We start from the raw sequence: 57,671 nt of genomic DNA on the forward strand, positions 1-57,671 counted from the left end.
AGATTAATTTTGCCTTCAGTTTTTAATAAAAGCTGAAAGTAAAAGAAGAATTTACTTGGCGACCATAGCGTTGCGGACCCACCTGATCCCATGCCGAACTCAGAAGTGAAACGCAGTAGCGCCGATGGTAGTGTGGGGTTTCCCCATGTGAGAGTAGGACATCGCCAGGTTCTAATTATAACCTCAGATGAGGTTAATAAATAAAGCAAAGAGATATAAGTCTTTATTTATCGTATTGAAAGCTCACCTTTTGGTGGGCTTTTTTCGTTTTGATGATAATTAAAATCTCTTCTACATATAGACCCCACTATAGCTCTTCATTCTTAGAAGAACGGTGGTAGACTCAATAGTATCCCTTCATCACGGTAAAACTGAAATCTAATGAGTACGACTCTTCCTTTTATTATTACAGGCGGCCCAGGCTCAGGAAAAACTACGCTCTTAGAATCAATGGAATGTGAAGATGCACAGGTGTTTACTGAAGTGCCAAGACAGCTCATTATCGAGCAATCTCAAGTGACCAATGGTATTTTGCCATGGAATAATTTGGCAGGGTTTGCACAGCTATGCTTTATGGAAATGCTAGAACAAAAAAAGGCATCATCAAATTATCCACTGACTTTCCTTGATAGAGCGATTCCAGATATCTGCGCGTATCTCTCATGGGGAGATTTAGAGATACCACAACATATTGCTTTAGAAGCTAGCAGCGGCTATCAGCAGCTTGTGATATTCTGCAAGCCGACATTGGAAACCTATGTGCAGGATGATATTCGCCCGTATCCTTTCGAGGAGGCTCTGGTAATTCATCAAAAGCTATACGATCTCTATGAGTCTATGGGATATCAAATTTTTTCATTGCCATTACTACCTATCAAAGAGCGTACCGCATTATTAGCCTCTACATGTCGAGAGTACTTACGCGTCGTTTAGCAAGGAGCCTACGAGTGAAGTTTAAAATCAGGGACAATGTATTTCCCATTCAAAACACTATGGAAATGATGGCGAATATTATTCGCTTTGTTCGTTACCTCGCACAAAGGATGGCACATGACCGTGTCAATGTTAATGCAGGTTACTTAACTTATATTACTTTGCTTTCCATCGTGCCTTTATTGACCGTATTGCTCTCTGTGCTTTCCTCATTCTCAATCTTTTCTAATACAGGTCAGGTACTTCAAGATTTTATTATTCAACACTTCGTTCCTGCTGCCGGTGATGCTGTGTATTCCGCATTGGTGGAGTTTGTTTCTAATACGACTAAGATGACCGCAATTGGCAGTAGTTTTTTATTTGTAGCTGCTTTAATGCTCATCTCCAACATTGACCGAAATTTGAACTATATCTGGCGAGTCAAAGTGAAACGACGTGCCGTATTTTCTTTTTCAATGTACTGGATGATACTGACGTTAGGACCAATTTTGGTCGGGGCGAGTATTGTTGGCACCTCTTATGTGACGTCACTAAAAATACTCGAGCATGATGCATTAAGTGGGGCGTTCAGCCTGATGATCCGTTGGTTGCCTGCCATTCTGGCACTTCTGGCATTCTCTGGTTTATATCTCTTAGTCCCCAATAAAAAAGTGCGTTTTTCTCATGCGTTAATCGGGTCTTTAGCGGCGACTTTGCTGTTTGAAGTCAGCAAAAAAGCGTTTGCATACTACATTACACAGTTTCCCTCGTATCAACTTATTTATGGTGCGATAGCCGCGATACCAATTTTGTTTATATGGATCTACTTATGTTGGTTTATTGTTTTGATTGGTGCGGAAGTGACAGCTGCGCTTGGTGAGAAAGAGCACTGGCTACCCAGATCCCACATGTTACAATCGGGCGCAGACAATGATTCTCAACAGATAAAGGAAGCGCTAAGTGATAGCACTGATACAGAGAGTAAGTGAGTCTTCGGTTAGCGTTGACGGCCAAATTGTAGGGGAGATTGGTAAAGGGTTACTCGTTTTACTTGGCGTCGAAAAAGGTGACGATGAAGTGAAAGCGAAAAGATTGGTTGAGCGAGTCGCTACTTATCGAGTTTTTGAAGATGATGCAGGTAAAATGAACCTAAATGTCAAAGAGGTCGGTGGAAGCTTACTTGTTGTCTCGCAATTCACACTACCAGCTGATACCAAAAAAGGCACACGTGCAGGGTTTTCTCGCGGCGCAAACCCTGCAGATGCAGAGCGCCTTTACGATTACTTTTCTGAGCAATGTCGTAATGTGTTGCCAACAGAATGCGGGCAGTTTGCCGCCGATATGAAGGTTTCTTTAGTCAATGATGGTCCTGTGACATTTTGGTTGCAAGTATAGTCGAGTAAAGCGTTAGTTTTACATTTGAAAGGATATCCATGTTTAAACTTATTACTCCAAAGACTGAGAATCAACTAGCCAAGTACTACCAGTTTCGCTGGCAGATGTTACGAGAGCCTTGGCGTTTACCTGTAGGCTCTGAGCGAGATGAGTACGATGAGATGAGTCATCACCGCATGATCGTTGATGGCCGTGGTCGACCTATGGCTATTGGTCGCCTCTATATTACACCTGATAATGAAGGCCAGATCCGTTATATGGCGGTAAAGAGTAGCCGTCGTGGCAAAGGTATGGGTTCATTGGTACTCGTCGCACTGGAGTCTTTTGCACGACAGGAAGGTGTTAAACGCCTAGTGTGCAATGCTCGTGAGGATGCAATTTCATTCTATGGCAAAAATGGCTTTGAGTGCCAAGGGGAATCGAACGACCAACATGGTCCAATCCGCCATCAACTGATGATTAAACCGCTTGATCCGTTAGCGAAGGTACTACGCCGTCCCGAGTGGTGTGCGGAGTTGCAAGAGCGTTGGGAACAGCAAATTCCAATTAGCGACAAGATGGGCATTAAGATTAACCAGTACACAGGTTATCGATTCGAGTGTAGTGCTCAGTTAAACCCTAATCTTAATCCACATAATACAATGTTTGCCGGTTCTGCCTTTACGCTTGCGACATTGACAGGTTGGGGAATGACGTGGTTGCTAATGCAAGAGCGTGGGTTGAATGCTGATATAGTGCTTGCTGACAGTGGAATTCGTTATCGACATCCAGTAGAAATGAACCCAGTGGCAGTGACGTCACTCGATGGTATTAGTGGTGACTTGGACCGCTTGGCGACGGGACGTAAAGCGAGAATTATAATTAACGTCACAATCTTTAGTGGAGATAAGCCAGCGGTAGAGTTTGTCGGTACCTATATGCTGTTACCAAACTACCAAGATAAAATGACTCAGTAGCATAGTCAGCGATATTACTCGTCGATATCGCTGACAGTATTATTCCTCTAATGAGCAGCTTGTTGTCGGTGTTTGTTTTACTGACCCAGATAGTAAATCAATCGTGGTTAATTTGGCACAGTGGGTAATGAGCTGTAGTTCAATTGGTGATGTTTTGAGGTGGTTTAACTCGACCTCACCAGATGCGTTCCCATTGATATGGTCACCACGGATGGTCAGTGGCGACAATGATAAGTGCCCTCGATCGGCGACAAACTGAAGTGGTGTTATCTCTACTGGAATAGCGTTACCCTCACTGTCGGCGATAGCTGTATTATTAAACACAGCGTCAAATTTGCCTGTTAACGTTTTTGAAATCGCCAGCCTATCGGCAGTGAGTACATTCATAGAAAGGTTGATATCAGCGACACCCGTGACATTAATATTGCTTGGCGTCTGCAAATATTTCAGTAAAGACAAAGGTAGAGAATACGCTTTTGCATTGACGGTTAAGGGTTGACTCATCGCAGAGAAGTCCAATGAAGCCTCCATATCTAAGTACCCTTTCTGATAAGGAATAAATAGTCGATTCAGTTGCCACTTGCCGTTGTGACTTTGTGTTTCTAAAGCAACTTGGCTGGCTAAGACACTATCAATACTAACGCTATTGGCGGAAGCAATGGTTTTTCCTTGCCATAAGCCCCATCGACCTTTTCGTATTAGCTCTAAATCATTAGCCTCCAAATTTAAGCCTGAGATTTGCCAGTTAGGTTTATTCTGGACTTGTATCCATTGCCCACGACCAATAGTGAGCTGGCTGATATTGAGTTGGTTGAGATCGGCAAGAGGAAGGTGCTGGAAAAGTGACAATAGAGTATTTTGTTGTGCTTCTTCATATACTTTCACCCCATCGATAACAACATAGTCTAATACGATCGTATTGGGCTTCCAAACGCCTGCGAGCTGAATACGACCTTGTTCAAGCGTACTATCTACATCTTTTAAATTGATGACCCCTGGATCAGCAACGACCTTAACCGTAGGTTCAATAAACTGAAGGTTCTGATATTGGATACTATCAGCGTCAAACGAAATGTAAGCATCAACTTGCTCCCAAATAGAATAGCGAAGATCAATTTGCTCAAAAGACGCGTTGAGATTTTCTATTTTGACATCATTAAAGTGTAGATTAGTATGCAGGAAATCAATGCTGTTGATATGACCGATGGCAGTAAATATTTTATTGTAATGAGCGATAGAAGCCGTTGTAAGGTCGAGGTTAAGCTTATCGACCGTCGCATTCACTAAGGACCATGTGCCATTCTCGTATTGGGCTTGAGTTGACACCGTTGCTTGATTCCAAGTGAAAGAGGCACCATAGACCTTGCTGTCATCGCCATCGAGCTCACCATCAATGAGTACGTCGTTAGCGGATTCTCCTTGGTAGTATATTTGAGAAGCCTTCAGTTGAAATTCAGCACGGACATTCGCCACATTCGGGGAGTATTGAAGATTGCGGAGTTGCAATTGAAGATCGTTAATGATCACATTGTCGTCAGAGTAATCAATATGATCGAGTGCGATATTCTCGATCGATAGGTCATGAGCGAATGATGCCGATTGATGAGATAGGGTTGAGCCTGAAAGTAGTAATTCATGGATACGAAGTGGCGCAGCAATAGAGTGAGGGAAGGCGAGCCAAATAGACATACTGTTCGCATCTATTGACTCTTGTCCTTGCCTTTCAATATGGACGTTATTGAAATCGAATTGGTTTGGATATTGGTAGTGTACGGATTCGCTGTTCACTTGAACGTTAAGTGTTTTGTCTAGTGCAAAGGAAACCATTGGTGTCGCATATTGTGTATGCAGCAAGCAAAAGAGTGCTAATACAGAAAGTAGTCCTAGAGCGATGAGCGCTATTACTATAGCCAGTGTTTTTCGTATCACGTTGTTCTCTCTTACCTACTGAGCATAATCAGTAATTTAGCTCGAAAGTGATCAAAAAGCCCCTCTTATGAGGGGCTTGGTCACTAAAACTTGAATGTTAATCTAAGTATTAGTCTATTTGTGGTCCTGCAGCGACCAATGCTTGACCTTCCGAGTTATCGGTGTACTTCTCAAAGTTATTCACAAAACGCTTCGCGAGGTCTTCTGCTTTGCTTTCCCATTGTAGTGGATCTACATAGGTATCGCGTGGATCTAAAATATTAGCATCGACGCCAGGTAGCGAAGTAGGGACTTCTAGGTTAAACACTGGGATGGTTGTGGTTTCCGCATTTTCAATTGAACCATCTAAGATAGCATCAATGATACCGCGAGTATCTTGGATTGAAATACGTTTGCCTGAACCGTTCCAGCCAGTATTCACTAGATAAGCTTCAGCGCCGGCAGCTTCCATACGTTTAACTAACACTTCTGCGTATTTAGTGGGGTGCAGTGTTAGGAAAGCGGCACCGAAACATGCAGAGAATGTTGGTGTTGGTTCGGTAATACCACGTTCTGTACCAGCTAGTTTAGCGGTAAAGCCTGATAGGAAGTGATATTTAGTTTGCTCTGGAGTCAGTTTTGAAACGGGTGGAAGCACGCCAAATGCATCAGCGGATAGGAAAATAACTTTATTCGCATGACCACCTTTAGAGACGGGCTTTACGATGTTATCGATATGATGAATTGGGTAAGAAACACGAGTATTTTCGGTTTTTGAGCCATCATCAAAGTCGATAGAACCGTCATTGCGAACCGTTACGTTCTCTAGCAGAGCATCACGACGAATCGCGTTATAGATATCTGGCTCAGCTTCTTTGGACAGATTGATCGTTTTCGCGTAGCAGCCACCTTCGAAGTTGAAAATGCCATCATCATCCCAACCATGTTCGTCATCACCAATAAGCTGACGTTTTGGATCGGTAGATAGGGTTGTTTTACCGGTGCCGGATAGACCAAAGAACACAGCGACATCTTCATCTTCGCCTTTGTTGGCAGAGCAGTGCATGGATGCGATGCCTTTAAGCGGTAAGAAGTAGTTCATCATTGCGAACATACCCTTCTTCATTTCGCCGCCGTACCAAGTGCCGCCAATAAGCTGCATTTTTTCGGTCAGGTTGAAGACGGTGAAGTTTTCTGAATTTAGGCCTTGCTCCTGCCATTTCTGGTTGGTGCACTTAGCACCATTCATTACCACAAAGTCAGCTTCGAATGTAGCAAGTTCTTCATCGCTTGGGCGAATAAACATGTTCTTAACGAAGTGTGCTTGCCATGCCACTTCTGTGATAACACGGATACATAAGCGAGTATCTGGGTTGGTACCGCAGTAGCCGTCAATAACAAACAAACGTTTATTAGATAACTGTCCAGTGACCAATGTTTTTAACTCATCCCAGACGTCTGCAGAAATTGCTTTATTGTCATTTTTTCCTTGATCAGACCACCACATCGTGTCACGAGTGGTGTCATCGCGAACAATGAACTTATCTTTAGGGGAGCGACCTGTAAAGATGCCGGTATCAACGGCAACTGCGCCTAATTCAGTGACGACCCCTTTTTCATAACCTTGTAGGGTGTCTAATGTTTCTTCGGTGAAAAGTTGCTCATAGCTAGGATTGCGAACAATCTCAGTAGAGCCAGTGATGCCATATTGAGTTAGATCGAGTTGTGCAGCCTTATTAATGTCCATAACGGTCATAGGTGCTCCTTATTGGATTTTTGTAGGGATTTTAAAATTGTTATAATTTGTTTTTTATTTTGAACTCCATGCTAGCAACGGAAACCCGATAAAACAGGGATGCAGTTCAAAAATTACTCATCATATCGTGACGGTTTTAAGTGTTTGGTCACATATTAAATCGCGGTGGTTTATTCTAGGGCAAACCTTTGCGTCAGGGTAAATGTAACATAAGTGATAGCAGGTTAGTGATACGTTCCGTATGAAAATGTTGTGTTATCGTTAAATTTTTCATAAAAAAAAGCCAGTTCAGATAGAACTGGCTTGTGTAACATATTTCTAACACCGAAATTAGTGTAGTGTTGGTTTGTCACCTTGCTCATCTTTTTGAGCAAATAAGTCTTTTATGTCGCTATCATCAAATGAGTAAGTGCTACCACAGTAGTCACAATGCAGTGCGACGGCCCCTTCTTGTGCTAAGATTTCATAAACTTCATCTTGGGCGATAGTCGCAATAGCATCGGCACTGCGCTCACGTGAACAGCCACAGAAGAATGCCACTTCTTTTGGTTCGAATAATTGAACCTTGTCTTGGTTGTAAAGACGGTACAATAGGTCGTTGGCTTCTAAGGTGAACAGCTCTTCATTTTTGACGGTGTTGGTTAATTGCTCTAAATGTTCAAAGTCTTCAGGAGAGCCAGTGCCATCAGGCATAACTTGTAATAGCATGCCTGCAGCCTTAGCTTGACCATCCTGAATGCCTGTGCGGATCCAAAGACGAGTTTTGAGTTGCTCTGAACGCTCAAAGTAACCTTCCAACACCTCTGACAAATTAGCGCCTTCTAGACCTACTACGCCTTGGTAGCGTTCCCCTTTGTCTGGAGTGATCGTGATGACAAGGTAGCCCTTCCCAAGCATGTCGTGAATGGAGGCGTCATCGGCAATTAGCCCTTCCCAGCGTGCCACACCACGTAGTTTTTGGTTATGGTCACCATTGATTACCGCCAAGGATACCGGACCATCACCCTGCAGTTGCATGGTGATTGAGCCTTCAAACTTTAACGTGGCGGTGAGTAGGCTGGTTGAAACAAGAAGCTCTCCAAGCAGACTTTGCAGTGCTGCAGGGTATTCCTTGCTAGAAATAATCTCTTGATAAGCTGTATCGAGCTGTACCAGTTCTCCTCGTACAGATAGCTCTTCAAAAAGGTAGCGGTTTAATGTGTTATTAGCCATTTAAGGAAGCTCCAGCTTATTGGTATTTAAACTTAATGATATTGCGACGTTGTTTTTTGTCAGGACGACGCTCTGGACTTGGGTTGTGTGCATTCAGTTTGCGCTGCGCAGCGAATTCTTCTCGCTTAGCGATACTCTCTTTCGTTTCAGAATAAAGAGTCTGGGCTTCCGGTGCTCCTCTACGCTGGTCTGAAATACGTTCAATCATTACCGTTTTTTCTTCGTTGCCTTGACGGAGGGTTATTACGGCGTTCAGCTCTACAATTTTACTGGGTTTTGAACGTTGTCCATTGTAGTGGACTTTCCCACCGTCGACCATATTACGGGCAACACTGCGTGTTTTGTAAAAGCGAGCGGCCCACAACCATTTGTCGAGGCGAACGGCATTATTTTCTGAACTCATCTCGATTCCTGCTTTCTAACCCGCATTATAGTGTAAGACACTAAATACGTTGGGGCGGGTTTTACAATGATTACCCCCACTAAATGGTGTTTAGCTCTCAAAAAATCAACCCTAGCAAGTAGATTGCATGGCACTAATATTTATATGTGACGTAAACTCACAATTATGGAGTGTTCTCAGCAGAAATTGACGCTAGTAAATGAAATAAAGAAGAAAAGGATTCATAATGCACCATTATGATGGAATACGACTAGAGACAGGATACTAGGAGCGTGAAAGGATTTTCCATATCGACAACAGCATTACAATCTACACCTCTGTTTTCATATTTACGTCGTTGTCTACATTATCAACCTCAGTTGAGTTTATTTATCGCACTCTGCTTGCTCGGTTTATCTGCTTGGATTGCCGGCGTATTAGCGTGGCAGTTATTTCCACAATCATCGTCGGTAGGGCGTTGGACACCCCCAACCATGGTGAAGGTACAGTCGGCAGGGACGAGCAATAGCGCTTACTCATCAGAAATTAATAAGGCCAATATTTTTGGTCAGTACCAACGTGAGCAAAAAATCGTACAAGCACCTGTTGTTACGGATGCGCCCAAGACGAGATTGAATGTTGTCTTGGTGGGTTCTGTTGTGAGTAACAACCCAGAACGCAGTTTGGCAGTAGTGGCAAATAGGGGCACGCAAGGCACCTATGGTATTGGTGAGCAAATTGAAGGCACTCGAGCTACCATCGCCGCTGTTTTGATTGATCGTATTATTATCTCCAATTCGGGTCGTGATGAAACCGTGATGCTGGAAGGTATTGAGTATAAGAAGCTAGACTTAAAGCAACCAGCACCGGCTGCAGCGTCAAATGTCGTGGGTAATAACCCAAGAGATAATGAAGAAAAGTTAGCCGCAATTCGCAGTACGATCACGCAAGACCCACAACAAATTTTTCAATATGTCAGGCTTTCTCAAGTGAAGCGAGATGGGAAAATATCGGGATACCGTGTCAGCCCAGGTCGTGATGCTGAGCTTTTTAACGCAGTAGGTCTACAAAATGGCGACATAGCCGTTGCACTTAACGGTGCTGATCTTACCGATCCTGCTGCGATGGGACAAATTTATCAATCCATTTCGGATTTAACCGAACTCAACCTCACGGTTGAACGGGATGGACAACAACACGACATCTTTATTCAATTCTAGTCGTGAATGCCGTATTTCAAGGGAGCAACAAGTGAAGAGTTGGCTTAAGAAAAGTACTTGGTTATTGATGGGGAGCCTGTTGGCGGTCCCAGTCGTCTCTGCCAATGAATTTAGCGCCAGTTTCAAAGGAACAGATATACAAGAGTTCATTAATATCGTTGGTCGTAATCTCGATAAAACGATCATTGTTGATCCGTCTGTGCGTGGCAAAGTGGATGTTCGAAGTTATGACGTCTTGAGTGAAGAGCAATATTACAGCTTCTTCTTAAATGTACTCGAAGTCTATGGCTACGCTGTTGTTGAAATGGATAACAACATCCTCAAAGTCATTAAAGCGAAAGACGCAAAAACGTCAGCGATTCCTGTTGTAGGGGATAACGACACGGCCAAAGGTGATAGCGTTATTACTCGTGTGGTTGCCGTTCGAAATGTCTCGGTGCGTGAATTGTCTCCGTTACTAAGACAATTAAATGACAATGCTGGTGCGGGTAACGTCGTGCATTATGATCCTGCCAACATCATCTTAATTACCGGGCGCGCAGCCGTGGTAAACCGCCTTGCCGATATCATTCGCCGCGTTGACCAAGCGGGGGATAAAGAGATTGAAGTGGTTGAGCTGCAAAATGCTTCTGCCGCAGAAATGGTTCGTATCGTTGATGCATTAAACAAAACCACGGATGCTAAAAATACCCCAGCATTCTTGCAGCCTAAGCTGGTGGCCGATGACCGCACCAACTCTATTCTTATCTCGGGTGATCCGAAAGTTCGTAAGCGCTTACGTAGCCTTATTAGTCAGCTTGATGTTGAAATGGCAACTAAGGGCAATAACCGAGTGCAATACCTTCGTTATGCTAAGGCTGAAGATTTGGTCGAAGTATTAAAAGGCGTATCGGATAATCTGCAGAAAGAAAAGCAGTCGGGTGGTAAATCAACCTCGAATGCTAATCGAGCAGAAGTGATGATCGCAGCCCATGCCGATACCAATGCGTTAGTCCTTACTGCGCCGCCAGATATTATGAAAGCACTATTAGAAGTGATTTCTCAACTGGATATCCGTCGGGCTCAAGTATTGATTGAAGCCTTGATTGTTGAGTTAGCGGACGTTGATGGTGCGAACCTTGGTGTGCAATGGGGTAATGCGACGAGCGGCAGTGTAGTTCAATTCTCGAATACCGGAGCCTCAATTGGCAGCGTCATGGTTGGTATGGAAGATGCCAAAGATAAGACGACGACAGAAACACGTACTGATGCTAACGGCAATCCTTATAATGTTGAAACCAAAACATCGGGCGATTACACCAAGCTTGCCAGTGCGCTTGGTGGTGTGCAAGGTGCCGCAGTGGGGATTGCATTAGGAGATTGGACCGCGTTAATTACCGCCGTGTCGAGTACGTCTAATTCAAACATTCTGTCCTCGCCAAGTATTACTGTCATGGATAATGGTGAAGCGTCATTCATTGTTGGTGAAGAAGTGCCCGTCTTGACGGGTTCTACGGCAGGATCGAACAACAGTAACCCATTCCAAACGGTTGAACGTAAAGAAGTCGGCATTAAGCTCAAAGTCGTGCCACAAATTAACGAAGGTAATTCGGTTCAATTAACCATTGAACAAGAAGTATCTAACGTATTGGGTGCGAGTGGTGCTGTAGATGTACGATTTGCGAAGCGTCAGCTCAATACGTCAGTGATGATTCAAGATGGTCAGATGCTGGTGTTAGGTGGTTTGATTGATGAGCGTGCAGCAGAGAGTGAATCTAAAGTACCTTTCTTAGGCGATATCCCTTATTTAGGGCGTTTGTTCACTTCAACCAGTACTACGGTTGAGAAAAAGAACCTGATGGTCTTTATCAAGCCGACCATTATCCGTGATGGGATTACGGCTGACGGTTTGACGCAGCGTAAGTATAACTATATTCGTGCAGAACAGTTGTTTAAAGCGGATCAAGGCTTGAAGTTGATGGACGATGGTTATATCCCAGTACTGCCTGAATTTGGGGAAACCACACGTTACCCATCTGAAATTCAAGCCTTTATTGAGCAAATGGATACTAAGTAATGGCAGAGACAGTGGCGTTTCGCCCGTTAGTTACCCGATTGCCATTTAGCTTTGCCAATCGGTTCAAGGTGGTATTTGAAGCCAGTGAATCTGCGGCGGTATTGTTTTACGTTGAGCCATTGGCACTGAATGCTTTGCAAGAAGTGAAACGTGTTTATCGACAAACATTTGAGTTAAAGCCTCTACCAGCTGAACAGTTTGAAGCGAAATTGACCCAGGCTTACCAACGGGACTCTTCGGAAGCGAGGCAGTTAATGGAAGATATCGGCGCAGATAGCGACGATTTCTTCTCATTAGCCGAAGAGCTGCCACAAGATGAGGATTTGCTCGAGTCGGAAGATGATGCACCCATTATCAAATTGATCAACGCGATGTTAGGTGAAGCAATTAAGGAAGGCGCATCGGATATTCATATTGAGACCTTTGAAAAAGTGCTCTCTATTCGCTTCCGTGTCGATGGTGTATTACGTGATGTGTTGGCGCCGAGCCGAAAATTGGCGCCGTTATTAGTGTCACGTGTTAAGGTCATGGCGAAGCTTGATATCGCAGAGAAGCGAGTACCTCAAGATGGTCGTATCTCATTACGAATTGGTGGGCGTGCCGTCGATGTGCGTGTTTCCACTATGCCTTCTTCGCATGGTGAACGCGTTGTGATGCGATTGTTGGACAAAAATGCGACACGTCTCGATTTGCATAGCTTAGGGATGACTGCGACCAATCATGATCACTTCCGTAAACTTATCCAAAGACCTCATGGCATTATTCTGGTGACAGGTCCAACCGGGTCGGGTAAGTCGACGACCCTGTATGCTGGCCTGCAAGAAATCAATAGCAATGAACGCAACATTCTAACGGTCGAAGACCCGATTGAGTTTGATATAGATGGGATTGGTCAGACGCAAGTTAACCCTAAAGTGGACATGACGTTTGCTCGAGGATTGCGGGCGATTTTGCGTCAGGATCCAGATGTTGTGATGGTTGGTGAGATTCGAGATCTTGAAACCGCCCAAATCGGTGTTCAAGCATCATTGACGGGTCACTTAGTGATGTCGACGCTACATACTAATACCGCAGTGGGTGCCATTACTCGTATGCGAGATATGGGTATCGAGCCGTTTCTGATCTCCTCTTCTTTACTTGGCGTACTCGCGCAACGCTTGGTGCGTACTTTGTGTAAAGATTGCAAAGTCCCTTACCAAGCCGATACGCAAACCAAAAAGTTATTTGAAATGGCAGAGACTGAGGAATTAGTCTTACATAAAGCGGTAGGCTGTGAAAAATGTAATCAAAAAGGCTACCGAGGACGAACGGGTATTCATGAGCTCTTGATTATTGATGATGAGGTACAAACCTTGATTCATAATGAGGCGGGTGAGCAAGCCATTGAAAAAGAAGTGCGAAACTACACGCCGAGCATCCGAGATGACGGATTGAGTAAGGTTAAGCGCGGTATTACCTCACTGGAAGAGGTAATGCGAGTGACAAAGGAAGCATAAGTGGCCGCATTTGAATACAAGGCTTTAAATGCCAAAGGCAAGCAGACCAAAGGGCTGATTGAGGGCGATAACGCAAGACAAGTGCGCCAGCGTCTCAAAGAGCAAGGGTTGATGCCAATAGATGTGGTCGAAGCAAGAAGCAAACCCACACGAAGCGCCAATGGAGAGTTGGCAAAACCAGCATTTAAGCGTGGTATAAGCACCCCAGACTTAGCTTTGATTACTCGACAGTTATCGACATTAGTGCAGTCGGGTATGCCACTTGAAGAGTGTTTAAAAGCGGTGTCTGAGCAATCTGAAAAGCCACGTATTCGAACAATGTTGGCGGCGATTCGCTCTAAAGTAACGGAAGGCTACACGTTGTCAGATAGCTTGGCGGATTACCCTCATGTATTTGATGAACTTTTTCGCTCGATGGTTTCAGCGGGGGAAAAGTCCGGACATTTAGACTCCATTTTAGAGCGCTTGGCTGATTACGCCGAAAACAGACAGAAGTTACGTTCAAAGCTGCAGCAAGCGATGATCTATCCCGTCGTGCTAGTGGTGTTTGCGGTGGCGATTGTCGCATTTCTACTGGCTGCGGTCGTCCCCAAAATTGTTGGGCAGTTTGTGCAAATGGGACAAGAGTTGCCGAAATCGACTCAGTTTCTTTTATCCTCAAGTGATTTCATTCAAAACTGGGGTATCGCACTACTGATTGGTTTTATGCTGATAATGTACGCAATTAAAACCGCATTACGTCGTCCAGCCATACGGATGAAGTGGGATACTAAGGTACTTAGGCTGCCACTGATTGGAAAAATAGCCAGAGGGCTTAATACCTCCCGTTTTGCGAGAACACTAGCAATATGTACGTCTAGCGCCATTCCAATTTTAGATGGTATGAAGGTGTCTGTAGATGTGATGACGAATCACTTTGCTAAGAAGCAAGTCTCGCTTGCTGCTGATAATGTGCGAGAAGGGGCAAGTTTACGCAAGGCGCTAGAGCAGACGAAACTGTTTCCACCTATGATGTTGCATATGATAGCAAGTGGTGAGCAGAGTGGTGAACTAGAGAGTATGCTCACTCGCGCCGCTGATAATCAGGACCAAAATTTTGAATCGACGATCAACATTGCGCTAGGAATATTTACTCCCGCGCTCATCGCTTTGATGGCGGGTTTAGTATTGTTTATCGTAATGGCGACATTAATGCCAATACTGGCAATGAACAATTTGATGTCTGGGTAATCTAACCACGTAGACAGCATGATATTACCTCGTTTACGAGGTGTTTTCCTTGGAGTACTAGATGAAACAGAAAATGAAAAAACAAGCAGGCTTCACCTTGCTAGAAGTGATGGTCGTTGTGGTTATTTTGGGTGTGTTAGCCAGCTTTGTTGTACCTAATCTATTAGGTAATAAAGAAAAGGCCGATCAGCAAAAAGCGATTACCGACATTGTCGCGCTAGAAAACGCGTTGGACATGTATAAGTTGGATAACAGTATTTATCCAACAACGGATCAAGGGCTAGAAGCGTTAGTGACGAAACCTGGCAATCCAGAGCCTCGCAATTATCGTGATGGTGGTTATATTCGCCGTCTACCTAACGATCCTTGGGGCAATGATTATCAATACTTGAGTCCTGGTGACAAAGGAACGATTGACGTGTTCACGCTTGGTGCTGATGGCCAAGAGGGTGGTGAAGGTGCTGCAGCCGATATTGGCAACTGGAATCTTCAAGACTTTCAGTAATACGTAAGATAACAGAGCGTGTGAGCGCTCTGTTATCAATGAAGTGGTAATCGATGCGTCCTTTTCAGTCCTTTCGTTCAGGTTTTACGTTACTAGAGATACTTTTAGTCTTAGTGCTGCTTTCGCTTAGTGCGGTGGCTGTGATTGCGTCGATACCGCCGAAACAAGATAATCAAATTAAAGAAGAGGCTCAGCGCTTATTCCAAAGACTTCAGCTGTTCAACGAAGAAGCAATGTTGGCTGGCAAGGATTTTGGAATCAGAGTTGATGAAGAACAGCGCCGATATGTGTTTTTGGAACTCAAGCCGGAAGGCTGGGACAAAATATCATTAAAGACGATCCCTGATGAGGTCACACTTCCGGATGGGTTAACCATTAAGCTTGATTTGAGTAATGGCGTCTGGGGTGTGGATGACCGACTTTTTGAGCCGACATCTCTATTTGATGACGAGATGTTTGCGGATGTCGAAAAGAAGAAAAAACCAGAGAAACCACCGCAAATTTTCATATTGTCGAGCGGTGAGTTTACCCCTGGCGTTTTTGTTCTAGCACCGGAAAATCGCGCTAAGAAAGACCTCACGTGGCATATTCAAATCCAAGAAAATGGCTTGGTACAAGCAATGGATGATAGGGATTGGAACGATGAAAAGCGTTAGGGGTATGACACTGCTGGAGGTGTTGGTTGCCTTGGCTATTTTTGCCACCGCTGCGATTTCTGTCATTCGCTCGGTTTCTCAGCATATTAACACTTTAAGTTATCTAGAAGAGAAAACCTTCGCTGCGATGGTCGTTGATAATCAAATGGCGAAAGTCATGCTTAATAGCGGCACCTTAAAAGCTGCGAATGGCAAAGAGAAGCTAGCTGGGCGTGAATGGTTTTGGCGTGTTACGCCTGTCAAAACATCGGATAACTTACTGAAAGCGTTTGATGTCAGCGTGGCGACCGATAAAAAATCGAGCCCAATTGTGACCGTAAGGAGTTACGTTGCAAACTAGTCGCAACGGGGCGCCTTCACGCGGATTTACCTTAATTGAAGTCTTAGTGGCGATGGCGATCTTCGCAAGTTTGAGTGTCGCTGCTTATCAGGTTGTGAATCAAGTACAGCGCAGTAATGAGCTATCTCAAGAACGCAGTGCTCGACTACAAGAAATCCAGCGGGCTTTTGTCTACCTAGATAGTGACTTTAGGCAGATTGCCTTACGACAATTTCGACACGAAGGTGAAGCACCATTATCTGCTCTGATGATATGGCAGCAGAATTTGCTCGACTCGGATAGTAAAGGGGTACTCTTTACCCGTTTAGGTTGGATGAACCCGCAAAGCCAATTTCCTAGAGGTGAGGTGGCGAAGATAGGCTACCGCCTGAAAGACGACAAATTAGAAAGGCTATGGTGGCGTTATCCCGATACCAGCGTGGGAGAGCTACCCGTTATCTTGCCGATTCTGACGAAAGTGAATACTTTCGAACTGCGGTTCTATAATGGCGATTCGTGGTCAAAAGAGTGGCAGCAAGAACTGACTTTACCTCAAGCGGTGGAAGTCACGTTGGAGCTCGAAGACTACGGTGAAATTACCCGAATTTATTTGACGCCGAATGGCACAATCAATACCTCTTCGTCAGCAGGAGGCAATGCCAATCAAGGTGGCGGTTCGAGTCAAGGTGAGGGCAGTAATGATGCCAACCAAGGGAGTGGTGGGTGATGAAAAAAGTGCATGGTCATTCATCATCTCAAAAAGGTGTCGCGTTGATCGTGATATTGTTGTTATTGGCGATCATGGTGTCGATTGCGGCGACGATGTCGGAGCGCTTATTTAGCCAGTTTACCCGCGCGAATAGTCAGATTAATTACCAGCAAGCCTATTGGTACTCTATTGGGGTTGAGGCTCTCGCCACCGTCGCGATTAAAGAGAGTTTTAAAGACAATAAAGACAGCATTAACCTTAATCAGCCATGGGCAATTGATGAGCGAACCTATCCGCTAGACTATGGTGAAGCGACCGGGCGTATTGTCGACATGCAGTCATGCTTTAACATCAACGCATTGTCGAGTATTGCCCCAACGGCCAATAGCACCGAGAAGCCTTTTTTGGTGCGTTTTTTTCAGCGATTGCTGGAGCAGTATGATGTGGAAAATTACCAAGCTGAGCAGATAGCAGATTCGACGTGGGAGTTCGTCAATAAAGAAACGACGGTGCGGTCTGTATCGGGTGTGGGTGATAGTTATTATGAATCGTTATCCCCCGCTTATGTGACCGCCAATGGTTTATTGGCAGATAGCTCCGAATTACGGGCCATTAATCAAGTGATGGGGGATGTTACGCTGCGCTTAGGATCGGCGATTTGCGCGCTTCCAGCTTCGACGTGGCAATTGAACGTCAATACACTCGCCCCGGAGAATACCGATATATTGGTTGCACTTTTTGCGCCTAACCTATCGCGCGAGAATGCGTTGCAATTATTGGAGAATCGCCCATTTGACGGTTGGTCAGGGGTGGACAAGTTTCTTGCGGAATCACAAATGGGTAGTGTGGATGAAAATACCCGTAAACAAGCGTCGCCGTATATATCTGTAGACAGTGTGTATTTTGAACTTGATGCTCAGGTTGTGGTGGATGAATCACGGCTGAGATTGAGAACGTTATTTTATAGCAAAGATAGAGAAGATCTGACGGTGGTACGTCGTCGATTTGGAGGATTGAGTGAGCGAGTTCTTAACCGTTCGACTGAATAGTCAACCTAATAGCCCAGTATGTTGGGCGGTGTGGTCGACTGGACAAAAGGAAGTGATTGCCAGTGGTGAGCTGGAAAGTCTTGAGCAGCTGGAAACAATAAAAGAGTACGCTCAACAAAGAGTGACTTTATTACTGTTGTGCTCCCAAGACGTTCATTTCTCCGAAGTAGAGATCCCGGCAGGGGGAGCGCGTCAGTTTGAGACGATGTTGCCTTACTTAGTTGAGGATGACATTGCCCAAGATGTCGATGACTTACATTTTTCGATACTGCATAAGCACAATGGTAAAGCGGTAGTTTGTGCCGTGGACCGCGCGTATTTACTGCAAATACTAGCGTGCTTTTTAGAGTGTGGTATTGACGTTAAGAAAGTCGTGCCCGATGTATTAGCTCTGCCAGAATCCAAGCATATTAGTGCGCTTGAATTAAATGAACAGTGGCTATTTCGAACCAGTCAGTGGCGAGGAATGACGGTAGATCAGCACTGGCTTGGCGCTGCGATTGACTCTGATTACCTAACCTCAATGTCAGAGGAAGGCGAAGTTGATGTCATCACAGTTGATGTTTATTCCCAACCTTGTGAAGAGATGAAGGCTGATTCGACCCATATCACGTGGCAGTTTGCGCCGATTGAAATGCCGATGGCGCTGTTATCGCAAGGTGCTATTGATAGCCAAGCAACGTTATTAACGGGTGAGTTAAAGCCGAAAGCCTCATTTGTTAAGCACTGGAATATTTGGCGTAAAGTGGCGGTTGCTACGGTGATTTTGCTGGTTGCGCTTATTGCAGAACAGGTGGTTTTGGTGAGTCAGTACGAATCACAAGCGACGGCATACCGAGCGGAGAGCGAACGTATTTTTCGCACGGTATTCCCAGATAAGCAACGAATACCCACAGTAAGCTATCTTAAAAGGCAAATGCAAGATGAGTTAACCAAGCTTGGTGGCTCTGGTATGTCTAGTACCTCAGCATTGGAATGGTTAGCTAAATTGCCTAATACCGTCGGTCAAGTGAACGGAATGCAGGTCATCAGCTTTACCTATGATGGTAATCGTAATGAAGTTCGCTTAAGCGTGACAAGCCGTGATTTTGAGAGCTTTGAATCGGCTAAGGTCAAATTAGAAACGCAGTTTGATGTTTCACAGGGGCCACTGAATCGAAACGGTGAGTTGGTGATGGGTAATTTTGTGTTGAAGAAGAAGTAGGTCATTACATGAAAGGATTATTATTGACGGCCCAAAGCTGGTGGATCTCAATTAGCCAGAGAGAGCAAAGGCTGATGATTGTCTGCTCTATTTTTTTGATTCTTGGTGTCATTTATTGGGGCATCCTCTCTCCTTTTGCTGTGCGAACAGAATTAGCTCAGTCACGTATACAATCGGAAAAGCAGTTGTTGTCTTGGGTAAAGGAGCAAGCCAATCACATTACCGAAAAACGTCAGGCTGGTGGTGTTGTTGTGTCAAAACAGGCGCTTAACCAAATTATCACCTCATCCACGGGGCGTTTTAATATTGAACTTATTCGTATGCAGCCTCGCGGGGAAGAGCTACAAGTTTGGATCAAACCGATACCGTTTGAGTTTTTTGTTAACTGGTTATTCTATCTGCAAGAAACCCATGGTGTGAACGTAGAGATTATGGACATAGATAAAGCGGACCAAAGTGGTGTTATCGAAGTGAACCGCTTGCAGTTTAAGCGAGGGGGCTAAATGAAACGAGTGATAAAGTATATCGCGTTGTTCACGGCTGTCTTTTTCGCTAGTGTGATTTATCACACGCCTGCTCAAGTGCTATTAAGCGCAGCACCCTTGCCATCTAATTTGGTGATTAGCGGTGTTCAAGGAACGATATGGCAGGGTCGGGCACAGAGTGTAAGTTATCAGCGTCAGCAAGTCGGCGAGGTGAGTTGGCGTTTTTCATGGTCGAGCATACTGACGCTTTCTCCTGAATACGCGGTTCGCTTTGGTCGTGGTAGTGCTCTGGGGCTTGCAGGGAAAGGCAACATAGGTGTAAATTTCTCTGGTCCTTATATTCATACCTTACTGGCATCTCTGCCAGCAGAAAGCATTCTTGATATTTATACGCCCCCTGTTCCTATTAATGCTGGTGGTCAAGTGGAGCTAGCAATACGCTCTATGCAGTATCAATCACCATGGTGTGGTAGTGGTGATGGTTCATTATCATGGAATGCAGGATATGTGGAAACGCCAGTCGGGAGCTTAAGTTTTGGACCAACAGTGGTTGATATGACTTGCAGCGACAGTACGATTAAAGCCAGCGGTGCTCAAAATAGTGCACAAGTATCCAGCGAGTTTACAGGTGAATTAAAGGCGAATCGTCAGTATCAAACTCAAGCTTGGTTTAAACCCGGATCGGACTTTCCGACTTCCATGCAACAACAACTTAAATGGTTCGGTAACCCCGATAATCAGGGGCGTTATTCTTTTAATTATCAAGGACGCTTTTAAGTCGTTTAATGATGAGGGCTTATAGGGGCGAGTCATGAGGTGAAAGCCACGATGACATAATGATAAAAAGGCGGTGATACCGCCTTTTTTACGTCTTGGGTTTGAGTATTTGGGCAACGACTTTAATGATGGTCGTTGTCGTTGCCGCTAAAGAGAAAGACGTTACTCTTTTATGAGGATGTCGTTCCACGGGAGAGCTTGATCACCAATCACGATAAAGTTGGGATTTTCTAACGTTTCTCTTAAGTTATAAGAAAGCGGTGTTAATTGAGTGCTAAGAATTGCCCCGCCAGCTTCTTCAACAATGCATTGTGTCGCCGCCGTGTCCCACTCTCCAGTAGGTCCGAGTCTTAAATAACAATCGACAGCGCCTTCGGCAACGAAGCAGGCTTTTAAGGCTGCAGAGCCCAAAGGAACCAAGTCATAGTTCCAAGCGCTACTCATTTTGTCTGTAATACGGTTGATGTTCTGTCTACGGCTAATTGCGATAGAGATGGCGTGACTTGCGACTTCGTGCGTGTGTACTTGTATTCTTAAGCTTTCATCCATCTCTGGAATCTTCCACGCCCCTTTCCCTTGATAAGCATAATAGGTGACACCAGATACGGGCGCATAAACGACACCCATGATAGGCTTGTTATCCCGAACTAGGGCGATGATAGTGGCAAAGTCGCCGCTACGTGCAATGAACTCTTGCGTCCCATCTAAAGGGTCAACTAACCAATATTCGCGCCACTGAGAACGTTGCTCTAAGCTGATCTCTGCGGCTTCTTCCGATAAAACGGGGATGTTTGGGGTAAGTTGAGACAACTGCTCCATAATCAACTTATGGGCCGCTAAATCCGCGCTGGTGACGGGGGTATCGTTGTCCTTGGTATAGGATTCGTAGTCATTTTTTTCATATATATCGAGAATGAGCTGCCCCGCAGAGCGTGCTATTTCAATGACGTCAGGCAAATGATGGGAGAGATCGTGATTGAGAGTCATTACATTACAGCCCCAGAGTGGATTTTAGTCTTAGCATTAACAATAGCGCAGTGATGCTGCGGGCTTCAGAAAAGTCGATGTGCGTGAGTAATTCATCGGCTTGAGCAAGTGGCCACTTAATCACTTCCAGAGGCTCTGGTTCATCGCCTTCGAGCTTTTCTGGGTAAAGATCTTGTGCGACGAAAAGTGTCATGCGGCTAGAGAAGTAAGACGGCGCTAAAATAACGTCTTTGAGTGGTGTTAGAGTACGAGCACCAAAACCGATTTCTTCTTTAAGTTCACGTACGGCTGCTTGTTCTGCTTCTTCACCCGGGTCGATAAGGCCTTTAGGGAACCCCAACTCATAACGCTCGGTGCCTGCTGCGTACTCACGAACTAATAGAATATCGCCATGCTCGGTGATTGGAACCATCATAACGGCATTTCGCCCACTGGGCTTCATGCGTTCGTAGGTTCGCTTAGTCCCATTTGAAAACTGTAAGTCTAGCGCTTCTATTTTAAAGAGCCTAGATTCAGCGACGGTTTGTTGGGCTAAGATTTCAGGTCCTTGTTTGGACGGCATGGGGGTTCTCCTTAGCATGTGCAATGATAGCGAGACCATCGCGAAGCATTGATTGTAGTGGTTAATATATACCTAAGTAACTTCAAGATGCTAGGTTCTGTGACAATTACTTATGGTGGGTGTCGTGTTTGAGTTTGCTAGGAAGGGGGGGATAATCTGCGATGCGGTGGTGAAGAAAAATAAAAGCGGCGCGTAAAGGTTAACGTTACGCGCCGCTTTAGGCATTACTGTCTTACTCGATGGTAAGCCACCTATTGGGTGGTATTAGTAGTAAGAGTGCTCGCCACGATCGTGCTCGGTCATGTCACGAACCGCGCTTAACTCACCAGAAAACTCTTCAAGCAGTTGCTTTTCGATGCCTTCTTTTAGTGTGACGTCGACCATGGAACAGCCATTACAGCCGCCGCCAAACTGAACGATAGCAATCCCCTCTGGCGTAATTTCCATTAGGCTAACGTGACCACCATGGCCTGCTAATTGCGGATTAACTTGTGTTTGAATCGCGTACTCAACACGTTCCATTAGCGGAGCATCATCAGAGACTTTGCGCATTTTTGCATTTGGCGCTTTTAGCGTCAGTTGAGAGCCCATTTTGTCAGTGACAAAATCAATTTCAGCATCTTCAAGAAATGGCAGAGAAAGCTCATCAACGTAGGCTGTTAGGACTTCATACTTGAATTCAGTATCGTTGCTTTCAACGGCTTCTGGTGGGCAATATGACACACCACACTCTGCATTTTGTGTTCCTGGGTTCACAACGAAGACGCGGATGCTGGTACCTTCTGGCTGTTGTGCCAGAAGTTTTGAAAAGTGGCTTTGTGCACTTTCTGTAATAGTAATTGGATTTGACACGACGAGTACCCGAGTAATTTTGTAGGTTATTACCGCTATTCTACTCTTGAACCAAGAGGATGCCAAAATTTTTTGCTCACGGCTCGTACAATATGTGTCGTCGAGTGCAGTGAATTAATTTGGCGTGCGGCACAGACAGTAAATATCAATTTTTTCTACGCCCACTTCAAGTAATAATTGGCTTAAATGCTTAACCGTCGCGCCAGTTGTGACCACATCATCAATAATGGCAACATGTTTGGCTGTGGGGGCATGTTGCAAAGTAAAGGCCTTGCCTACGTTATTGAGTCTTGCTTGCCGGTTAAGTGATTTTTGTGTCGGTGTATTCATTCGTTTATGAAACACCTGTTCTCCTAGATAGCTGTTAGGCCACAAGGCGTGCATTTGTTTTGCCATTAAATAGCTGAGGTTAAAGCCTCGCCATAGTTCTTGATGCCAGATCATTGGCACAGGAATGAGTACCGGAGCGGGGTCTGGAATGCGTTGCTGGAGTTTTTGTATAAGTGGCGGCAATAACCAAAACTGACGTTGATGTTTTATTTTTTGAATAAAGAGTGAAAGCGGAAATTGATAGTCCCCTAAACAAACAACCCTTTGCCATGGTGGCGGCAATTTGAGGCATTCACCACATACTGACTGTTCATTGAGAAATTGTTCATTGAGACATTGTGCACTGAGAATCGGCAAGGCGCAGCGCAGGCAGCGTAGTGTGTCATCTTCGATATAAGACTGGCAATAGTGGCACCAAAGATTATGACCAAGCGAATGAGGGATGCCAAGGCCGCATATATGGCATCGCTTACGTATGGGAGTAAAATTATGCATGACGCTACCCGTTGAGGTTTGTAAGATAGCGATTAGCATGAAGCAAAATTCAATCGAGAAAGTTGTAATTCAGTAGGAGAAAATGTGAGTCAAGATGTGAAAGTGCACTGGCAAACAGAAGGGCAAGGCCCTGATTTGGTTTTGATCCATGGTTGGGGGATGAATGGTGCGGTCTGGGAGCAGTGCATACCGAAATTAAAAGACAGCTTCACGGTACATGTCGTGGATCTACCCGGTTACGGCTTAAGTGGTGAAGTGTCATGCCAATCATTTTCTGACTTGATAACCCTTGTCCTAGAAGGCGCGCCATCGAGAGCGATTTGGTTAGGGTGGTCGCTTGGAGGGCTGGTGGCCACACAGATTGCCAATCAGCATCCAGATCGTGTTGCACAATTAGTGACGTTAGCGAGCTCCCCGAAATTTTCGCAACAATTACCATGGAGAGGGATAAAGCAGGAGGTGTTGAATGCCTTCACTGAGCAGTTGTCCGCAAATTTTACCTTAACGATTGAGCGCTTTATGGCACTGCAAGCGATGGGGAGTCCTAGTGCTCGCAAGGATGTAAAACAGTTGAAAGAGGCGGTTTTATCTCGTCCAATGCCGGCACCGGAGGCGCTTCATTTAGGTTTAGATTGGCTAGGGAGTCTAGACCTACGTCAAGCTTTACGAGAAATCGATATCCCGGTTCATCGTTGGTATGGTCGCCTAGATGGCTTAGTACCAGTGAAAGTCGCTGATGTGCTGGACTCTGAAATGAGTGCACATGATTCTCATGTGTTTACTGGTTCCTCTCATGCTCCCTTTATTACTGAATTAGATAACTTTGTCGGAAAGCTAAAGTCTCTCCTCTAGTTCGACAAACCATAAATGTGTTGGTTTTTTATTCTAATTAGGTAAAGATTTTCACAAATATTCCGATACGATAAAGAGACAGTATGTTTTAAATTGTAATAGCAGCCTATAAATCTAAGCGGCTATTGCTCTATGGTTGGCGTATTACGTCGCATGCATAAATGTGAATGATACGTCGTCATTTGTAACCCACTAAATTGTGCAGTATTAGTTATTTTCACTCAATTGAGAGGAGAGTGATAAGTGATAGTGTCGCCCAATAACATCAGTGCGCCTGTGGTGGCTTCTTCTGTTAATCCACAAACAGAGCAAGCAGCCCGTGATAATAAGGTTCGTGAGCCAATTATCCCTACGGTTGAGCTTGCAAGAACCAATGCGGAACGTCGTATTAATGAAGAGGAAAAGCGGCGCAAACGAAATGCTTGGGATCCGGCTGAGCATCCCGAATATGACGACGATAATGAGCCGCGTTCCACAAGCGATCCTATTCAACGTTTGTTTCAGCTGTTGGCATTGAATACCTACAGTGCGTCACAAGGAAAAGGATACGCAATGCGTTTTCGCTTACCGCAAAAAATACTCAAAGCGGCCATTATGGAAGGGAGAATGGCAAAGCGACGTACCGTTATTCGCTACCATTATGGTCATGCGGTTGCGCCGAATACGCCCTCTGATATTATTGCGGTAACGTAAAAAGAGCACAAATTGTGCTCTTTTTATTATCCATGCCCTTTTTATTACGGGCATGAGGATGACGATGGATTGCGGTTATTTTTTTGCTTTAGCAAATGCAGCCGCGAAGGCTCCACCCATCGCATTGCCACCAGTCTCTGCTCGCGGCTGACGCGGCTTAGAAGCGGCTTTTGTCGTAGAAGTCGTCTTGTTATTTTGACCGCCCGAGCGAGAGGTTCGATTATCTTGTCCTGGCTCGTCGTTCAGGCGCATGGAAAGCCCGATACGTTTTCGAGCCGCATCCACTTCCATAACCTTTACTTTGACAATATCGCCCGCTTTCACCACTTCGCGAGGGTCTGAAACATAGCGATCGGTCAATGCTGAAATATGAACTAAGCCATCTTGGTGCACACCAATATCGACGAAGGCACCAAAATTGGCGACATTCGAGACAACACCTTCCAGAATCATTCCTGGCTCTAAATCAGCAACGGTGTTCACCCCTTCTGCAAACGTCGCAGTTTTAAACTCTGGTCTTGGATCTCGGCCAGGTTTGTCGAGTTCTTTGATGATGTCAGTGACGGTGGGTAAACCAAAAACATCATTGGTGTAATCGATGGCACTCAATGACGTTAGAAAAGCACTGTCGCCGAGTAATGAATTCAATGGGCGATGCGTTTTTTCAGCAATCGTTTTGACTACGGGGTAGGCCTCTGGGTGAACAGAAGAGGCATCTAATGGGTTCTTGCCATCCATTATGCGTAAGAAGCCAGCACATTGCTCAAATGCTTTTGGCCCTAAACGAGCGACTTTTTTGAGCGTAGTACGAGCGTCAAAACGGCCGTGCTCATCACGGTAGTCGACAATGTTTTGCGCCAAGGTTGTTGATAAGCCTGCGACTCTGGTGAGTAGGGCGGATGATGCTGTATTAACGTCGACCCCTACCGCATTTACACAGTCCTCAACCACAGCATCAAGGCGCTTTGCGAGCATGGTTTGGCTAACATCGTGCTGGTATTGACCCACACCAATTGACTTAGGGTCAATTTTTACCAACTCTGCGAGTGGGTCTTGCAGTCGGCGAGCAATGGACACTGCGCCACGTAGAGAGACATCCATGTTCGGAAACTCTTTTGCTGCGAGTTCTGAAGCCGAATAGACCGATGCACCCGCTTCACTGACAATGATTTTTTGTACTTTATGGTTGCCACGTTTAATTACGTCAGCGGCAAAGCTATCGGTTTCACGTGATGCCGTGCCGTTACCGATAGCAATGAGGTCAACATTAAATTGTTGGATAAGCTTATCGATGATGTGTGCAGATTTATCGTATTGCTTTTGCGGCACGTGAGGATAAATAACATCGGTGGCCAAAACCTTACCAGTGGCATCTACCACCGCAACTTTACAGCCAGTTCGTAAACCTGGGTCTAAACCAAGAGTGGCGCGAGGACCCGCAGGTGCCGCCATGAGTAAGTCTTTTAGGTTCGTCGCGAAGACCTCAATAGCCTCGACTTCAGAGCGTTCTTTTAGCGCGCCCATTAATTCTGTTTCCATGTGCATCGATACTTTGATACGCCATGACCAGCTGATAACTTGTTTGCGCCAAACGTCGGCAGCCGCGGTACTAAGGTGAATGCCATAGTGCTGGGCAATCAGGGTCTCACAGTATGATTCTCTTACTTTCTCCTCATTTGCTGGATCAGCGTTGAGGGAAAGTTGCAGGTAGCCTTCATTTCGGCCGCGCAGCATAGCGAGCGCTCGATGAGAAGGTACTTTGCTAATCGCTTCATTGTGCTCGAAGTAATCTTTGAATTTTTCACCTTCACTTTCTTTACCCGCGATCACGCGAGAGGTGAGCTCCGCATGGCTGGTTAAATAGCGGCGAACCTTATCGAGTAAGCTCGCGTCTTCAGCGATGCGCTCCATAATAATGGCACGGGCACCATCAAGCGCGGCTTTGCTATCGGCAATGCCTTTTGCAGCGTCAATATAGCGCTGAGCCGAACTTTCAGGCTCATTATCTGGCTGCAACCAAAGGCGATCAGCGAGCGGCTCTAAACCGGCCTCAATAGCAATTTGTCCTTTAGTGCGACGTTTTGGTTTGTAAGGTAAGTAGAGATCTTCAAGACGAGTCTTACTGTCAGCCTCATTAATTTCATTGGCTAATGAGGCGGAGAGTTTGCCTTGTTCATCAATGGATTTAAGGATGGTTTGACGTCGGTCGTCGAGCTCTCGTAAGTAGCTCAGGCGCGAATCCAGTGAGCGAAGCTGAGTATCATCAAGCCCCCCCGTGACTTCTTTCCGATAGCGAGCGATAAAAGGAACAGTATTACCGTCATCAATCAGTGTGACAGCAGCTTCTACTTGCTTTGGGCTGACGCTCAGCTCTTTAGCAATCAGTTGACAGATAGCGTGGCTCATCCGTGTATTCTCTTTTTGTTATGTGAGAGAAAGGAATGCTCCCTTCCTTGATATCTTTAGGATATAAGGGCTCGAAAGCAAGTTTGCAATTGCTCGGTCATTTTTCTCTGCATGACAGAGGTGAAAATAGCTGTAGATTTGCTAATTTATTGATATGCGCGTGGATATTCCGTTAGTTTTCTGTAAAGTTAAAAGAAGGCAGGGAGAAATTAGGATGCTCGTTGTCTTATATGAAGTGGATACCATTAGTCGGTCGGTCAGTGAATGGATGTATTATAATGAAGAAATCAGCAATTAAATTGGCGTTAATTCTTGCCTCTATGACCAGTGGGTGGGCAATGGCTGCACCTGATCTTTCTACGACTCAAGCACCGCTACTCACGATCGAGAATAAGATCGTCTTAGGTCGTGTTGAAAGTGTTTATTATCAAAGTATTGAAGCATTAGAAGGCGTACCATTTGTCGGAAAAATTGACACCGGTGCTGACACGACTTCGATGCATGCTGAGGATATTGAAGTCATCAGTAACAACCCTAAATATCAAGGGCTCAGTAATGAAAAGCTGCTGCAAACCATTGTCGATGAATATGGTGGCTCAGCGAGCGACTGGTGGCTAGAAGAGTTTGACAATGAACAGCGTAACTTCCAAGGCATTGTACGCTTTTCAGTACGCCACCCTTACACCGGTGAAAAAATCACATTGGAACGTCCGTTGACGAGAACGAGTGTGATTCGAAGCCGCACCAGCAGCACCCCAATCTATCGTCCGGTAGTGACCCTTCCAATGACCATTGCGGGAAAAACCGTTGAAACAGAAGTAAACCTGACCGATCGCAGTGGATTTAGTGCGCCTATTTTAATTGGCAAAACTTTCTTAGCCAATAACGCTTGGGTGATGGCTGGGTATGATTATTTGCAAGCGCAGAAAGACGCGCAGGTGATTGGTCGTCGCGAAGTGGGTTCTGTAGACGGCGTGAATGTCGATGTAAGCCTTTCACTCAAGAATAATTACAGCATCTTGAACGCACAGAATATTCAAGTGAACCAAAAAGACGGCAGTGTTACTTTTGATTTAGTGGGTAAGGATAAGGAATCAAAATCGGTGACGTATCCTTTGGTGAAGATGTTGTCGATGGGCGATAATGAGTACCCAATGGTTTACGTGACCTTTAAAGGGGAAAAAGAATTTGAGCAGCCAATTTTGGTCTATCTAAAAGACCGTTCGAAAAATAGCACTCAATTGCGTCTAGGTTTGAATACGATAAATCAGCATTTCATTATCGACACTCAAGCTAAGAATAAACTGACAAAGAAAAAGCAAAGCTTTAAAGCGCGAATGAGTGACAGCCCACTTGTTGTTTCTCCGGTTGAAACATTGATTTTAGATGGGCACAAATTGGATGCTGAGCCTTCTTTTACAGTTAGCACCCCTTTGCTTAAGGTCGCCAGCTTTGAAATGATTGAGGCGAAAGGGCGAGATAAAGTTGAGTACTACCTCTCTAATGATCTTGGAAATGATGAGATTATTCGTAAAACCATTTTGCGAAAAATTAAAGTGGGTGACACGGTGAGACCCGTTGTAGATGGTGAGTTCATTGTGGGAGGCAAAGACGTTAATGTTGAATTTGCTTTAGAGGCGCTGGATAGTGACGAAGGCGACCAGCCGTATTTTGTCATTGGCAAGAAAGCCAAGAAGTCCGGCGTATTAGTGAATACACGTAGTGAAAATTTGCTTGATGCGTACCCTGTATTCACGGCGGGACATATTGAGAATGCAACCGTCGAAGGGCTACAATTTCCAGTTAAATTAGACACTGGTGCTGATGTGAGTTCGATGAATGCACTGGATATCAAACAGTTTGAGAAAGATGGTAAAAACATGGTGACATTTACCTATGCCAATGACATGGGGATGAAGCAGACGTTTACTCGTGAAGTGGTCGACGTTATGCGTATCAAGGCCAAGCAAGGTGAAAAAGCCAATGTCCGCCCTGTTGTTGACATGAGAGTGAAGTTAGGGGATGTGGAGAAAACCATAAGAGTGAATCTACAAGACCGTTCTCGCTTTCATTACAGCATGATTTTGGGTAAAAACTTCCTCAAGTATGGGGTAGTGGTGAGTAGTGATGAAAACTTTTTACTTGGTAACGAGATTGGTAGTCACTAAAACTACGTTATCGATAGAATAAGAAATCGCCGTAAAATAAAAAGCGCCAGTGAGGCTTCTCACTGGCGCTTTTTGGTATCGTTATGAAGCTAGAAGCTATGACGGAGATTGGTCAGAGTCTTTCTTTTCAGCGGTCTCTGCAGGCTTATCCGAAGGTTTGTCCTTAAGCTCTTCATCGTCCTCATCAGAACCATCAATCATGCTATGCTTCTCTTTCCAATGCTCCCAGCGTTGTGAGGCAAGTTCTTGCATGTCTGTGGTCTTGTCTGCTTCATCGACAATCTCCTGACCGAGTAAGTGCTCGAAGATATCTTCTAGGGTAATAATGCCTTGAATCGTGCCGTACTCATCAACAATGATAGCGATGTGTAATCGTTCAGCCATCATCTTTTCAAAGGCTTTAGGCAGCATTATTGTGTTAAATAGCACATGAATAGGGCGCATGACGGCACCTAACTGCTGCTCTCCAGCACCTTGCTGCTGGAGCTTAAATAGCTCAAGACGGTGTACAAAGCCTAAGATATTGTCTTTTTGCTCACGATAAATCAGTGGGCGAGAAAACGGTGTATCTTTGTGTTGGTCGAGAAATTCATTGATCGTCATTTCCGCGGGTACACGAAATACAACCGGTCTTGGCGTCATCACGTGAGTGACGGGGATATCTTGTATATTAAGGATGTTCGTCAATATATTCGATTCGCCTTCAGCAAACTCTCCGCTTTCTTTTGCGAGCAATGCCATCGCAGAAAGCTCATCACGCATTTTAGGTGCTTCATGGCCACGAGCGAGACGCTTAGTGATTTGTTCAGAGAACCAAACAAATGGCGTTAATGCCCATACCATCCAGCGCAGGGTGCTAGCCGCTGATGGCGCGAGTTGGCGCCAGTAGGTTGCCCCGATAGTTTTCGGAACAATCTCCGATAGTACCAAGATGCCAAGTGTGAGTACTGCTGAAAATACACCTAACCACTCGCTGCCAAATACCACAGCCGCTTGCGCGCCTGCCGTTGCCGCACCAATGGTGTGAGCGATGGTATTGAGCGTTAGGATAGAGGCCAGTGGGCGATCGATATCGGCTTTTAGTTTCGCCAGTCTTCCCGCTGCGGGGTGTTCATTTTGTCGCAGCTGAGCAAGGTAGCTTGGTGTAATACTAAGTAGCACCGCTTCCAATACCGAACAGATAAAAGAAACACCGATCGCAACCGAAATATATACCGTTAAGAGAAACATTTATGTCCTAGTGTGTACACACATCAACCTAACTTTGCTGAAACTTCAGCCTGTGCATTGTTGGTGAGTGTTAATAAAATAGGGCTGCTCCAATGGATTCATCAGGCTTATCACTTGTGCAGCAGTGCCTTTATGGGACTTTATGACACAAATTACAAGGTTTCAAATTCAATCTAAGAGTAATAAATTGTGAGTTAATGCTCATAAAATGGCGAAATCTCAATCATTAGTGATAAAGATGCTCTACAAACCTTTGCCAGATGGGGGCTTTATGATTTAGAGTGGGCTTTAATTCGATAACATGAAAGAAGGGAAACCTAATGAATAAGACCCAATTAATCGACTTTATCGCTGAAAAAGCTGATCTATCTAAAGCACAAGCAAAAGCAGCTCTTGAAGCAACGCTTTCAGGTGTTTCTGAAGCACTAAGTGAAGGTGACCAAGTTCAACTAATTGGTTTCGGTACGTTTAAAGTTAATCACCGTGCTGCACGTACAGGTCGTAACCCTAAAACGGGTGACGAGATCCAAATCGCTGCTGCTAACGTACCTGCATTCGTTTCAGGCAAAGCGCTTAAAGACGCAGTTAAATAATTAAAGCAGCACCGATGATATTGTTATCATCGGTGCTGTTATTACTGCCCAAAAGGATTATTGGTAAACCTGCTCTAGCCTTATCTCTCGTTGTTTTACCCATGCTTCCTTTTCTCAGATACTAAATTTATATGAACGTCCTGCCATTTTTATGGTCTTATCCTAGAGCACACTTGCCGATAAACGCTGCTTATTCTCTCGATAGTATCGATCATTTGAGGTCATAGAACGTAAATGAAAAAGACGCTACTGCTATCAATACTCACGGTTGCCTTAATTGGGTGCTCTTCAACACCGACCCCTAGTATTAATCAGTACTCGCAGTTTACCGGAGGGCAAACGCTCGGTGATGCCACTAGTCTTTACTGGTACACGGAACGTTTGACTCAGCCGTACAGTGCGGCGGAATACGTCAACATGAATGACTACGGTTGGTATAAGTCGAATTATCGATGGAGTGGCGGTGAGTTACGTGAGTTTGTCCGTGAAGGGTTGCAAAATGATCCACCAAATCAACCCGTAGAATACCGAATCCACGTGCGTTTTAATAAAGGTGGTGAGGCGATTTACCAGCAGTATCGTCGCAATGGCAAAGTGCTGCCAATCAAACGGGCTCAACTTGAGAACTATCAGCGAGAAGCAACATTACTCACCGAGCGAGTTAAAGAGCAAGATAGCGATGGCTTGGAGCTCATTCAAGGGCATTGGGATGGTAAAACATTAGAAACCTGCAATGGTATTGCTTTGCAAAACATTAAGTTTGAGCAAACACTGCCAGACTTCGTTGTGCAAAGATTAGCGGCGGTAGAGAGCTACGTGGCCTTCTTGGGGAGTACGCGTTTAACTGGAGCTCGCGTAGAACAGTTACTGATGTTATCTGAAGGTGATGCCGATTGTATTGAAAGACCGAATCTAATTGCCAATGAGTAGCAAGCAGCCTACTTTGGTTCGATAAAAGAAGGGCGCCGTTATGGCGCCTTTCTTGGTATAGCGTTAAGTAAATTTAGATAAAGACTACTTTTTTAGCTCACGAGCAATAGCGCGATAGCCAATGTCGTTGCGGTGGAACATGCCATTCCAACTCACTTGCTTAGTCAACGCGTAAGCGCGCTCTTGAGCCTCAGAAACGGTGTTACCTAGTGCTGTAGCACAAAGTACACGACCACCGTTTGTCACAACATCGCCCGCTTCGTTATTTGTCGTACCCGCGTGGAAAACCTTTTGGCCTTCAACTTCATTTGTTGGTAGTGAAATAACGTCACCTTTTGCGTAGTCAGCAGGGTAACCGCCAGCCGCAAGAACAACACCGATAGAAGCGCGTGGATCCCACTTCGATTCTGCTTGGTCTAGTTTCTCGTCGATAGCCATTAGGCAAAGATCAACAAGGTCAGACTCCATACGCATCATGATTGGTTGCGTTTCTGGATCGCCGAAACGGCAGTTGTATTCGATAACCTTAGGTGTGCCGTCAGCATCGATCATTAGGCCTGCGTAAAGGAAACCAGTGTAAGGTGCGCCTTCAGCGTCCATACCACGTACCGTTGGGTAGATAACTTCCTCAAGGATACGATTATGGATTTCAGGAGTCACAACTGGCGCAGGAGAGTAAGCGCCCATGCCGCCCGTATTAGGACCCGTATCTTTGTCGCCAACACGTTTGTGATCTTGGCTCGTTGCCATAGGAAGAACGCTAGAACCGTCAACCATAACGATGAAGCTTGCTTCTTCGCCTTCAAGGAATTCTTCGATAACCACTCGGCTGCCAGCTTCGCCAAATGCGTTGCCCGCGAGCATGTCTTTGATTGCGTCTTCTGCTTCGGTAAGCGTCATCGCAACGATAACGCCTTTACCAGCCGCAAGACCATCAGCTTTGACTACGATTGGAGCGCCTTGCTCGCGAACGTAAGCAATAGCTGGCTCAATCTCAGTGAAGTTAGCGTAGTAACCCGTTGGGATATCATGACGAGCGAGGAAGTCTTTGGTGAATGCTTTGGAACCTTCAAGCTGAGCTGCTGCTTGAGTTGGACCAAATATTGGTAGGCCCACCTCGCGGAAGGCGTCAACCACACCAATAACTAATGGTGCTTCAGGGCCGACGATAGTCAGTTCGATTTTTTTCTCTTGAGCAAACGCGACTAAACCTGCGATGTCTTCAACACCGATGTTTACGTTCTCAAGTTTAGGCTCAAGTGCAGTACCTGCGTTACCTGGAGCAATGAATACGGTTTCAACGTTTGGGTTTTGTGCCGCTTTCCAACCCAAGGCGTGTTCTCTACCGCCAGCACCGATGATCAATACGTTCATGTTTTAATCCTTAAGTCTTTAATTCTTAAAAGCCCCTCAAATTTGAGAGGCTCGATAGCTACTAATCGTTTAGATAAACTAAATATTAGTGGCGGAAGTGACGCATGCCCGTAAAGATCATCGCCATGCCGTGTTCGTCTGCCGCGGCGATAACTTCGTCATCACGCATAGAGCCGCCCGGTTGGATAACACACTTGATGCCCGCTTCTGCTGCCGCATCGATACCGTCACGGAATGGGAAGAATGCATCCGATGCCATTACACAACCTTCAACCTGTAGACCTTCGTCTGCCGCTTTGATGCCTGCAATCTTCGCAGAGTAAACGCGGCTCATTTGGCCTGCGCCTACACCAATAGTCATGTCGCCTTTCGAGTAAACGATAGCGTTAGATTTCACGTACTTCGCTACTTTCCAGCAGAACAGTGCGTCTTTTAGCTCTTCTGCTGTAGGTTGACGCTTAGAAACCACTTTAAGGTCATCTTCAGACACCATGCCTTGGTCGCGGTCTTGAACGAGCAGGCCGCCGTTAACGCGTTTCACGTCAAAGCCAGTGGTCTTAGTTGTCCACTCGCCACACTCAAGTAGGCGAAGGTTTTTCTTAGCCGCTACGATTTCTACTGCCTCAGCAGAAACAGAAGGTGCAATGATAACTTCAACGAATTGACGCTCTGTGATAGCCGTTGCTGTTGCAGCGTCTAGTTCACGGTTGAATGCGATGATGCCGCCAAATGCAGACGTTGGGTCTGTTTTGAATGCACGGTCGTAAGCTTCTAGGATGTCTTCACCTAGTGCTACACCACATGGGTTAGCGTGCTTAACGATCACACATGCTGGCTGGTCGAATTCTTTCACACACTCAAGTGCTGCGTCAGTGTCAGCGATGTTGTTGTAAGAAAGTGCTTTACCTTGAATCTGGCGAGCAGTAGACACTGACGCTTCTTCAGGGTTTGCTTCAACGTAGAATGCCGCTGCTTGGTGGCTGTTCTCACCGTAGCGCATGTCTTGTTTTTTCTCGAACTGTTGGTTGAATGTACGAGGGAATTTAGACGCTTCGTCAGCCTTCTTACCTTCTTCATCAAGTAAAGAGGCACCGTAAGATGGAACCATAGTGCCGAAGTAGTTTGCGATCATGCCGTCGTAAGACGCGGTGTGTTCGAATGCTGCGATAGCGAGGTCGAAGCGAGTCTCTAGCGTTAGAGATTTCTCGTTCGCGTCCATTTCAGCCACAACGCGCTCGTAGTCGTGTGCGTTAACCACGATCGTTACGTCTTTGTGGTTTTTAGCTGCAGAGCGAACCATGGTTGGTCCACCGATGTCGATGTTCTCAACAGCGTCAGCAAGAGTACAACCTTCTTTAGCAACGGTTTCTGCGAATGGGTATAGGTTTACAACAACCATATCGATAGGGTTAATACCGTGAGTTTCCATCACGTCATCATCTTGGCCGCGACGGCCTAAAACGCCACCGTGAACTTTTGGATGCAGTGTTTTTACACGGCCATCCATCATTTCAGGAAATCCTGTGTAATCGGATACTTCTGTCACCGCAATGCCTTGCTCAGCAAGTAGGCGAGCAGTGCCACCAGTAGAAAGAATATCAACACCACGTTGCGAGAGTGCTTGAGCAAACTCAACAATACCAGTTTTGTCAGATACGCTGATAAGAGCGCGGCGAATTGGACGAGCGTTATTCATGCTTCTGTCTTCCTCAAAGTCACAGAGTTAACGTTGCTGTGGGTAGGCGTTGTGATTATGCTTACTCACGGCTAAAAGATTGTTGCCAAAACAGATTGCTTTGCAGCGCCGTTTAGAGCGCTTATTATCCATTTGGGCAATGACCCTTGCACAAAAAAGCATCGTTGATGCTGTTGGCGCGTATTCTAACCAATCTATTACAAAAAAGCTCGCGCAATCGTTTGGCATCGCAAAAAAAAGTGTAGAAAAATAGATTTTAGGTCGACATTGTAACGAAGAGGTTAAATTAAAAGGTTATGTTTCAGATAGGTGAGTTAGCAAAACGCTGCAAGGTGACGGCGGATACGTTGCGGTTTTATGAGAAAAACCAACTAATTATTCCTGCGGGGCGCAGTGAGTCGGGCTATCGGCTTTACAATGAAGAAAGCCAAAGACAGGTCAACTTTATACTGAAAGCCAAAGAGTTGGGGCTCAGTCTGGATGAAATTAAAGAGTTGCTGGGCATAAAGCTGGAAGCGACAGAACATAGTTGTGCAGAAGTGAAAGCCATTACGTCTGCTAAATTAGCGGTGATCGACCAGAAAATTGCCGAACTCACGCGTATCCGTTCAGCGTTAAAGAAAATCAATGATGCTTGTTGTGGGCATCAGCATGATGCCAGTCACTGCTCTATCTTGGCGGCTTTGGAATAACGGTGGTAAAACGGGTTAGGAGGTAAATAACCTAAGTTTGCATGTTTGATCATTCGCATTTGGTAGGTGAATGCCTATAGGGCTACTATAATCCCGCCTTTCTTCGTGTTCCTACTGGTAGCGTGGTGCTATTTGGCGGGTGCGATGCGGTATGTGAGAGACGACAATTTATATGGTAGAGGTCTATTTTCAAATCAATGACTGGGTACTCAGCGTTGATGAAAATAAGCTGTATCGACAAGATAGGGAAGTCTCCGTTGAACCACGCTTAGTCAATTTATTACTTTTTTTAGCTGAACATTCGGGGCAAGTTTACTGTCGCGATGAGCTGATTCGCTATGTTTGGGATGGCGCCATTGTCACAGACCAAGTGGTGACTCAATCAGTGTTTGAGTTGCGTAAAATTCTGCGCGATGGACGCGAAGAAAATTTACACTATGTCGGCACGGTGCCTAAACGCGGTTATAAACTGGTCGCGGCCGTCACCCCTATGACCCCTGAACAGTTTCATCAATATCGGACGTTATCTGCCGCTAATGTAACGGATGTGGCTCACGTCACCTCTGTGACTACACCAACTTCTCCGCCAGTTGAGACTCAATCAAAAGCACTACAAGAGCCGATGGCTTTTCCGGCCGCTCCGCTCACCCGCGCGTTATATCAAAAGAAAAAAAAACCTAAACAACCTAAAGTAAAATCGCTTTTTAGCCCTTGGCGCTTAGGCATTATTAATGCAATTTGGATTGGTATATTAGTGGCGGCGGTAGGGGTGTTTACCTATAAGCAGTCGGAAGTGAGTATTACCCAGGTAATTGATACGCATTTGATCGCGTTTGAATACCAAGATGGGATTCGTAGCTTTGGACGTAGTTACGAATTGGCGGATGGGTTTGCTCAGAAGTTGATGCTAGATATTACCCGAGTCACCGACTATCGAGTGATGCTACATAAGACGGCGTTCAAAACAGGCATTGTTCCAGGGAAAACCGTTTTAGTTAGAGTGGATGAAAACGATGGCGGAGACTTTCTTGAATTGGAATATAGAGATAACTCTTCAGAGAAAGTGTTGTTTAGTCGGCAGTACGCGTTGGCGAATAAGCATCTTAAGTCAGTGCTGAAGCAGAGTTCGTTAGATCTTATGCGAATCTTAAAGATTGAAGATGCAGAGCAGCGAGCGATCAATACTGTGTCGGGGGTGCCTAATGATCCTGAAGCGTTAGCGTTGTTTATTCGCGCCAATCATTACCTCAATGTGTCTGATAACCAGCAATTTCAGTATGCGATTGACTTGTTAGAGCAGATCCTAATCTCGGAGCCTGATAATGCTTATGTTCAGTCTGAGTTATTAGTCGCTTATTACGTCCAGCAAGCTCTTGATGAAAGTAAGGTGTTAAAAGAAGAGAGATTAACGCAACTCAGTGTGGCGCTTAATCATTTTGTCTCTAGTGAAAGTGGTCCGATCCAACCTCGAATTTATGAGGCATTGTCATTACACGAAACCATGTTAGGGGAGCAAGCTAAGGCTCAAGCTCACCTTAAACAAGCGTTAAAGATACGCGACTCAGTGCTGGCTTATGTGATCAAAGGCAAGCATGCCGAGCTTGCGGGTGATCTGGATAATGCCAGTGAAGCGTACAGTGAGGCATTTTATATTGATACCTCAGTAGAAACGTATCTGTTGTGCGAAAACTTAGTATTTTCGAGTAACCTCAAACAGATTGACCACGCGATGTATCGGGCTGTTCACCCTTCTGTGGTTCGTCTCCTGTAATAATGCGGATAAGGTGAAGTATTTACCTTGAAGTGCGGTGCCGTGCTAAGAATGATTCAACGCCCTCCCTATGTGGAGGGCGTTTTTATTGGCGTCACCATAACCTTGATATCAGGACTGTGCTAAGACATAGATAACATTGACGTCTTGATATTTTTATAATGATTTATAGTTAACGTGATTTTGTTGGTAACCCTTTGTTTTTTAGGTTTTTATTTCTTGTGGATGATAAGGTTTATATCAAGATTAACTGTTTGTCGCTAATGTTTTTATTGATAACTTTAGCTTGATTTTTTTAGCGATGATTGGGCGTAACCTGCACTTCGAAATTTAATGAGGTGCAACATCACTTTCTGGTGGCATCTCGAATCGGATTCAGTTTGGGCGCAACGCGCTTAAGTAGAAAACATGTGGAGATGTTATGTCATCGAATACTAAGAAAATCGGTCTTGTTGCCTGTACGGGGGTTGTTGCCGGAAACATGATGGGCAGTGGTATTGCTTTGTTGCCATCAAGTTTAGCGGCGGTCGGCTCTATTTCACTATATAGCTGGATAATATGTATCGTCGGGGCGTTGAGTCTTGCCTTTGTTTTTGCACGCTTAGCAACGAAAAACCCACAAGAGGGTGGGCCTATTGCTTACGCGGGTGAAATCTCTCCTGTTTTCGGCTTCCAAACGGGTGTGCTTTATTACCATGCTAACTGGATTGGTAATTTGGCGATCGCAATTACCGGCGTGTCTTACCTCTCGGTCTTTTTTCCAGTGCTGAATAACCCTGTGCCAGCAGGCCTTGCGACTATCGCGTCTGTTTGGGTTTTTACCATGGTCAACTTGTTAGGTGGCAGCTGGGTGAGTCGTCTATGTACATTAGGACTTGTGCTTATTCTTGTTCCCGTCTTAGGTACGGCATTCTTTGGTTGGACGCACTTTGAACCTGCACTCTATAGCCAAAACTGGAATGTCTCTGCAGGCAGCGACAGTCATGCTGTCATCGCCGCTGTGCTGATTTGTCTTTGGTCGTTTGTCGGGGTTGAATCTGCAGCAGTATCGTCAGGTATGGTTGAGAACCCGAAACGCACGGTACCGATGGCAACGATGTTAGGAACTGCGATTGCGGGGGTTATTTATATTGTCTCTACCCAAATGATTAGTGGCATGTTCCCTGCTGCGGAAGTCGCGGCTTCAGGTGCCCCTTTTGCGCTAGCAACGACAGAAATTTTTGGTCACTGGACGGCCCCATTTGTAGCGGCTTTCACTGCATTAGCGTGTTTCACTTCTCTGGGTTCTTGGATGATGCTGGTTGGCGAAGCCGGTAAACGTGCCGCCACTGATGGTAACTTCCCTAAAGTGTATGGTGAAGTAGACAAAAATGGTGTGCCTAAAAAGGGCCTGATTTTGGCGTCGATTAAGATGACGGCATTAATGTGTGTATTGATGGTCTTTAGCTCTAAAACTGCTCACGCTGCCGATCTCTTTAACCAGCTCACCACCGATGCGGTTCTACTCACCATGCTGCCTTATTTCTATTCAAGTATTAATTTGATTCGTTTCGAGGGCATGACCACTCGTAATGGCTTTGTCATGTTCTTCTCTGGTGTTGCTTGCTTATTTTGCATGGTGGCATTGGCTGGGGCGGAAGGGACAACGCTCACCGCGACCTTCATTATGTCGCTGATTATTCTGATGTTCTATAGCAAGAAAGCGGGGCTGGCTCAATATATGGAGCAACACCCGAACGAAAGAACGTCACAGCAAACCAGTCACTAATTCTCTGTTGGTGTGACGACCACACCAACAACTTATTCCTTAGGCGCTCTAGTTACTCACTGTCATTGGCAGGGAGCGCCCTCATTCACCTTGGAGATCTCCAAATGAATATTTTTGCAATCCTTAATCACATGGGTGTGTTCTTTAAAGAAGAGCCTGTTCGTCAGTTGCATGCTGCATTAGAAAAAGCTGGCTATGACGTGGTCTATCCTGTTGACGACAAAGACTTAATGAAACTTATCGAGATGAACCCGCGGGTATGCGGCGTGTTATTTGACTGGGATAAGTACTCACTGAATTTATGTGAACGTATCAGTGCTGTAAACGACAAGCTGCCAGTCCATGCCTTTGCCAATGATCAGTCAACCTTGGATATTTCGCTGACAGATCTGCGTTTGAATGTGAGTTTCTTTGAGTATGCTTTAGGTATGGCAGACGATATTGTCGTGAAAGTGAAGCAAGCGACGGAGGCCTACAAAAGCGCCATCATGCCTCCATTCACTAAAGCATTATTTAAGTATGTAGAAGAGGGAAAATATACCTTCTGTACACCAGGGCACATGGGCGGAACTGCATTCCAGAAAAGCCCGGCGGGCAGTATTTTCTATGATTTCTACGGTCCAAATACTTTTAAGGCAGATGTTTCTATCTCGATGCCTGAGTTAGGCTCTTTACTTGATCACTCAGGACCTCACAAAGAAGCGGAAGAGTATATTGCCCGTACGTTTAATGCCGATAGTTCTTATATTGTGACTAATGGTACATCCACGTCCAACAAAATCGTCGGCATGTATTCAGCGCCAGCAGGCAGTACTGTGCTGGTGGATCGCAATTGCCATAAATCGCTGACACACTTAATGATGATGACGGACGTTACGCCGATTTACTTCCGACCAACACGCAATGCGTATGGGATTCTGGGTGGCATTCCACAGCGAGAATTTAGCCGTGACGTGATAGCAGACAAAGTCGCTATGACAGAAGGTGCGACAGCGCCGAGCTACGCGGTTATTACTAACTCCACTTACGATGGGCTGCTTTACAATACTCAATTCATCAAAGAGTCTTTAGATTGCAAACACATCCACTTCGATAGTGCTTGGGTGCCATACACTAATTTCAACGCTATCTACGATGGTAAATCTGGCATGAGCGGTGAGGCGATGCCAGGTAAAGTGTTCTATGAAACACAATCCACGCATAAATTGCTCGCAGCGTTCTCACAGGCTTCTATGATTCATATAAAAGGTGAGTTTGATCAGGCATCATTTAATGAAGCCTTTATGATGCACACCTCAACGTCTCCTCAATATGGCATTGTCGCTTCTACGGAAACGGCTGCCGCGATGATGCGTGGTAATACGGGACGTAAGTTGATGCAAGATTCCATCGACCGTGCTGTTCGTTTCCGTAAAGAGATTAAGCGACTAAAAGGTGAGAGTGAAGGCTGGTTCTTTGATGTGTGGCAACCAGACAATATTGATACGACAGAGTGCTGGAAACTGGATCCAAAAGAGACATGGCATGGATTCAAAGATCTTGATGATGACCATATGTATTTGGATCCGATTAAGATCACACTGCTGACTCCGGGAATGAATAAATCTGGTGAACTGGAGTCTTCTGGTATTCCTGCATCATTAGTGGCTAAGTACCTTGACGAGCGTGGTATCGTGGTTGAGAAGACGGGTCCTTATAATCTATTGTTCTTGTTCTCTATTGGTATTGATAAGTCCAAAGCGATGCAGCTACTACGTGGCTTAACCGAGTTTAAACGTGGTTACGACCTAAATCTAACGGTACGTAATATGTTGCCATCATTGTATCGAGAAGATCCCAGCTTTTATGAAGGCAAGCGAATTCAAGAAGTCGCGCAGGGCATACATGATTTGACCATGAAGTATCAGCTTCCAGAGCTCATGTATAAAGCCTTTGATGTCTTACCAGAAATGAAAGTGACCCCTCATGCTGCATGGCAACAAGAGTTACGTGGTCAAATTGAAGAGATTAATCTGCAAGAAATGGTAGGACGTGTCAGTGCCAATATGATTTTGCCATACCCTCCTGGTGTTCCATTGGTGTTGCCAGGCGAAATGGTGACAGACCGTTCGCGTCCAGTATTAGATTTCTTAGAAATGCTTTGTGAGATTGGTGCCCATTATCCAGGTTTTGAAACGGATATTCATGGCTTGTATCGCCAGAAGGATGGCAGCTATACCGTTAAGGTACTCAAGGGCGAATAATGATGACATTGTGATGTCGGCAGGCATGCTCCCCCATCACGCTCTCATCAAAATACAGTGGCCGCTACCCCAATTGACGACTGCTTAAATCAAGGCGAACGGTTTACCGTTCGCCTTTTCTTATTGCGACAAACGGAAATCAGGAGACTTTAAATGCCCCAACGCCATTGGCTAGCGTCTGTCCATCCTCTAGCAGGCGCTCGCTTGCATCGGCAAGTGACTTGGCTTCAATCGCAGACTGGCTACCGTGGTCGGCAATTTGTGTTAGGTTCTGACTAATTTCATCGGTTGCCAGTGTTTGCTGTGAGCTGGCTTCGGCAATTTGTTGATTGAGCGAGAGAATGGCATTCACTTGATCATCGATCTCCGTGAGTGCTTGCTTCGCATTCGCTGCTTGTTCGAGCGTCGCCTTTGATTGTTGCTGTGTTTGAGTCATGGATTGGCTGACTTCTGACGCTTGAGATTGCAGTTTTTGAATGATTTGCTCGATCTCATCGGTGCTGGTTTGGGTTCGAGTCGCCAGTGTTCTGACTTCATCGGCCACGACAGCAAATCCTCGTCCTTGCTCTCCTGCTCTTGCCGCCTCAATAGCTGCGTTGAGTGCTAATAAGTTAGTTTGTTCTGCGACGCCCCGAATGACTTCCAGAACAGACCCCACCTCTTGAGTGTCATTGGCTAGCATCTGAATGTTAGCGTCAGTCTCCGTTAGGCGAACCGATAAAGACTGCATGTAGCTTGATGCTAACTCAATAACTTGTGTGCCGTGTTTACCCTGTTCACTGGCTTGCTTAGCGGCGCTTGCAGCATGTTGAGCTGAGTTGGCGACTTCTTGGTTACTGGCGTGAAGCTCATTCATTGCTGACGCAACGGTGTCGACAGCCTGTTGTTGTTGCTGAGATTTGCTTGCGCTGCCTTGCGCGACTTTGTTTAGTGATACAGCGGCTTCAGTGATGTTTTCGGTGACGGGTTTAATATCATTAATAATGACACCAAGCTTGGTGGTAAAACGGTTGAATGCCGCGGCAATCTGGCTAAGTTCATCGGCGCCCTTTTCAGGTAACTGGCGTGATAGGTCGCCATCCCCGCTGGCGATATCATTAAGTGCATCTAGTGTTTCTTTGCACGGCGTGACAATGCTGCGGCTGAGCCAAGTAGCAAGGGCTAACATAAAGACTAGAGCCACTAAGACGGATGTCATTACCTTTTTAATTTCGTTCCAGACCAAGGCTTGAATATCATCGACATAAACGCCAGTACCAATGATCCAGCCCCAAGGGGTAAAGGCTTTAATATAGGATATTTTTTCCACGGGAGCGTCGGCACCCGGCTTTGGCCACATATAATTGACGAATCCAGCTTGTTTGCTTTTAGCAACGTTAACCATATCGACAAACAAGCGTTTGCCATTAGGATCCGATATTTGGCTTAAGTTCTGTCCAACGAGTTTGGGTTTAAGAGGGTGCATGATCATGTTGGGTGTCATGTCATTAATCCAAAAGTAGTCGTTAGTTTCGTAACGAAGAGCCTGAATCGCTTGGCTAGCTGCGGATTGAGCTTCGCTTTGTGTCATGGCGCCTGCTTGCTGTTTTTGGTAGTAATGATTGACGAGCGTATAGGCGCTCTCAACAAGGTGGCGGGTTTTGGTTTGTTTTGCCTCTGTCAGAGATTTGTCGTAGTCGACAAGTGACAGAGCAAGTGGAACAAGCAGGGCAACAGAAACAACTAGGATCAATAGATACAAACGGTTCTGAATAGAAATGCGGCGCAAGAATTGGGTATTCATCTTAAGAACTCCTTTTTCTTAAAGTGAACACATCACCAATGGGTAATATTGGCATGCTGACTTTTAAGTTAATTTTATGAATAATTATGAACTAGGCAGTCTGACTTGAATTTATAATTGTTATGCATTTACCTTACGGCATTCGTAGTGTTGATACTATCCCCCAATAGTCTAAGACTTGAGCTAGCTTCAACTTTCGTTTGGAAAGAGGAAATATAAGGAAGAGTTGGCTGGGGCGTTGCTGTTACAAGCAAAAAAAAGCCACCTTCTGAGCGAAGGTGGCTTGGTATTCTGCTAGTTACGAGAACCTATTAGTTCATGCCGTATTTTTTTAGTTTCTTGCGAAGAGTACCGCGGTTGATACCCATCATGGTTGCTGCGCGAGTTTGGTTACCGCGAGTGTACTGCATGATGGTGTCTAGTAGTGGTTGTTCAACTTCTGCCAACACTAGTTCATACAACTCAGTGACATCTTGACCATTCAATTGAGCAAGGTAGTTCTTTAGAGACGCTTTGACAGAGTCACGTAGTGGCTTCTGAGTGATTTGGTCTTGAGATGTTACTGTAGTAACGGTCAATGGTTCTGAAGTCAAATTCTGTTCGAACATAATCGGTTTAGCTCTTCTCGTAATTATGATGCAACGTTTTTAAAATAGCCTTGTAATGAATCTAGCTGCTCGTGAGCAACTTCGATTGCATTAAAGGCACGACGAAATTCACTGGCTTGTGCATGTTCTTTTAAATACCAGCCAACATGCTTGCGCGCGATACGTGGACCTAAATACTCTCCATAAAACTCATGGAGGGCGTGAACATGGCCAAGCAAGATACCCTCAACATCTCCAACTGGACGTTCAGGCATCAGTGTGCCGTTTTCCAAATAGTGTTGGATTTCCTCGAAAATCCATGGCCGTCCTTGGGCCGGACGTCCAATCATCAAAGCGTCAGCGCCAGTATAGTCCAAAACGAATTTGGCCTTCTCAGGACTATCTATATCTCCGTTAGCGATAACAGGAATAGAGATTGCTTCTTTAACCGCTTTGATGCTGTCGTATTCAGCCTCACCTTTATACATACAAGCTTTAGTTCGACCATGAAGGGCGAGCGCTTGTATGCCACAGTCTTCGGCAAGCCTTGCTATTTGGACACAGTTTTTATTGTCTGTATCCCAGCCAGTACGGGTTTTTAGTGTTACTGGAACATCTACTGCATCCACAACAGCACGCAGAATATCTTCGATAATCTCTGGGTGCTTGAGCAATGCAGAGCCCGCTAGCTTTTTATTTACTTTCTTTGCAGGACACCCCATGTTGATATCGATGATCTGTGCACCGTTCTCAACACTGAATTGTGCCGCGTCAGCCATAAGCTTCGCGTCGGCACCTGCAATTTGCACGGAGCGAATACCCGATTCACCCTCATGCACCATGCGCTGCTGCGACTTAGATGTTTTCCACAGTTTTGGATTAGAGGACATCATTTCACTGACCGCCATTCCAGCACCGTAACGAAGACACAACTCGCGAAATGGTCTATCGGTTACTCCAGCCATAGGAGCGACGATAAGATTGTTCTTAAGTTGGTATTTTCCGATTTTCAAAACATCGCCACAGGTTTACACAAGCAAGGGCGCGCATTTTACGCATTTTTTCGATGCGTGAAAAGACTAATATTTGAGCATTTACAATTTGTTTCTGCAAAATGCCTGATTTTCAGCCTTTTAGTGGTGAAAGTATTCGGTATTCAACATGAGAAGTCGCCGCTGTTAACGGGTTAAACGGCTTCTCATTGCGAAAAAGGGTTATTTAGTGGCGGAGATACGACACCATTCTTTGAGTTCGACGATAGGGTCAACCGTCATTTCATCACGATAGTAGTTGGCGACGTCTTCTGCTTGGGTATCAAGTACGCCTGACATTGCCAGCTTACCTTGGTCTTTGACGAGTGATTTGATCACAGCTGATAAATCACGTAGTGGACCTGCAAGAATGTTCGCTACCACGACATCGGCGAGTAAGTTTTCAGGTTGATCTTGTGGCAGGTAAAGTTCTAGTTGGTCGGCAACACCGTTGCGTTGGGCGTTATCTTTCGAGGCCACTAACGCTTGAGGATCGATATCGATACCAATGACTTTAGCTGCGCCAAGTTTGATCGCCGCAATGGCAAGAATGCCGGAACCACAACCAAAATCGATGACCGTTTTACCAGCCAGGTCTAGCGACTCTAGCCATTCTAAACATAATGCAGTTGTAGGGTGAGTACCGGTACCAAATGCTAGACCAGGATCTAACATCACGTTGATCGCATCTGGTTCTGGAACATCACGCCAGCTTGGGCAGATCCATAGGCGTTGGCCAAATTGCATTGGGTGGAAGTTATCCATCCATTCGCGCTCCCAGTCTTTGTCTTCGAGCTGCTCAACTTTATGTGCGAAGCCTGCGACTAACATGTTGCTGGCTTTGATTTGTTCTAGGACGAGCTTAGTGTCAGTTTCGGCATCATAAAGGGCAACAATGTCGGTATCACCCCAAAGTCGAGTCTCACCCGGTAGGGGCTCAAAGACAGGCGTGTCTTGTGCATCGAGGAAAGTAACAGACAGCGCGCCTGTTTCTTCCATTAACATATCGCCGATAAGTTCAGCGTTGTCATTTGTGGCGTTAAGTTTGATTTGAATCCAAGGCATGAGTCTGGTCCGTGGTGAGTAATTTTGCGCAGAGTGTAGCAGATTCGCGAAAAGAGCGTACAAAAAAAGCCCACATCAGTGGGCTTAGTATCATCGGGCAACAGGCTTACTGTAAACCGAGCTTCTTCTCTAGATAGTGGATGTTCGCGCCACCGTGTTGGAAGTTCTCGTCGTTCATGATAGCCAGTTGTAGCTCGGTATTCACGTTAATACCTTCGACAATCATTTCACCTAACGCATTTTTCATACGAGCGATCGCCACGTCACGGTTTTCACCGTAAGTGATGAGCTTACCGATCATTGAATCATAATGCGGCGGTACAGTATAACCGGTATAGATGTGAGATTCCCAACGTACACCCATGCCACCAGGAGCATGGAAGCGTGTGATCTTACCTGGTGAAGGTAAGAAGCGAACTGGGTCTTCGGCGTTGATTCGGCACTCGATTGAATGACCACGCAGTTTGATTTCATCTTGAGTAAATGAAAGCGGTTGGCCAGCTGCGATACGTAGCTGCTCTTTAACAAGGTCGATACCCGTTACCATCTCAGTAATGGTGTGCTCTACCTGAATACGCGTATTCATTTCGATAAAGTAGAATTCGCCATTCTCATACAAGAATTCAAACGTACCAGCGCCACGGTAGCCGATTTCGATACACGCGCGAGTACAGCGCTCACCGATGTACTTACGCATCTCTTCGGTAATACCTGGTGCTGGTGCTTCTTCCACAACTTTCTGGTGACGACGTTGCATTGAACAATCACGCTCACCAAGGTGAATCGCGTTGCCTTGGCCGTCAGCCAGTACTTGAACTTCAATATGACGAGGGTTTTCTAGGAATTTTTCCATGTAAACCATGTCATTGTTGAAACACGCTTTTGCTTCAGCGCGCGTCATGGCTATCGCTTCAGTCAGTTCTGCTTCAGAGCGAACCACGCGCATACCACGACCACCGCCGCCGCCAGAGGCTTTAATGATAACAGGGAAGCCAATACGTTTTGCGTGTGCTTTGTTCTTCGCGTCATCATCATCAAGAGGGCCATCAGAACCTGGAACACAAGGCACGCCCGCTTTTTTCATTGAAGTGATAGCGGAGACTTTATCACCCATCATGCGGATGGTTTCAGCTTTAGGGCCTACAAAAATGAAGCCACTACGCTCGACTTGTTCAGCAAAGTCAGCGTTTTCTGAAAGGAAGCCATAACCTGGGTGAACGGCAACAGCTCCAGTGACTTCCGCCGCGCTAATAATGCGAGGGATGTTAAGGTAGCTGTCGATGCCACGAGCTGGACCGATACAAATGGTTTCGTCTGCAAGTAGCACGTGCTTAAGATCGCGGTCAGCGGTTGAGTGAACCGCTACGGTCTTAATGCCGAGCTCTTTACAAGCGCGCAGAATACGTAGTGCAATTTCACCACGATTCGCGATTACTAATTTATCTAACATAATGAGCGCTCTCTATTATTCGATAATGACTAGAGCTTGGTCGAACTCAACTGGTTGGCCGTCTTCAACAAGGATAGCGGTAACAACACCAGACTTATCAGATTCAATTTGGTTCATCATTTTCATCGCTTCAACGATACATAGCGTATCGCCAGCATTTACTTGCTGACCCACTTTCACGAACGGTTTTGCATCAGGGCTTGGCGCGCCGTAGAACGTACCTACCATTGGCGAAAGAACTTGATGTCCAGCAGGCGCAGCAGGGGCTTCTTGAGCAGCAGGTGCAGCTGAAGCAACAGCTGGTGCCGGTGCGGCAACTGGAGCTGGCGCTGCGGCGTATTGAATCGGTGCAACGGGTGCTGTGCCATTACGGCTGATTCGTACCGATTCTTCACCTTCAGAGATTTCTAGCTCAGAAATGCCTGATTCTTCTACTAGTTCGATAAGTTTTTTGATTTTACGAATATCCATGTTTCTATCTCTTCTCTAATGTGAGTCAGATGACTGCTGCGCAGCCATAGAGTATCTATTTTACTTTCAGTGCCTTAATGGCAGCGGAAAGGGCAAATTCATAGCCTTGCGATCCTAGTCCGCATATCACGCCTTGTGCCACGTCGGACAAATAAGAATGATGACGAAATGGTTCTCTAGCATGAACGTTTGATAAGTGCACTTCGATAAATGGTATTGAAACGCCAAGCAGCGCATCTCTTAACGCGACGCTGGTGTGGGTAAAGGCTGCTGGGTTGATAATGATAAAATCAATATCACCATGGGCGGCGTGTATCGCTTCAATGAGCTCGTATTCACGATTAGATTGCAGGTGTGTCAGGGTGACGCCCTGTATTTGCGCTAAGTCAGTTAGGTTATCAATAATTTGTGATAGTGTTTCCGAACCATAGTGTCCAGGCTCTCTTAGTCCTAATAGATTAAGGTTTGGGCCATTTAAAACTAGAATTCGTGACTTTGCTGCCATAATGCTGCCATCTTCTGTTAACGTGAAATGAACGTGATTTATCTCAAGTTTATATAAAAATCAGCCTGATTTGACACCAAATTTTGGCTGTTTTTTAAAAGTTGACCAAGATTATAGCTAATTCACAGCATTTAGCAGCAATTTACTGGTCTAATCACCCTATCTTTGTCAGAAAACTTGCAACACAGTGCACGTTTTTACTCAATTCTGAAAAACCTTGATACAAAAAAACCGCCCTAGAACAAGGCGGTTTGTTGTGGACATGTTGCGGTCTTACGCGAGTTCAGCTTTTTCTGCGATCAGTTTATCAACCACGCTTGGATCCGCTAAGGTTGAGGTGTCACCTAGGTTACTGGTATCGCCGGTTGCAATTTTACGTAGGATACGGCGCATAATTTTACCGGAACGTGTTTTCGGTAACGAATCAGTCCAGTGCAACACATCAGGGGTGGCGATTGGACCGATTTCTTTTCTTACCCAGTCTTTTACCTGCTTATGAAGCTCTGCTGATGGGTATTCACCATCATTGAGCGTGATATAGGCATAGATGGCCTGACCTTTGATGTCATGCGGGATGCCAACAATTGCGGCTTCAGCAATTTTATCGAAAGCGACTAATGCCGACTCAATTTCTGCGGTGCCCATACGGTGGCCAGAAACGTTGAGTACATCATCGACACGACCCGTGATCCAGTAGTAACCATCTTCATCGCGACGCGCACCATCACTGGTAAAGTACATCCCTTTAAACGTCGAGAAGTAGGTTTGCTCGAAACGGTCGTGATCGCCATAGACGGTACGCATTTGTCCAGGCCAAGAATCTAGAATCACGAGATTACCATCTGTCGCGCCTTCTATGATGTTACCCATGTTATCGACAAGCGCTGGTTGAACACCAAAGAATGGTTTGCTGGCTGAGCCCGGTTTTAAATCTGTTGCACCCGGTAGCGGGGTAATTAAAATCCCACCAGTCTCGGTTTGCCACCACGTATCAACGATCGGTGATTGCTCGTTACCAATCGTCTTGTAGTACCACTCCCATGCTTCTGGGTTAATTGGTTCACCGACCGACCCCATGATTCTTAAACTGTCTCGTTTGGTCCCTTTTACTGCTTCGTCCCCTTTTGCCATCAGTGCACGAATGGCCGTTGGAGCGGTATAGAGAATATTAACTTGGTGCTTGTCGACCACTTCGCTCATGCGGCTTGTATCTGGGTAGTTTGGCACGCCTTCAAATAAAATCGTTTTTGCGCCATTAGCAAGCGGACCATAGATGAGGTAGGTGTGACCGGTAATCCATCCCACATCTGCAGTACACCAGAAGGTTTCACCCGGTTGATAGTCAAAGACGTACTTGAACGTCATTGCGGCATAGACTAAGTAACCGCCAGTGGTGTGCAATACACCTTTAGGTTTACCCGTTGACCCTGAGGTATAGAGGATAAATAGTGGATCTTCCGCTTGCATCTCTTCAGGAGGACAAATATCAGACACCGTTGCTGTGGCTTCATGCCACCAAACGTCACGATGACTGTGCCAAGCCACATCACCACCAGTACGTTTAAGAACCATGACAGTAGAAATGTTTTTCACGTCTGGGTTCGTTAGTGCTTCATCAACGTTTTTCTTTAGTGGTACTGCGCGACCGCCACGAACGCCTTCATCAGCGGTGATTACGACTTTCGCATCTGAATCGATAATGCGGCCCGACAAGGCTTCTGGAGAAAAACCGCCAAATACCACGGTGTGAACGGCACCGATTCGGGTACAGGCTAGCATGGCAACCGCCGCTTCAGGCACCATTGGCATATAAAGGCATACTACGTCGCCTTTTTTAACGCCTTGCGCTTTTAGCGCGTTTGAAAATTGACAAACTTCTTTATGCAATTCATTGAAAGTGAGCGTTTTATCGTCGGCAGGGTCATCGCCTTCCCAAATGATCGCTACGTCATCCCCTTTATCGGCGAGGTGGCGGTCAATACAGTTCGCAGACACATTGAGTGTGCCATCTTCAAACCAGCGAATATCGACATGACCGGTATCGAAAGAGGTGTTTTTCACCTGTGTGAAGGGTTTGATCCAATCTACAATCTTGCCGTGCTCGCCCCAAAATGCCTCAGGGTTGCTAACGGACTGCTGGTACATGGATAGGTAAGTGTCGTTATCCGCGTGCGTATGCGTTTTAATATTTTCTTTTACCGGATAAACATGAACTTCACTCATTGCTTCTCTCCTTGTGAATTGAGCACTTCCAACTTGGGCTGAGTTACATCTGCTACTAACTCTCGGCTAGATTGGCATAAACGGCAATTAGACTTTAGGCGTACTTGTTTTAAATGCCTTTAAATCAGTCACTTGCACTCATGCTGAAATGAGATCCCAGTCGCAAAATTAGTTTTGGGGAATAAAGGGTGGCATTGTGCCTTTTGTCAGCTTCAAATAGACCAGGGCGGCGGCTTTGGCGTCGTTGAGGGCATCGTGCTTATTGTAGGCGGGTATTTCTAAGTGCCGACAAATAGCCTCTAAGCTTAGATCGAAATAGCCGTTCGGCAACATTCGCAACAGCTTGTCATTGTAGAGCTGGCTGACTTCAATGAGCGCGTTGGGAAGGGGGAAGCCAAGGTGCTTTTTCGTGACACGATCGAGGATTTTTTTGTCGTAGCGAATGTGATAACCGACCAAAGGGCGATTACCAATAAAGTTAATGAGGGACGTAATCGCTTGCTGTTCGCTGATGCCATGTTTCAAATCGTGATGAGTAATGTGATGAATTTTAACCGAGTTTTCGTCGAGTGACTGTGGGGCACGAAGATGTACTTCAAATGGGGCGCTAGTAATAATCCGGTTACCAATGATTTTGGTCGCGGCAATCGTCACTATTTCAGCCACGTTAGGATCGAGACTGGTTGTCTCACAATCGAGTGACACAAACTCATTGCAGCGGGCACGGGCAAACAGTGGCGCATAAGTTGTGCCTTTAAGTTTATAGTGCCACCAATATCGTCGAATTGGGTTCATACTGCTCCTTGAGCGCAGGTTGCTTCTTACCTGTGCGTCGCTATATGCGAATTTGGTAATGATAGCCAAGCCATTGCTTGAATTTTTTCACCACATGTAGCCCATGACGTAACAAGTCCCGCTCTGGGCGCTCTAAGTTCGCTAACTGAATCGAATTTTGGGTGTGATGATGAGTGAGCTGTTGTTGCAACCTGAGTTTGAAAAATTGTTTGAGTGCTTCTGACAGATTATTGGCAGTCGAGGTCTCTAAAACGCGTTTCTCAACCAATTGGTCAATTCGCTCGAAAGTGTTGGTTGCTTCTAGCCCATACTCTAGGCTGAGTGCTCGAATACCGTGAACAATAGGGAAAATGCCGCCTTGCTTGATATCCAAGCCGTCCTTAGACGCTTTGACATTACCAAATAAGGTGAGCGGTACAGCAAAAGTCAGAGCGGGGCGGGTAAAGTCAGCCAAAATCAGCTCTTGCCCTTCCATTTGTTCTCGTAAGGACGTGCTTATAGGGGCAAGAAGTGTGAGGTTTCCTGCGATAGCCCGGGCGTCGGCAAGAATCGCCAACGCCATCACGTTATCGGGTGTCGCTTTAGTAATTAATTGCCGGACGTGACGGTGCCATTCAGAAACAGATTTGACCCACTGACTATTACTCACCATGACGTTGCCGGGACATAGTGGATAACCTAATCGAGCCAATGTATGGCTTAGCGTTTCTAGTACCTTTTCTTTGTCTGGCCAATCTAAAGCGTCATCTAAGATAAGCGCGTTATCTTGATCGGTTTTTAGTATTTGTTCGCCACGACCTTCTGAGCCTAATACGATAAAGCAGCAGTGATTATGTACTGCAGGAGGGAGGATCAATTCGAAGGCTTTTTCGATAATTTGCTCATTTACCGCTGAGATAAGCTCCATCATGAAGCGAGTGCGAATACCATTACTTACCAGGCTATCGACAAGTTGCTGTTGTTTTGTGGATGCCAGAGCAAGTTCTTCAATGCTATTAGCCCGAGCAATACTGAGCGACAACACATGAGAGTGGGTTGAGAATGTGCTGAGTATTTGGGTCATGTCGAGCATGCCAACCGGCTTTGAACCATCGCATACCATCAGCCGCTTAACGCGTTGTCTTGTCATGGTCACCATGGCATTAAAGAGAAAGTCCTCTTTTTCAACCTGATGAACGGGAAAGGTGGCGATATCACTTATCGAAGTGTCGCAGGGTAAATGCTCCAGAACGACGGCATGGAGCATGTTGGTACGGGTGACGATGCCATAAGGCAGGGCAGAGGGATGCGTTTGTCGTCTTGGATCACTATCGTGCAAGCCAATAAGAGCGGCATCAACGCCTTGATCAAGTAATAACTGTGTGACTTCGGTAATAGAATGCTCAGCATCCAGTATTAACGCCGGATGGTAAATATCTTGGTCGACCTTTGTCAGAATAAACTCAGCGAGGTTTTGTTGTTTTTGCGCGTCTTCGAGTAATTGCTGTCTGGTGGCTAAATTGCTATCAAAATAGGCAGCAAATTGCCCATTTGCCTGATAAAGAGAGAGAAAGACGTCTTTAGGCAGTAAGTACGCTAATGTGTCTTCAAGGGCGACGTAGTGATGTTTTACTGGGTCGCCAAATTGGGCTCGCACATCAAACATGTCGTCAAAGGTGTAGTGGGCGTATATTTCCTTGCTGTGTTCATCACGCTCTTCTACCGAGCCCTTAATTAAAATGTAGAGATGCTGACTGAGCTGATGACTTTTTAGTAGGACATCTTTTTCTCGAAAATAAGCGACGTCCAATGATGAGCGCAACTGGGTTTGCTCACGTTCAGACAGGCGGTCGAACGGAGGCGACGACATATTAAATTTGTCAGGCATCATAGGGTCTCTGTGTTGTCTCACCGTACCTCATATTGTGACAACTATTGCATTAACCTCCAGACGACTTTAGTCGAATAGGTCTGTTTACTGGTTATCCAATTGATACGTTTTATGAGTGATGGAGTAATGTTCGGCGTCTATGACCATAAGGGGGCACTATTTGAGGTAATTTATTTCTAGTAACAATTCCCTTTTTTGGAAAGACATGTCATTGCATAATGTGCCCGTTCTACTGTGATCAGGTCATTCATCCTGATTTATTTCTTCTTTTTAGGTTGTTGTTATGTTGAATCCTTCTCCTTTTGCCTGGGTCTCTCAGTACCTGTTTGGCTTCTTCTTTGCTTATGGTGTCTATTTACCATTTTGGGCATTGTGGTTTGAAGACCAAGGTGTATCTGCTACAGATGTTGGTATGTTAATGGGGCTTGGTTTTGCGACACGGTGTGTTGCTAATTTATTGATTACACCAAGAATTCATCAAGTTGAACGCCTACTGCCAGCGTTGCGTTGGGCAACATTGGCTTGTACATTATTTATTGCCATGCACCTAGCTGCGGGCGCCAATATCATGTTACTTGCGTTGGTTACGGTGTTATTTAACCTGAGTTTCGGCCCTATGGTGCCGTTGTCTGATGCGATGGCCAATCATTATGCGAGTCGAGGTGTGTTGGACTATGGACGAGCTCGTCTTTGGGGCTCTGTTGCTTTTATTGCTGGCTCTTCGGTTGTTGGGTATCTAGCGTCGCAGTATGGCGCCAATATGATTGTCTATACGGCGTTAGCAGGGTTTGTCCTGTCGATGTTATTAGTGATGAGAACGCCAATTAACCCGCCCGTATCAGAAGCGTCACATGCGGCAGAACGTCCTAGTTTAAAAAGCTTGTTGTGTGATAAGGAAGTCGTGCGTTTTCTGGTACTGATTGCACTTATTCAAGGCAGCCACGCCGCGTACTACAGTTTCAGCTCTATATACTGGAAAGAAGCCGGTCACCCCGAAAGTGTCATTGGCTACCTATGGAGTTTGGGTGTGGTCTCAGAGGTGCTTTTGTTTGCCTTTAGCAAAAAATGGTTTGCTGGCTGGTCGTTGCGAACCTTATTTGTTGTTTCTTCTATGGGCGTGATCGTGCGGTGGGGATTGACGGCGTCAACAGTAGCCCTGCCTGCTTTGGTGGTTATCCAGCTACTTCATGGTGTCACCTTTGGTATCGCGCATATTGCTGCCATTCAATACATTCAAAAGTCAGAAGCCAATAAAATGGTGGCATTACAGTCGCTTTATAATGCGATTCCTCTTGGTGCCTTTATAGCGTTAATGATGGCGGTAAGCGGCTGGGGGTATGAACAATGGGGTGCAAACATTTTCTGGGGTATGGCGTTTATGGGTGTATTAGCGTTATTTATTAAGGTTGAGCCAAAAAGTAAACCGGTGAAAGACATCAAAGAGTTTTCTCAGCCTGAGCCACAGAAATGATGCTAAGCGTTTGAGTTATTAGGTTATAGCCCTTTAAATGAGAACAAAGGTTTTAAAGGGATATGACCAATGCAAGGATGGATAGTAATTCCTGTCTCGCTGGCATACCTTGGGGTGTTATTTCTCATCGCATGGTATGGAGACAGGCAAAAGAAGTGGTTGTCAAAATGGCGACCGTGGGTTTATAGCCTCTCTATCGCGGTGTATTGTACCTCTTGGACCTTTTACGGTACGGTGGGGCAAGCCAGTAACAATCCTTGGTCGTTTCTCCCTATTTATATCGCTCCCATTCTGGTGTTTACATTAGGTTGGCGAGTGATTGCTCGTTTAGTGCTGATTGCCAAGCGGGAACATATCACGTCGATTGCCGATTTTATCGCTGCCCGTTACGGAAAATCACAAGGCTTGGCTGTGGCTGTCACCCTAATCGCGGTGGCGGGGATCTTGCCTTATATTGCGCTGCAGTTGCGTGGTATTACTATGGGACTAGACGTTGTCGCCCCAAACCTAGCCAATGATCTTGGTTATCAAGATACCCATATCTCTTGGTTCGTTGTTGGTGCATTAGCGGTTTTTACCATGCTATTCGGAACTCGTCATATTGATAATACCGAGCATCACCGTGGCATGATGATGGCGGTAGCATTTGAGTCAATTGTTAAGCTGGTGGCATTTTTAGTCGTTGGATTTTTCATCCTTTATCTGGCATGGGAACGCCCTGATATTCGATTGGCGGAGCTGGCATCCGCGACCTATCAATCCCCCAATATTCCTACGCTACTTATCCATACCGCATTAACCATGATGGCGATTATCTGTCTTCCTAGGCAGTTTCATACCATGGTGGTTGAAAATGAACGAGCAAAAGATTTGCATACTGCTCGCTGGCTATTTCCACTTTATTTGCTCCTGATGGGGCTATTTGTGTTGCCGATAGCATGGGTTGGACAGGGTTTGTTAATGGGGACATCCCCCGATACCTATGTCATTAGTATCCCTAAGTTTGCCGATGCCGATCATATCGCGTTGTTGGCGTTTTTAGGTGGAACCTCTGCGGCAAGCGGTATGGTGATAGTGTCGACCATTGCGCTGGCTATTATGGTATCGAATGATCTCGTGATGCCGTTGTTACTGCGGCGCATTAAGCTGGCTCATCGCTCTCACCGTCACTTGTCTGGCTTGTTGTTGATCATTCGCCGAGCGTTGATCTGCTTGTTGCTGTTTGGCGCATGGTTGTTTTATCAGGCGTTAGATTCTATTCACTCTTTATCGGCGATTGGCTTTTTGTCATTTTCGGCGATTACCCAATTCGCCCCCGCACTTATTGGTGGCTTGTATTGGCGTTTAGGTAACCGAAAAGGGGTGTATGTTGGTTTACTCGTGGGCTTTACCATTTGGCTGATTACACTGATGAGTGAAACGGGGCTGCTTGCTGGAGATGCGCAGAATAACCTGTTGATTTGGGTGATTACTCCACCAGAGTTGTTGCTATCTTTGGATCTTAAAAGCTCTGACTGGGGCATGCTGATTAGTGTTGTGCTCAACGCGTTATGCTTTATTACCGTGTCGTTGTCGACAAGGGCGAGTTTAACGGAGCGTTTGCAGTCGGCTTCTTTTGTCGGTACGCCATTACCCGAAAGTGAAAATATTAGCTTATATCAAAGCCGAGTGACGGTGGCTGAACTCGAAATGCTGGCCTCTCGCTTTGTGGGACGAACGCGGGTTCGCAGCGCTTATCGACAGTTTTGGCGTCAGCAGCAACAAGATGCGTTACCCAATCAGCAAGCATCGGCGGAGTTGATTCGGCATACTGAACGAGTACTGGCTGGTGTATTTGGCGCCTCGTCCGCGAAACTTGTTCTGACGTCAGCGTTGCAAGGTCGTAATATGCAGCTCGAAGAAGTGGCGACGATTGTCGATGAAGCGTCGGAGCTGTATCACTTTAGTCGAGGTTTACTACAGGGGGCGATAGAGCACATAGGGCAAGGTATTGCTGTTGTCGATAAACAGCTTAGGTTAGTGGCGTGGAATCGACGTTACTTAGAATTATTTAGCTTCCCGCCGGGGTTGATACAAGTAGGGCGACCTATTGCAGAGGTCATTCGACATAATGCAGAGCAAGGACTTTGTGGTCCGGGCGACCCGAATGAACATGTTCGCAAACGCATTTATCACCTAGAGCAAGGCTCACCGCATACGTCATCAAGGATCCGTGCAGATGGTAGCGTGATTGAAGTTCAAGGTAATCCCATGCCCGGCGGCGGGTTTGTCATGAGCTTTACCGACATTACTGTGTTTAGGGAGGCGGAAAGTGCGTTGCGTGATGCAAATGAGCGCTTGGAATTCAGAGTGACTGAGCGAACGAAAGAGCTGGAACAATTAAATGCCCGTCTTGTGTTCGCCACAAAGAAAGCGGAATCTGAATCGCAATCCAAAATGCGTTTTTTAGCGGCCGTAAGTCATGACTTGATGCAGCCTTTGAATGCTGCTCGACTGTTTGCTTCCTCTTTATCAGAAGTCAGTAAAGATGATGAAACGAAAAAATTGTCGT

Annotated in this window: 50 protein-coding genes and 1 rRNA gene (1 of these 51 running past the window's edge); 29 read left to right on the forward strand and 22 right to left on the reverse strand. The window is 45.6% G+C overall.

Annotated features, from left to right (window positions below; translation table 11 throughout):
- Nucleotides 1-54 precede the first annotated feature (54 nt).
- From rrf to MD535_RS09410, 5 genes are all read left to right on the forward strand, one after another.
- Nucleotides 55-170: ribosomal RNA gene (gene rrf / locus MD535_RS09390) — 5S ribosomal RNA — on the forward strand.
- Between the two features lie 211 nt (nucleotides 171-381).
- A complete protein-coding gene (locus MD535_RS09395) occupies nucleotides 382-933 on the forward strand; it encodes an AAA family ATPase (protein WP_265674613.1) in 552 nt (183 codons plus the stop codon).
- 59 nt (nucleotides 934-992) lie between these two features.
- Complete coding sequence (locus tag MD535_RS09400; protein WP_265674900.1) at nucleotides 993-1,901, forward strand: virulence factor BrkB family protein; 909 nt, start codon at nucleotides 993-995, stop codon at nucleotides 1,899-1,901.
- Entirely contained in the window at nucleotides 1,873-2,307 is a 435-nt protein-coding gene (gene dtd, locus MD535_RS09405) for a D-aminoacyl-tRNA deacylase (protein WP_265674614.1), read from the forward strand. Before MD535_RS09400 ends, dtd begins: the two co-directional genes overlap by 29 nt.
- 38 nt (nucleotides 2,308-2,345) lie before the next feature.
- Complete coding sequence (locus tag MD535_RS09410) at nucleotides 2,346-3,263, forward strand: bifunctional GNAT family N-acetyltransferase/hotdog fold thioesterase (RefSeq protein WP_265674615.1); 918 nt, start codon at nucleotides 2,346-2,348, stop codon at nucleotides 3,261-3,263.
- Between the two features lie 39 nt (nucleotides 3,264-3,302).
- Here the strand turns inward: MD535_RS09410 and MD535_RS09415 are convergent, their stop codons facing one another.
- The 4 genes from MD535_RS09415 to hslR form a co-directional block, all read right to left on the reverse strand.
- A complete protein-coding gene (locus tag MD535_RS09415) occupies nucleotides 3,303-5,192 on the reverse strand; it encodes an AsmA family protein (protein WP_265674616.1) in 1,890 nt (629 codons plus the stop codon).
- A gap of 109 nt (nucleotides 5,193-5,301) precedes the next feature.
- Nucleotides 5,302-6,927: a phosphoenolpyruvate carboxykinase (ATP) gene (pckA, locus tag MD535_RS09420; protein ID WP_265674617.1), complete on the reverse strand. Its 1,626-nt coding sequence runs from the start codon at nucleotides 6,925-6,927 to the stop codon at nucleotides 5,302-5,304.
- 330 nt (nucleotides 6,928-7,257) lie between these two features.
- Nucleotides 7,258-8,139 carry an Hsp33 family molecular chaperone HslO gene (gene hslO / locus MD535_RS09425; RefSeq protein ID WP_265674618.1) on the reverse strand — a complete coding sequence of 294 codons (882 nt, stop codon included), beginning with the start codon at nucleotides 8,137-8,139 and terminating at the stop codon, nucleotides 7,258-7,260.
- Between the two features lie 16 nt (nucleotides 8,140-8,155).
- The gene (gene hslR, locus MD535_RS09430) at nucleotides 8,156-8,542 is read right to left on the reverse strand and encodes a ribosome-associated heat shock protein Hsp15 (protein WP_265674619.1); all 387 of its coding nucleotides are present in this window, start codon (nucleotides 8,540-8,542) and stop codon (nucleotides 8,156-8,158) included.
- A gap of 317 nt (nucleotides 8,543-8,859) precedes the next feature.
- Here hslR and gspC point away from each other — a divergent pair, with 317 nt between their 5' ends.
- From gspC to MD535_RS09490, 12 genes are all read left to right on the forward strand, one after another.
- Entirely contained in the window at nucleotides 8,860-9,741 is an 882-nt protein-coding gene (gspC, locus tag MD535_RS09435) for a type II secretion system protein GspC (RefSeq protein WP_265674901.1), read from the forward strand.
- Between the two features lie 31 nt (nucleotides 9,742-9,772).
- The gene (gene gspD, locus MD535_RS09440; RefSeq protein WP_265674620.1) at nucleotides 9,773-11,797 is read left to right on the forward strand and encodes a type II secretion system secretin GspD; all 2,025 of its coding nucleotides are present in this window, start codon (nucleotides 9,773-9,775) and stop codon (nucleotides 11,795-11,797) included.
- Nucleotides 11,797-13,293, forward strand: a complete 1,497-nt coding sequence (gene gspE, locus MD535_RS09445; RefSeq protein WP_265674621.1) for a type II secretion system ATPase GspE — start codon at nucleotides 11,797-11,799, stop codon at nucleotides 13,291-13,293. Before gspD ends, gspE begins: the two co-directional genes overlap by 1 nt.
- A complete protein-coding gene (gspF, locus tag MD535_RS09450) occupies nucleotides 13,294-14,523 on the forward strand; it encodes a type II secretion system inner membrane protein GspF (protein WP_265674622.1) in 1,230 nt (409 codons plus the stop codon). It abuts the gene before it with no gap.
- Between the two features lie 61 nt (nucleotides 14,524-14,584).
- Complete coding sequence (gene gspG / locus MD535_RS09455; protein ID WP_250618750.1) at nucleotides 14,585-15,028, forward strand: type II secretion system major pseudopilin GspG; 444 nt, start codon at nucleotides 14,585-14,587, stop codon at nucleotides 15,026-15,028.
- A 53-nt stretch (nucleotides 15,029-15,081) separates the two neighbouring features.
- Nucleotides 15,082-15,684 (forward strand): type II secretion system minor pseudopilin GspH, encoded by a 603-nt coding sequence (gene gspH, locus MD535_RS09460; protein WP_265674623.1) that lies wholly within the window; start codon nucleotides 15,082-15,084, stop codon nucleotides 15,682-15,684.
- Nucleotides 15,671-16,024 carry a type II secretion system minor pseudopilin GspI gene (gspI, locus tag MD535_RS09465; protein ID WP_265674624.1) on the forward strand — a complete coding sequence of 118 codons (354 nt, stop codon included), beginning with the start codon at nucleotides 15,671-15,673 and terminating at the stop codon, nucleotides 16,022-16,024. Before gspH ends, gspI begins: the two co-directional genes overlap by 14 nt.
- On the forward strand, nucleotides 16,014-16,730 hold the full coding sequence (gene gspJ / locus MD535_RS09470; RefSeq protein ID WP_265674625.1) for a type II secretion system minor pseudopilin GspJ: 717 nt from the start codon (nucleotides 16,014-16,016) through the stop codon (nucleotides 16,728-16,730). Before gspI ends, gspJ begins: the two co-directional genes overlap by 11 nt.
- Nucleotides 16,730-17,761 (forward strand): type II secretion system minor pseudopilin GspK, encoded by a 1,032-nt coding sequence (gene gspK, locus MD535_RS09475; RefSeq protein WP_265674626.1) that lies wholly within the window; start codon nucleotides 16,730-16,732, stop codon nucleotides 17,759-17,761. Before gspJ ends, gspK begins: the two co-directional genes overlap by 1 nt.
- Nucleotides 17,730-18,965, forward strand: a complete 1,236-nt coding sequence (gene gspL / locus MD535_RS09480; protein ID WP_265674627.1) for a type II secretion system protein GspL — start codon at nucleotides 17,730-17,732, stop codon at nucleotides 18,963-18,965. Before gspK ends, gspL begins: the two co-directional genes overlap by 32 nt.
- An 8-nt stretch (nucleotides 18,966-18,973) precedes the next feature.
- Nucleotides 18,974-19,468, forward strand: coding sequence for a type II secretion system protein M (locus MD535_RS09485; protein ID WP_265674628.1), 495 nt, complete (start codon nucleotides 18,974-18,976; stop codon nucleotides 19,466-19,468).
- Nucleotides 19,469-20,227: a type II secretion system protein N gene (locus tag MD535_RS09490; protein ID WP_265674629.1), complete on the forward strand. Its 759-nt coding sequence runs from the start codon at nucleotides 19,469-19,471 to the stop codon at nucleotides 20,225-20,227.
- A 162-nt stretch (nucleotides 20,228-20,389) separates the two neighbouring features.
- On the opposite strand, the gene cysQ is transcribed toward MD535_RS09490, so the two are convergent.
- From cysQ to MD535_RS09510, 4 genes are all read right to left on the reverse strand, one after another.
- Complete coding sequence (gene cysQ / locus MD535_RS09495) at nucleotides 20,390-21,214, reverse strand: 3'(2'),5'-bisphosphate nucleotidase CysQ (RefSeq protein WP_265674630.1); 825 nt, start codon at nucleotides 21,212-21,214, stop codon at nucleotides 20,390-20,392.
- A gap of 4 nt (nucleotides 21,215-21,218) precedes the next feature.
- Entirely contained in the window at nucleotides 21,219-21,776 is a 558-nt protein-coding gene (nudE, locus tag MD535_RS09500) for an ADP compounds hydrolase NudE (RefSeq protein ID WP_265674631.1), read from the reverse strand.
- Nucleotides 21,777-22,040: 264 nt separating this feature from the next.
- Nucleotides 22,041-22,628 carry a Fe-S biogenesis protein NfuA gene (nfuA, locus tag MD535_RS09505; RefSeq protein WP_265674632.1) on the reverse strand — a complete coding sequence of 196 codons (588 nt, stop codon included), beginning with the start codon at nucleotides 22,626-22,628 and terminating at the stop codon, nucleotides 22,041-22,043.
- 114 nt (nucleotides 22,629-22,742) lie between these two features.
- Entirely contained in the window at nucleotides 22,743-23,492 is a 750-nt protein-coding gene (locus tag MD535_RS09510) for a ComF family protein (protein WP_265674633.1), read from the reverse strand.
- A 45-nt stretch (nucleotides 23,493-23,537) separates the two neighbouring features.
- On the opposite strand from MD535_RS09510, the gene bioH reads away from it, so the two are divergent.
- Nucleotides 23,538-24,305, forward strand: coding sequence for a pimeloyl-ACP methyl ester esterase BioH (gene bioH / locus MD535_RS09515; protein ID WP_265674634.1), 768 nt, complete (start codon nucleotides 23,538-23,540; stop codon nucleotides 24,303-24,305).
- Nucleotides 24,306-24,548: 243 nt separating this feature from the next.
- Nucleotides 24,549-24,998, forward strand: coding sequence for an ATP-dependent Lon protease (locus tag MD535_RS09520; RefSeq protein ID WP_265674635.1), 450 nt, complete (start codon nucleotides 24,549-24,551; stop codon nucleotides 24,996-24,998).
- Nucleotides 24,999-25,073: 75 nt separating this feature from the next.
- Here MD535_RS09520 and MD535_RS09525 read toward each other — a convergent pair whose 3' ends face one another.
- Nucleotides 25,074-27,404: a Tex family protein gene (locus MD535_RS09525; RefSeq protein ID WP_265674636.1), complete on the reverse strand. Its 2,331-nt coding sequence runs from the start codon at nucleotides 27,402-27,404 to the stop codon at nucleotides 25,074-25,076.
- A gap of 278 nt (nucleotides 27,405-27,682) precedes the next feature.
- On the opposite strand from MD535_RS09525, the gene MD535_RS09530 reads away from it, so the two are divergent.
- Nucleotides 27,683-29,572: a putative ATP-dependent zinc protease gene (locus tag MD535_RS09530; RefSeq protein ID WP_265674637.1), complete on the forward strand. Its 1,890-nt coding sequence runs from the start codon at nucleotides 27,683-27,685 to the stop codon at nucleotides 29,570-29,572.
- A 96-nt stretch (nucleotides 29,573-29,668) separates the two neighbouring features.
- Here the strand turns inward: MD535_RS09530 and MD535_RS09535 are convergent, their stop codons facing one another.
- Nucleotides 29,669-30,802, reverse strand: a complete 1,134-nt coding sequence (locus MD535_RS09535; RefSeq protein WP_265674638.1) for a CNNM domain-containing protein — start codon at nucleotides 30,800-30,802, stop codon at nucleotides 29,669-29,671.
- Between the two features lie 320 nt (nucleotides 30,803-31,122).
- Between MD535_RS09535 and hupA the strand changes: the two genes are divergently transcribed.
- Nucleotides 31,123-31,395: a nucleoid-associated protein HU-alpha gene (hupA, locus tag MD535_RS09540; RefSeq protein ID WP_250618734.1), complete on the forward strand. Its 273-nt coding sequence runs from the start codon at nucleotides 31,123-31,125 to the stop codon at nucleotides 31,393-31,395.
- A gap of 234 nt (nucleotides 31,396-31,629) precedes the next feature.
- Nucleotides 31,630-32,325: a DUF1481 domain-containing protein gene (locus MD535_RS09545; protein ID WP_265674639.1), complete on the forward strand. Its 696-nt coding sequence runs from the start codon at nucleotides 31,630-31,632 to the stop codon at nucleotides 32,323-32,325.
- Between the two features lie 84 nt (nucleotides 32,326-32,409).
- On the opposite strand, the gene purD is transcribed toward MD535_RS09545, so the two are convergent.
- Together purD and purH are read right to left on the reverse strand one after the other, a co-directional pair.
- The gene (gene purD / locus MD535_RS09550; RefSeq protein ID WP_265674640.1) at nucleotides 32,410-33,699 is read right to left on the reverse strand and encodes a phosphoribosylamine--glycine ligase; all 1,290 of its coding nucleotides are present in this window, start codon (nucleotides 33,697-33,699) and stop codon (nucleotides 32,410-32,412) included.
- Between the two features lie 85 nt (nucleotides 33,700-33,784).
- Entirely contained in the window at nucleotides 33,785-35,395 is a 1,611-nt protein-coding gene (purH, locus tag MD535_RS09555; protein WP_265674641.1) for a bifunctional phosphoribosylaminoimidazolecarboxamide formyltransferase/IMP cyclohydrolase, read from the reverse strand.
- A 79-nt stretch (nucleotides 35,396-35,474) separates the two neighbouring features.
- Between purH and MD535_RS09560 the strand changes: the two genes are divergently transcribed.
- From MD535_RS09560 to MD535_RS09580, 5 genes are all read left to right on the forward strand, one after another.
- Complete coding sequence (locus MD535_RS09560; RefSeq protein WP_265674642.1) at nucleotides 35,475-35,648, forward strand: hypothetical protein; 174 nt, start codon at nucleotides 35,475-35,477, stop codon at nucleotides 35,646-35,648.
- Nucleotides 35,649-35,691: 43 nt separating this feature from the next.
- A complete protein-coding gene (zntR, locus tag MD535_RS09565) occupies nucleotides 35,692-36,087 on the forward strand; it encodes a Zn(2+)-responsive transcriptional regulator (RefSeq protein WP_265674643.1) in 396 nt (131 codons plus the stop codon).
- A 172-nt stretch (nucleotides 36,088-36,259) separates the two neighbouring features.
- A complete protein-coding gene (gene cadC, locus MD535_RS09570) occupies nucleotides 36,260-37,858 on the forward strand; it encodes a lysine decarboxylation/transport transcriptional activator CadC (protein WP_265674644.1) in 1,599 nt (532 codons plus the stop codon).
- A gap of 421 nt (nucleotides 37,859-38,279) precedes the next feature.
- Nucleotides 38,280-39,626, forward strand: coding sequence for a cadaverine/lysine antiporter (cadB, locus tag MD535_RS09575; protein ID WP_265674645.1), 1,347 nt, complete (start codon nucleotides 38,280-38,282; stop codon nucleotides 39,624-39,626).
- 104 nt (nucleotides 39,627-39,730) lie between these two features.
- On the forward strand, nucleotides 39,731-41,869 hold the full coding sequence (locus tag MD535_RS09580) for a lysine decarboxylase CadA (protein ID WP_265674646.1): 2,139 nt from the start codon (nucleotides 39,731-39,733) through the stop codon (nucleotides 41,867-41,869).
- Nucleotides 41,870-42,008: 139 nt separating this feature from the next.
- On the opposite strand, the gene MD535_RS09585 is transcribed toward MD535_RS09580, so the two are convergent.
- From MD535_RS09585 to MD535_RS09630, 10 genes are all read right to left on the reverse strand, one after another.
- On the reverse strand, nucleotides 42,009-43,652 hold the full coding sequence (locus tag MD535_RS09585; RefSeq protein ID WP_265674647.1) for a methyl-accepting chemotaxis protein: 1,644 nt from the start codon (nucleotides 43,650-43,652) through the stop codon (nucleotides 42,009-42,011).
- A 311-nt stretch (nucleotides 43,653-43,963) separates the two neighbouring features.
- Nucleotides 43,964-44,260: a DNA-binding transcriptional regulator Fis gene (fis, locus tag MD535_RS09590; protein WP_006073423.1), complete on the reverse strand. Its 297-nt coding sequence runs from the start codon at nucleotides 44,258-44,260 to the stop codon at nucleotides 43,964-43,966.
- 23 nt (nucleotides 44,261-44,283) lie between these two features.
- On the reverse strand, nucleotides 44,284-45,252 hold the full coding sequence (dusB, locus tag MD535_RS09595) for a tRNA dihydrouridine synthase DusB (protein WP_265674648.1): 969 nt from the start codon (nucleotides 45,250-45,252) through the stop codon (nucleotides 44,284-44,286).
- A 201-nt stretch (nucleotides 45,253-45,453) separates the two neighbouring features.
- The gene (gene prmA / locus MD535_RS09600) at nucleotides 45,454-46,335 is read right to left on the reverse strand and encodes a 50S ribosomal protein L11 methyltransferase (RefSeq protein ID WP_265674649.1); all 882 of its coding nucleotides are present in this window, start codon (nucleotides 46,333-46,335) and stop codon (nucleotides 45,454-45,456) included.
- A 106-nt stretch (nucleotides 46,336-46,441) separates the two neighbouring features.
- Entirely contained in the window at nucleotides 46,442-47,785 is a 1,344-nt protein-coding gene (gene accC, locus MD535_RS09605) for an acetyl-CoA carboxylase biotin carboxylase subunit (RefSeq protein WP_265674650.1), read from the reverse strand.
- 15 nt (nucleotides 47,786-47,800) lie between these two features.
- Complete coding sequence (gene accB, locus MD535_RS09610; RefSeq protein ID WP_265674652.1) at nucleotides 47,801-48,256, reverse strand: acetyl-CoA carboxylase biotin carboxyl carrier protein; 456 nt, start codon at nucleotides 48,254-48,256, stop codon at nucleotides 47,801-47,803.
- A 55-nt stretch (nucleotides 48,257-48,311) separates the two neighbouring features.
- The gene (gene aroQ / locus MD535_RS09615; protein ID WP_265674654.1) at nucleotides 48,312-48,761 is read right to left on the reverse strand and encodes a type II 3-dehydroquinate dehydratase; all 450 of its coding nucleotides are present in this window, start codon (nucleotides 48,759-48,761) and stop codon (nucleotides 48,312-48,314) included.
- 273 nt (nucleotides 48,762-49,034) lie between these two features.
- Nucleotides 49,035-50,984: an acetate--CoA ligase gene (acs, locus tag MD535_RS09620; protein WP_265674655.1), complete on the reverse strand. Its 1,950-nt coding sequence runs from the start codon at nucleotides 50,982-50,984 to the stop codon at nucleotides 49,035-49,037.
- A gap of 168 nt (nucleotides 50,985-51,152) precedes the next feature.
- Nucleotides 51,153-51,779 carry a 3'-5' exonuclease gene (locus tag MD535_RS09625; RefSeq protein ID WP_265674657.1) on the reverse strand — a complete coding sequence of 209 codons (627 nt, stop codon included), beginning with the start codon at nucleotides 51,777-51,779 and terminating at the stop codon, nucleotides 51,153-51,155.
- A gap of 40 nt (nucleotides 51,780-51,819) precedes the next feature.
- Nucleotides 51,820-53,646, reverse strand: a complete 1,827-nt coding sequence (locus MD535_RS09630) for a DUF294 nucleotidyltransferase-like domain-containing protein (RefSeq protein WP_265674902.1) — start codon at nucleotides 53,644-53,646, stop codon at nucleotides 51,820-51,822.
- A 286-nt stretch (nucleotides 53,647-53,932) separates the two neighbouring features.
- Here MD535_RS09630 and MD535_RS09635 point away from each other — a divergent pair, with 286 nt between their 5' ends.
- Nucleotides 53,933-55,120 carry a 3-phenylpropionate MFS transporter gene (locus tag MD535_RS09635; RefSeq protein WP_265674659.1) on the forward strand — a complete coding sequence of 396 codons (1,188 nt, stop codon included), beginning with the start codon at nucleotides 53,933-53,935 and terminating at the stop codon, nucleotides 55,118-55,120.
- Between the two features lie 69 nt (nucleotides 55,121-55,189).
- Nucleotides 55,190-57,671, forward strand: partial view of a PAS domain-containing hybrid sensor histidine kinase/response regulator gene (locus MD535_RS09640; RefSeq protein WP_265674661.1) — the 5' portion only. Its footprint extends 947 nt past the window's final position; 2,482 of the gene's 3,429 nt are visible here — the first part of the coding sequence; the start codon lies at nucleotides 55,190-55,192; the stop codon falls past the right edge of the window.

Source organism: Vibrio qingdaonensis, assembly GCF_026191675.1.
In the GTDB taxonomy this organism is placed as follows: domain Bacteria; phylum Pseudomonadota; class Gammaproteobacteria; order Enterobacterales; family Vibrionaceae; genus Vibrio; species Vibrio qingdaonensis.

Excerpts from the sequence above, each read along its gene's own strand:
- MD535_RS09630 (WP_265674902.1), bottom strand. The coding sequence starts at position 53,646 with ATGCCTGACAAATTTAATATGTCGTCGCCTCCGTTCGACCGCCTGTCT.
- gspI (WP_265674624.1), top strand. The coding sequence starts at position 15,671 with ATGAAAAGCGTTAGGGGTATGACACTGCTGGAGGTGTTGGTTGCCTTG.
- fis (WP_006073423.1), bottom strand. The coding sequence starts at position 44,260 with ATGTTCGAACAGAATTTGACTTCAGAACCATTGACCGTTACTACAGTA.
- MD535_RS09400 (WP_265674900.1), top strand. The coding sequence starts at position 993 with ATGGAAATGATGGCGAATATTATTCGCTTTGTTCGTTACCTCGCACAA.
- MD535_RS09535 (WP_265674638.1), bottom strand. The coding sequence starts at position 30,802 with ATGTTTCTCTTAACGGTATATATTTCGGTTGCGATCGGTGTTTCTTTT.
- gspK (WP_265674626.1), top strand. The coding sequence starts at position 16,730 with ATGAAAAAAGTGCATGGTCATTCATCATCTCAAAAAGGTGTCGCGTTG.
- zntR (WP_265674643.1), top strand. The coding sequence starts at position 35,692 with ATGTTTCAGATAGGTGAGTTAGCAAAACGCTGCAAGGTGACGGCGGAT.
- MD535_RS09580 (WP_265674646.1), top strand. The coding sequence starts at position 39,731 with ATGAATATTTTTGCAATCCTTAATCACATGGGTGTGTTCTTTAAAGAA.
- MD535_RS09485 (WP_265674628.1), top strand. The coding sequence starts at position 18,974 with ATGAAAGGATTATTATTGACGGCCCAAAGCTGGTGGATCTCAATTAGC.
- nudE (WP_265674631.1), bottom strand. The coding sequence starts at position 21,776 with ATGCCGTCCAAACAAGGACCTGAAATCTTAGCCCAACAAACCGTCGCT.
- MD535_RS09410 (WP_265674615.1), top strand. The coding sequence starts at position 2,346 with ATGTTTAAACTTATTACTCCAAAGACTGAGAATCAACTAGCCAAGTAC.
- cadB (WP_265674645.1), top strand. The coding sequence starts at position 38,280 with ATGTCATCGAATACTAAGAAAATCGGTCTTGTTGCCTGTACGGGGGTT.
- prmA (WP_265674649.1), bottom strand. The coding sequence starts at position 46,335 with ATGCCTTGGATTCAAATCAAACTTAACGCCACAAATGACAACGCTGAA.
- acs (WP_265674655.1), bottom strand. The coding sequence starts at position 50,984 with ATGAGTGAAGTTCATGTTTATCCGGTAAAAGAAAATATTAAAACGCAT.
- MD535_RS09395 (WP_265674613.1), top strand. The coding sequence starts at position 382 with ATGAGTACGACTCTTCCTTTTATTATTACAGGCGGCCCAGGCTCAGGA.
- hupA (WP_250618734.1), top strand. The coding sequence starts at position 31,123 with ATGAATAAGACCCAATTAATCGACTTTATCGCTGAAAAAGCTGATCTA.
- gspH (WP_265674623.1), top strand. The coding sequence starts at position 15,082 with ATGCGTCCTTTTCAGTCCTTTCGTTCAGGTTTTACGTTACTAGAGATA.
- MD535_RS09530 (WP_265674637.1), top strand. The coding sequence starts at position 27,683 with ATGAAGAAATCAGCAATTAAATTGGCGTTAATTCTTGCCTCTATGACC.
- hslR (WP_265674619.1), bottom strand. The coding sequence starts at position 8,542 with ATGAGTTCAGAAAATAATGCCGTTCGCCTCGACAAATGGTTGTGGGCC.
- MD535_RS09490 (WP_265674629.1), top strand. The coding sequence starts at position 19,469 with ATGAAACGAGTGATAAAGTATATCGCGTTGTTCACGGCTGTCTTTTTC.
- pckA (WP_265674617.1), bottom strand. The coding sequence starts at position 6,927 with ATGACCGTTATGGACATTAATAAGGCTGCACAACTCGATCTAACTCAA.
- hslO (WP_265674618.1), bottom strand. The coding sequence starts at position 8,139 with ATGGCTAATAACACATTAAACCGCTACCTTTTTGAAGAGCTATCTGTA.
- cadC (WP_265674644.1), top strand. The coding sequence starts at position 36,260 with ATGGTAGAGGTCTATTTTCAAATCAATGACTGGGTACTCAGCGTTGAT.
- gspG (WP_250618750.1), top strand. The coding sequence starts at position 14,585 with ATGAAACAGAAAATGAAAAAACAAGCAGGCTTCACCTTGCTAGAAGTG.
- MD535_RS09545 (WP_265674639.1), top strand. The coding sequence starts at position 31,630 with ATGAAAAAGACGCTACTGCTATCAATACTCACGGTTGCCTTAATTGGG.
- aroQ (WP_265674654.1), bottom strand. The coding sequence starts at position 48,761 with ATGGCAGCAAAGTCACGAATTCTAGTTTTAAATGGCCCAAACCTTAAT.
- MD535_RS09625 (WP_265674657.1), bottom strand. The coding sequence starts at position 51,779 with ATGAACCCAATTCGACGATATTGGTGGCACTATAAACTTAAAGGCACA.
- purD (WP_265674640.1), bottom strand. The coding sequence starts at position 33,699 with ATGAACGTATTGATCATCGGTGCTGGCGGTAGAGAACACGCCTTGGGT.
- gspE (WP_265674621.1), top strand. The coding sequence starts at position 11,797 with ATGGCAGAGACAGTGGCGTTTCGCCCGTTAGTTACCCGATTGCCATTT.
- purH (WP_265674641.1), bottom strand. The coding sequence starts at position 35,395 with ATGAATAACGCTCGTCCAATTCGCCGCGCTCTTATCAGCGTATCTGAC.
- accB (WP_265674652.1), bottom strand. The coding sequence starts at position 48,256 with ATGGATATTCGTAAAATCAAAAAACTTATCGAACTAGTAGAAGAATCA.
- MD535_RS09585 (WP_265674647.1), bottom strand. The coding sequence starts at position 43,652 with ATGAATACCCAATTCTTGCGCCGCATTTCTATTCAGAACCGTTTGTAT.
- cysQ (WP_265674630.1), bottom strand. The coding sequence starts at position 21,214 with ATGACTCTCAATCACGATCTCTCCCATCATTTGCCTGACGTCATTGAA.
- MD535_RS09525 (WP_265674636.1), bottom strand. The coding sequence starts at position 27,404 with ATGAGCCACGCTATCTGTCAACTGATTGCTAAAGAGCTGAGCGTCAGC.
- MD535_RS09510 (WP_265674633.1), bottom strand. The coding sequence starts at position 23,492 with ATGCTAATCGCTATCTTACAAACCTCAACGGGTAGCGTCATGCATAAT.
- accC (WP_265674650.1), bottom strand. The coding sequence starts at position 47,785 with ATGTTAGATAAATTAGTAATCGCGAATCGTGGTGAAATTGCACTACGT.
- MD535_RS09635 (WP_265674659.1), top strand. The coding sequence starts at position 53,933 with ATGTTGAATCCTTCTCCTTTTGCCTGGGTCTCTCAGTACCTGTTTGGC.